The 52,417-nt window shown below is 31.3% G+C and carries 39 protein-coding genes and 1 pseudogene; 36 read left to right on the top strand and 4 right to left on the bottom strand.

Translation table 11 applies throughout. From position 1 onward, the window contains the following. Nucleotides 1-427 precede the first annotated feature (427 nt). On the top strand, nucleotides 428-1,846 hold the full coding sequence (locus MWH25_RS04860; protein WP_248626449.1) for a DNA cytosine methyltransferase: 1,419 nt from the start codon (nucleotides 428-430) through the stop codon (nucleotides 1,844-1,846). Between the two features lie 26 nt (nucleotides 1,847-1,872). On the opposite strand, the gene MWH25_RS04855 is transcribed toward MWH25_RS04860, so the two are convergent. Then, entirely contained in the window at nucleotides 1,873-2,382 is a 510-nt protein-coding gene (locus MWH25_RS04855; RefSeq protein WP_248626447.1) for a hypothetical protein, read from the bottom strand. A 268-nt stretch (nucleotides 2,383-2,650) separates the two neighbouring features. Between MWH25_RS04855 and MWH25_RS04850 the strand changes: the two genes are divergently transcribed. From MWH25_RS04850 to MWH25_RS04735, 24 genes are all read left to right on the top strand, one after another. Beyond that, the gene (locus MWH25_RS04850; RefSeq protein ID WP_248626445.1) at nucleotides 2,651-2,812 is read left to right on the top strand and encodes a site-specific integrase; all 162 of its coding nucleotides are present in this window, start codon (nucleotides 2,651-2,653) and stop codon (nucleotides 2,810-2,812) included. 128 nt (nucleotides 2,813-2,940) lie between these two features. Further along, complete coding sequence (locus MWH25_RS04845) at nucleotides 2,941-3,078, top strand: hypothetical protein (protein WP_248626443.1); 138 nt, start codon at nucleotides 2,941-2,943, stop codon at nucleotides 3,076-3,078. Between the two features lie 21 nt (nucleotides 3,079-3,099). Continuing rightward, the gene (locus tag MWH25_RS04840) at nucleotides 3,100-3,276 is read left to right on the top strand and encodes a hypothetical protein (RefSeq protein ID WP_248626441.1); all 177 of its coding nucleotides are present in this window, start codon (nucleotides 3,100-3,102) and stop codon (nucleotides 3,274-3,276) included. Between the two features lie 332 nt (nucleotides 3,277-3,608). Next, nucleotides 3,609-5,051, top strand: a complete 1,443-nt coding sequence (locus MWH25_RS04835; protein WP_248626439.1) for a hypothetical protein — start codon at nucleotides 3,609-3,611, stop codon at nucleotides 5,049-5,051. A gap of 486 nt (nucleotides 5,052-5,537) precedes the next feature. Further along, complete coding sequence (locus MWH25_RS04830; RefSeq protein WP_248626437.1) at nucleotides 5,538-5,690, top strand: hypothetical protein; 153 nt, start codon at nucleotides 5,538-5,540, stop codon at nucleotides 5,688-5,690. A gap of 198 nt (nucleotides 5,691-5,888) precedes the next feature. Next, a complete protein-coding gene (locus MWH25_RS04825; protein WP_248626435.1) occupies nucleotides 5,889-7,856 on the top strand; it encodes a sigma-54-dependent Fis family transcriptional regulator in 1,968 nt (655 codons plus the stop codon). Nucleotides 7,857-8,074: 218 nt separating this feature from the next. After that, nucleotides 8,075-8,362 (top strand): Lin0512 family protein, encoded by a 288-nt coding sequence (locus tag MWH25_RS04820; protein ID WP_248626433.1) that lies wholly within the window; start codon nucleotides 8,075-8,077, stop codon nucleotides 8,360-8,362. 92 nt (nucleotides 8,363-8,454) lie between these two features. Beyond that, nucleotides 8,455-9,441, top strand: a complete 987-nt coding sequence (locus MWH25_RS04815; protein ID WP_248626431.1) for a thiamine pyrophosphate-dependent dehydrogenase E1 component subunit alpha — start codon at nucleotides 8,455-8,457, stop codon at nucleotides 9,439-9,441. Continuing rightward, nucleotides 9,441-10,412, top strand: a complete 972-nt coding sequence (locus MWH25_RS04810; protein ID WP_282706888.1) for an alpha-ketoacid dehydrogenase subunit beta — start codon at nucleotides 9,441-9,443, stop codon at nucleotides 10,410-10,412. Before MWH25_RS04815 ends, MWH25_RS04810 begins: the two co-directional genes overlap by 1 nt. Before the next feature lie 47 nt (nucleotides 10,413-10,459). Then, nucleotides 10,460-10,618 carry a hypothetical protein gene (locus tag MWH25_RS04805; RefSeq protein WP_248626429.1) on the top strand — a complete coding sequence of 53 codons (159 nt, stop codon included), beginning with the start codon at nucleotides 10,460-10,462 and terminating at the stop codon, nucleotides 10,616-10,618. A 23-nt stretch (nucleotides 10,619-10,641) separates the two neighbouring features. After that, complete coding sequence (locus tag MWH25_RS04800) at nucleotides 10,642-11,847, top strand: dihydrolipoamide acetyltransferase family protein (RefSeq protein WP_248626427.1); 1,206 nt, start codon at nucleotides 10,642-10,644, stop codon at nucleotides 11,845-11,847. Nucleotides 11,848-11,875: 28 nt separating this feature from the next. Beyond that, entirely contained in the window at nucleotides 11,876-12,580 is a 705-nt protein-coding gene (gene lipB, locus MWH25_RS04795; RefSeq protein WP_248626425.1) for a lipoyl(octanoyl) transferase LipB, read from the top strand. Beyond that, entirely contained in the window at nucleotides 12,549-13,406 is an 858-nt protein-coding gene (gene lipA, locus MWH25_RS04790) for a lipoyl synthase (protein WP_248626423.1), read from the top strand. The genes lipB and lipA overlap by 32 nt, the downstream gene beginning before the upstream one ends. A gap of 74 nt (nucleotides 13,407-13,480) precedes the next feature. After that, on the top strand, nucleotides 13,481-14,866 hold the full coding sequence (gene lpdA, locus MWH25_RS04785) for a dihydrolipoyl dehydrogenase (RefSeq protein WP_248626421.1): 1,386 nt from the start codon (nucleotides 13,481-13,483) through the stop codon (nucleotides 14,864-14,866). 439 nt (nucleotides 14,867-15,305) lie between these two features. Next, nucleotides 15,306-16,334 (top strand): DNA cytosine methyltransferase, encoded by a 1,029-nt coding sequence (locus MWH25_RS04780; protein WP_248626419.1) that lies wholly within the window; start codon nucleotides 15,306-15,308, stop codon nucleotides 16,332-16,334. Between the two features lie 104 nt (nucleotides 16,335-16,438). After that, complete coding sequence (locus MWH25_RS04775) at nucleotides 16,439-16,846, top strand: NgoPII family restriction endonuclease (RefSeq protein WP_248626417.1); 408 nt, start codon at nucleotides 16,439-16,441, stop codon at nucleotides 16,844-16,846. A 340-nt stretch (nucleotides 16,847-17,186) separates the two neighbouring features. After that, nucleotides 17,187-21,668: an AAA domain-containing protein gene (locus tag MWH25_RS04770; RefSeq protein WP_248626414.1), complete on the top strand. Its 4,482-nt coding sequence runs from the start codon at nucleotides 17,187-17,189 to the stop codon at nucleotides 21,666-21,668. Continuing rightward, on the top strand, nucleotides 21,637-23,457 hold the full coding sequence (locus tag MWH25_RS04765) for a phospholipase D-like domain-containing protein (RefSeq protein WP_248626412.1): 1,821 nt from the start codon (nucleotides 21,637-21,639) through the stop codon (nucleotides 23,455-23,457). Before MWH25_RS04770 ends, MWH25_RS04765 begins: the two co-directional genes overlap by 32 nt. Next, nucleotides 23,447-24,565 carry a coiled-coil domain-containing protein gene (locus tag MWH25_RS04760; protein ID WP_248626410.1) on the top strand — a complete coding sequence of 373 codons (1,119 nt, stop codon included), beginning with the start codon at nucleotides 23,447-23,449 and terminating at the stop codon, nucleotides 24,563-24,565. Before MWH25_RS04765 ends, MWH25_RS04760 begins: the two co-directional genes overlap by 11 nt. 11 nt (nucleotides 24,566-24,576) lie before the next feature. Continuing rightward, nucleotides 24,577-26,556, top strand: coding sequence for a dynamin family protein (locus MWH25_RS04755; RefSeq protein WP_248626408.1), 1,980 nt, complete (start codon nucleotides 24,577-24,579; stop codon nucleotides 26,554-26,556). Nucleotides 26,557-26,562: 6 nt separating this feature from the next. Then, the gene (locus MWH25_RS04750; RefSeq protein WP_248626406.1) at nucleotides 26,563-28,362 is read left to right on the top strand and encodes a dynamin family protein; all 1,800 of its coding nucleotides are present in this window, start codon (nucleotides 26,563-26,565) and stop codon (nucleotides 28,360-28,362) included. Between the two features lie 201 nt (nucleotides 28,363-28,563). Continuing rightward, nucleotides 28,564-29,496 (top strand): hypothetical protein, encoded by a 933-nt coding sequence (locus MWH25_RS04745; protein WP_248626404.1) that lies wholly within the window; start codon nucleotides 28,564-28,566, stop codon nucleotides 29,494-29,496. Nucleotides 29,497-29,500: 4 nt separating this feature from the next. Beyond that, complete coding sequence (locus tag MWH25_RS04740) at nucleotides 29,501-30,568, top strand: hypothetical protein (RefSeq protein ID WP_248626402.1); 1,068 nt, start codon at nucleotides 29,501-29,503, stop codon at nucleotides 30,566-30,568. A gap of 154 nt (nucleotides 30,569-30,722) precedes the next feature. Then, a complete protein-coding gene (locus MWH25_RS04735; protein WP_248626400.1) occupies nucleotides 30,723-30,887 on the top strand; it encodes a DUF1540 domain-containing protein in 165 nt (54 codons plus the stop codon). Between the two features lie 119 nt (nucleotides 30,888-31,006). Here MWH25_RS04735 and MWH25_RS04730 read toward each other — a convergent pair whose 3' ends face one another. Next, nucleotides 31,007-32,557 (bottom strand): SulP family inorganic anion transporter, encoded by a 1,551-nt coding sequence (locus tag MWH25_RS04730; RefSeq protein ID WP_248626398.1) that lies wholly within the window; start codon nucleotides 32,555-32,557, stop codon nucleotides 31,007-31,009. A 377-nt stretch (nucleotides 32,558-32,934) separates the two neighbouring features. Then, nucleotides 32,935-33,392, bottom strand: a pseudogene (locus MWH25_RS04725) (transposase); the annotation flags it as partial. A 264-nt stretch (nucleotides 33,393-33,656) separates the two neighbouring features. Between MWH25_RS04725 and MWH25_RS04720 the strand changes: the two are divergent. From MWH25_RS04720 to MWH25_RS04705, 4 genes are read left to right on the top strand one after another with little or no spacing between them, the layout of a single operon-like run. Next, the gene (locus MWH25_RS04720) at nucleotides 33,657-34,235 is read left to right on the top strand and encodes a TetR/AcrR family transcriptional regulator (protein ID WP_248626396.1); all 579 of its coding nucleotides are present in this window, start codon (nucleotides 33,657-33,659) and stop codon (nucleotides 34,233-34,235) included. A gap of 36 nt (nucleotides 34,236-34,271) precedes the next feature. Then, the gene (locus MWH25_RS04715) at nucleotides 34,272-35,555 is read left to right on the top strand and encodes a TolC family protein (protein ID WP_248626394.1); all 1,284 of its coding nucleotides are present in this window, start codon (nucleotides 34,272-34,274) and stop codon (nucleotides 35,553-35,555) included. A gap of 5 nt (nucleotides 35,556-35,560) precedes the next feature. Beyond that, the gene (locus MWH25_RS04710) at nucleotides 35,561-36,808 is read left to right on the top strand and encodes an efflux RND transporter periplasmic adaptor subunit (protein WP_248626392.1); all 1,248 of its coding nucleotides are present in this window, start codon (nucleotides 35,561-35,563) and stop codon (nucleotides 36,806-36,808) included. Beyond that, complete coding sequence (locus MWH25_RS04705; RefSeq protein ID WP_248626390.1) at nucleotides 36,808-39,894, top strand: efflux RND transporter permease subunit; 3,087 nt, start codon at nucleotides 36,808-36,810, stop codon at nucleotides 39,892-39,894. The genes MWH25_RS04710 and MWH25_RS04705 overlap by 1 nt, the downstream gene beginning before the upstream one ends. Nucleotides 39,895-39,968: 74 nt before the next feature. Here MWH25_RS04705 and MWH25_RS04700 read toward each other — a convergent pair whose 3' ends face one another. Then, a complete protein-coding gene (locus MWH25_RS04700) occupies nucleotides 39,969-40,418 on the bottom strand; it encodes a demethoxyubiquinone hydroxylase family protein (RefSeq protein ID WP_248626388.1) in 450 nt (149 codons plus the stop codon). Nucleotides 40,419-40,882: 464 nt separating this feature from the next. Here MWH25_RS04700 and MWH25_RS04695 point away from each other — a divergent pair, with 464 nt between their 5' ends. The 7 genes from MWH25_RS04695 to MWH25_RS04665 all read left to right on the top strand — a co-directional run. After that, on the top strand, nucleotides 40,883-42,850 hold the full coding sequence (locus MWH25_RS04695; protein ID WP_248626386.1) for a protein phosphatase 2C domain-containing protein: 1,968 nt from the start codon (nucleotides 40,883-40,885) through the stop codon (nucleotides 42,848-42,850). 33 nt (nucleotides 42,851-42,883) lie between these two features. After that, nucleotides 42,884-43,528: an FHA domain-containing protein gene (locus MWH25_RS04690; RefSeq protein ID WP_248626384.1), complete on the top strand. Its 645-nt coding sequence runs from the start codon at nucleotides 42,884-42,886 to the stop codon at nucleotides 43,526-43,528. A gap of 16 nt (nucleotides 43,529-43,544) precedes the next feature. Next, complete coding sequence (locus MWH25_RS04685; RefSeq protein WP_248626382.1) at nucleotides 43,545-46,970, top strand: ATP-binding protein; 3,426 nt, start codon at nucleotides 43,545-43,547, stop codon at nucleotides 46,968-46,970. A 5-nt stretch (nucleotides 46,971-46,975) separates the two neighbouring features. Further along, nucleotides 46,976-47,653 (top strand): hypothetical protein, encoded by a 678-nt coding sequence (locus MWH25_RS04680; protein ID WP_248626380.1) that lies wholly within the window; start codon nucleotides 46,976-46,978, stop codon nucleotides 47,651-47,653. A 28-nt stretch (nucleotides 47,654-47,681) separates the two neighbouring features. After that, a complete protein-coding gene (locus MWH25_RS04675; protein WP_248626378.1) occupies nucleotides 47,682-49,772 on the top strand; it encodes a ligand-binding sensor domain-containing protein in 2,091 nt (696 codons plus the stop codon). A gap of 3 nt (nucleotides 49,773-49,775) precedes the next feature. Then, the gene (locus MWH25_RS04670; protein ID WP_248626376.1) at nucleotides 49,776-51,014 is read left to right on the top strand and encodes a VWA domain-containing protein; all 1,239 of its coding nucleotides are present in this window, start codon (nucleotides 49,776-49,778) and stop codon (nucleotides 51,012-51,014) included. Between the two features lie 60 nt (nucleotides 51,015-51,074). Next, on the top strand, nucleotides 51,075-52,417 hold a 1,343-nt coding region (locus MWH25_RS04665; protein ID WP_248626374.1), incomplete at its 3' end, for a serine/threonine protein kinase.

The raw sequence follows: 52,417 nt of genomic DNA, 5'->3' as shown, positions 1-52,417 counted from the left end.
GCTGTCTAATTCAACCTAAAACCTTTACTAATTTTAAGTTTTATTTGTATTTGTTTTCAAATTTCAAAAATTGACCTTGGGGAAACTATACCCTAAAATTAAGTTCCAAATTTTTACTTGACATAGGACGTCTATATTGAATTATATTTATCAGTTCTAGATTTTTTGGCGGCAAGTGGGCGGCGAAAATTGTTAACAGTTTTTGACTGATTTTAAAGCTAAACTAAAAATGATTATTTTTCTAGTAAATAATTTTTCAGATTTGTAAGTTTGATTTGTTATTGATATAATTGATTATGGTTATTATAAGTTTAGTTAGAAATAAGAAGCAGGTAAAAAACAGAAATTGATTTTAAAGAGGTTAATCTGGGGTATATGATACTTTAGAAGAAAATAATTATTTGATTAAAAAATTAGGAGGGTTTGGATGAAAACCTACACTTATTTAGATTTGTTTTCTGGACCAGGTGGATTATGTACAGGATTTAAAAATGCTAATTTCAAACCGTTGATAGCAGTAGAATTTGAGGATAATACAGTTGAAACTTATGCAGCAAATCATAATGCTGAAATTTTGAAAATTGAAGAATTATTAGAAAATAAAGGAAAGTTAGAGAAGGTTTTAGCTGATGATGATAGGACATGCTTAATTCATGGAGATATTAGACAGGTTACTAATGAGATTATTTTAGAAATTCTATTGAAAAAGTTCAATACTAATAAAGTTGACGTAGTAGCAGGTGGCCCGCCGTGTGAGAGCTTTTCTTTAGCTGGCGATAGAAAAGAAGATGATGAAAGAAATGATTTATTTTCTAATATGTTGAGAATAGCTCATTGTGTTGAAAGTAAATTTTTGTTCTTTGAGAATGTGATTGGGCTTTTAAGTAAAAAAAGGAATGGGAAAAAAGGTGGTCAATTTGAATATATAATCAAAAAATTTGAAGAAGAACATGAGAAAACAGGAAATAGATATATATTAGCAAGTAAAGATCCACAAAAAGTTAAATTATTAGCAGCTGATTATGGAGTTCCACAAAAGCGAGAGAGAATATTTTTAGTAGGGTGTAATAGTAAATATGGAGATAATCCTTTTAATTATCCTAAAAAAACTCATGACATAGATGAAAATATTAAATCTCTTTTTGATTATGAGCAGAAGAATGACTCTAAAGAAAGATTAGAATATGTAACTGTTGAAGAAGCATTTTATGATTTACCCCCTATATTTAGTGGTGAAGGTGATGATCAAATAGATTATAAGAAAATTGATTACAGGAAAATGTTTGAGGAAGGGCAAATTAGTAAATCACATTATGAATACTTGAAATTTATTCGTGGAGATGAAGGATATATACCTGAACATATTGATTATAATAAAGAAAAAATAACCTTTCATAAAGCAGTGAATCATAGAAAGAGGATTCAAGCTAGATTTAGTTTTATAAAACAAGGAGAAGGATTAAAAAATGCTGGAGAAAGATTAATTTCTGAAGGGCGTGAAATGATAAGAAATAAATGGTTCCCAAAAAAATTATATAATGCTAGGAATAGAAGATTGAAATCTAACGAGCCATCATTTACAGTAACCTCACATTGCTTAGATGAGATGGTTCATCCTACTTTCCATAGGCAAATAACTCCAAGAGAGGCTGCTAGACTACAAACTTTTCCTGACTGGTATATTTTTAAAGGGAGTTATGTAGAATTTCATGGTAATGATGCACAAGATAAGTATGAACAAATAGGTGATGCTATTCCTGTATTACTTGTAAAAGCTTTAGCGGGAGATTTATATCAAGCTTTAGAAAAATTAGGAAAAACAACTAAAAAAGAAATTGTGATATAAAAAAAGAGGACGTACATCCTCTTTTTTTATATCTTTGTTATCAAAGTAACTAAGTCTTCAATTTGTAAAATATCATCTATTGTAGAAAAGTATTCTCTATCATTATCGCTTCTGACTTTTTCACGATTATTTTCTAAATTTCTTTTTTCTTTTTTAGTTTTACTTGGGCTACTTCCAAGTTGATTATCATTAGGAGCTACTACATAATATTTTATTTCTTTCCCCTTATTTCTATAATATTCCTTTACTCCATAAGCATCCCATAATTTTTGTTTTAATCTGTCATGCCTTATTGTAGTAGTATTGTCAATAACAATAATATCTCCATTATTTAATTCTATTTCAAAGTCGGGACTAAACTGACCACTTTTTCCATGGTATGAGCTATAATTATAACCAGGATAATTATATCTTGGTTCCTCTTCAAAAGAATTTATAAATCCTTTATCTTTGAGGTTTTGACATATTTGTTTTATCTCTCTGTTTAATTCACTACCATTTAATGATTTTGCTGAATTAGATTCTTGTTTTTCCATTAATTATCCTCCTTTTTCTAAATAACTTATGTTATATTAAATTATAATTGATTACAGTAAGTAAATCAATGTAGATATATGTATTAATTTAAGAAGATTAGACTCTAAGGAAGTTAGGTTTAGGTAGTGATTATAATACTAGATTTAATCTTGTGTTTTGTGAGGATAATGGTCGATATTGCAATCCTAACACAGTTACAAGGAGATTTAAGAGGGTGGCTAAGAGTATTGGCTTAGATGATGTTAAGTTGCATGATTTAAGGCATAAATGGTTAGCTTGATGTTGAAGGCAGGTGCTAATCCTAAGATAGTACAGGAGAGATTAGGTCATAAGTCGATTAAGCAGACAATGGATAGGTATAGTCATTTAAGCTTTGATTTACAGCAGGAAGCTGCTGAGGAGTTGTCTAGTTTGATTAATGGTGGTTAATATAAGACCTCTGGGTATTTTGGCTCAGAGGCGTTTTGAATTAATTAAAAAAATAGCAGGAGATGGTTGTTATTGTATAGAATAATATAAGAAACAGATCTAATTACCAGGAAAGGAGGAAAATGGTTATGGCTGATGAGAGTACAAAAGAGTTTTTAAAAGGTGCTGGTAAGGTAGCAGTAGGTCTTTTTGCAGCAGGAGTAGCTGTAGTTACTGGTAAGGGTGCTAAGAAGAACTTTGATAAATATGTAAATGGTAAAAAATAAGAGAAATGGGGGATGAAATTTATGTCTGATAAAAATGATTTAATGAAAGATGGTGTGAAGGAAGTTGCTAAAAAAGGATCAGATCTTTTTGATGGTATAGAGAAAAACCTTCCTAATACTCCATTTGATAAAGCAGGTAAATCTGTTGGTAAAAAAATATGTAAAGGAATTGATAAGATAGTTGATTCTTTATTTTAGAAGCTAACAATCGTAATGGTTGTTAGTTTTTCTTTTAAGTATATTAAGAATTTAAAATATTAATTACGTAATAATAAGTGATCTGTATTATCCCGTGTTGAATAGTGTCGGCGAGAGGAATACTGAGTAAAATATAATAAATTAAAAAATCCCTAAAACCTCAGTGGTAATAATGGTTCTTAGGGGTTGTTATGTTAGTGATTAATTTTAATGGTGCCGAAGGTGGAGTCATTGACTAGATTTTTGATATAATATTAAATAGTGTTGAAATGTATTATAATTTTTTATTTCATAAGGTTAAGAATTTTTATATTACATAAGGAGGTAGTAAAATGTTTTTTAAAAGAATAATAATTATTGGAGTAGTTTTATTATTGTTAGGATTGGTTGCTTGTGTTGAAAGATATGAGATTGAAACGGTAGTTAAGGGAGAAGGAGATATAATTATTTCTCCTGAGCAAGATACTTATGAACAAGGAGATGAGATAAGAGTTTTTGCTGAAATTCCTGATAGCCATAAATTAGTAGAGTGGTCAGGAGACTTATCGGGAACAGAGATAGAACAGCAAGTTGAAGTTAAAGATGATATGGTTTTTAAAGCTAAATTTGAACGACTTAATATTTGGGAGAGGGCTTTTGGAGTTTCCGAAAAAGATCTTTCATTTCAGGCGATTGAAAAAACTTCTGATGACGGTTATTTGTTAGTTGGTGGACCAGATTCATTTTTCAGAAGTGATGGTCTTTTTTATGCTTCTAATGTTGTTTCAGATGGTTATATCATTAAGATAGATGCCCAAGGAAATAAAGAGTGGAGTAGAAAATATGGTGCTGATCATTATGAAGGCTTTAAAGCAGTAGAAAGAACTAATGATGGCGGCTATATTGTAGTTGGATATACTGAAAGTTATGGTGAGGATAGACCAAGTGGATATCTTAGTAAAGAAGATAGGAAGAAGAACGGTTATGTTGTTAAGATAAATTCTTCAGGAGATAAAGAATGGAAGAAGTCTGTTGGCCCTTCTTCTGTTAATAATTGCTTTTATTCAATAAAAAGCACATCTGATGGAAACTTTATATTAGCAGGTGAAATGGATGCTAAAGGCTATATGTTAAAAATGGATGCGGATGGAAATAAAATTTGGGAAGAAATTTATAATAATATTGAAAAAAGTCTTTTTAATACCGTAAAAGAAGTACCCGATGAAGGTTTTGTCTTAGCTGGAACAGGAAGAAGAGATGGAGCATACCTACTTAAAACAGACTTAGATGGCAATGAGGTGTGGTCTAAGACTTTTGGAAATGAGTATGCTAATATTTATGATATAAAAAGAGTAGATGATAGTTATATTTTAGCGGGATATGACCGTGAGGATTATGGTTATAGTGATCTTGCTTATTTACTAAGCGTGGATTTAGAGGGCAATATAAACTGGTCTAAACATTATGATACTGGCGATTTCAGTTCATTTAAAGCAGTAGAAAAAATAGATGATGGCTTTAAAGAGGGTTTTATACTTGTTGGTAATATGAGTGGAAATGGATATGTCGTACGTACAGATTTAATGGGTAACGAAATGTGGTCTAATACTTATGGTGACAGAAATCTTGATTTGTTTTATGATCTAAAACCTTCTTCAGACTATGGATATGTTATAGCTGGTTTTTCTTATTCAATGGGAAATATCTTAAGTGATGAAAATATTGATAAGAGTGATGGCTATGTTATTAAGATAGACTACTTAGGTCATACAGGAGAACTAGAAATAGTTCGTTAATATAAGTTAGGTTTTTAAATATTAACTTACAAAAACATGACGATATCAATTGCTTGAATAATTTTTCAACTCTAACTAAAATAAGGTATAATAAAGTAGTAATTAGTAATAAATAAGCAAATTAAAAGTTTAGAGGTTATTTGATATTTGTTAGATTAAAAAGGGAAGGAAGATTAGATAGTGCTGACTATTTCGTTGACGAAATGTCGGCGAGAAGGAAACTTGAAGAAAATATCAGAAATCAGAAAACCCCTAAGACCTCAGTAGTAACAAGAGATCTTAGGGGTTGTTATGTTCGTTATTTAATTAAATGGTGCCGAAGGTGGGATTTGATCCCATATGATCGCAAGGATCATTGAATTTTAGAACTAAACAAGATATTTCTTGTTCTTTGGATATTTTTTATTGTAATAATCATAGTTCCATTCGAGGAACTATAATGTTTCTAAGTCCATGAAGCATATTTAAAAATATTTTTTGGAATAAATGCTGTTTTATTCCTTGCCTACTTCTTGTCCTCATAGACTTTTAGAGGAAGAAGCAATAATAAGCTATGCTTTAGAAAATCCAGATTTACGTCATAAAGTAAATAATAGTTACTTTGATTTAGGAGCAGATAGTTTTGCAGATGAATGGTAGATGAAAGAGAAAAAGAAGTATAGTGATTTTATATGGTTATCTATTGCAAAATTATCAAGGATTAATAAATCTTCAAGCTGTATGAACTAATGTAAAATTTATTATAACCTAATAATAAAGGGAATATTGATTATTATCGAGAAATAATAGTATAATAATTTAAATGATAAATACTGTAAGATAACAGGAGGTATTTTGATGGAAGAAAATTCCCCTTTCAAACCGGTAGTTTATAATGTTTGGTCTGATTTTATAGCAGGGAAAGATCTTGAACCCGAGAGTGTACGAGAGATAATTCTTGATTCTTGGAAAAGATGTTATGAATATGGAGTAGATCCACTAAAAGGCAAAGGGGCATGTATTAGTGATAAACAGTTAGAAGAGATCAGATTAAAGTGTAATAATTTAATTGATATAGCTAAACCTTTTATGTATGAAATTCATAATTTTGTGAAAGAATCGGGATTTGTTGTTGTATTAACTGATAAAAATGGATTTATTTTAGAAGTTGTTGGAGATCCTAATATTATAGAAAATGCTCAAAACTTAGGGTTTGTTAAAGGGGCTTTTTGGAGTGAAGAAAAAGTAGGGACTAATGCTATAGGTACAGCCTTAGAGGTTGATAAGCCACTACAGGTGGTTGCAGAGGAACATTTTTGTAAAGATCATCATTCATGGACATGTTCTGCTGCTCCTATACATGATAAAAAAGGTGAATTAATAGGGGTTTTGGATATGTCTGGCCCTTGTGAATTGGTTCATCCTCATACACTGGGAATAGTTGTAGCAGCAGTAAAGGCAATTGAAAATCATTTAAGAATTGAGGAGCAAAAGAATCAATTACAAGTAGCTAATGAATTTTCTCAAACAGTTTTAAATTCTATTTCTGAAGGTTTAATAAGTATTGATCAAGAAGGCTATTTAGTTAAAGTAAATAATACTGCAAAAAGAATTCTTGACTTAGAAGAGATGGATCTTAAAGGAAAGAAGGTTACAGAAGTATTAGGTAATGAGGTTAAAATTCTTGATGTTTTAGAGCAAAGAAAAGGTTATACAGATCAAGAAGTAGTTATTTGTAGAGGGGATAAAAGGATTCGTGTTACTTCTACTGCTCAACCAATTATTAATCAAAATGGAGAGATAATAGGAGTCGTGAGTACTTTTAAGAAATTAGAGGTTGTACAAAACCTGGTTAATAGAATGGTTGGTTCTCAAGCTAACTTTACTTTTAAGGATATAATTGGTGAAAGTTTAGCATTACAAGAGGCAAAGCGATTATCCCGATTGGCAAGTAGAAACTTTTCAAATATTTTATTATTAGGGGAAAGTGGGACTGGAAAAGAACTTTTTGCTCAGTCAATGCATAATTATGGTGATCATTGTAGAGGCCCTTTTGTTAGCATTAATTGTGCTGCTATCCCACAAAGTTTATTGGAAAGTGAACTTTTTGGTTATGAAGAGGGAGCTTTCACTGGAGCTCAAAGTAAGGGAAGACCAGGTAAATTTGAATTAGCTAATGGAGGAACATTATTTTTAGATGAGATTAGTGAGATGTCTCTGCAAATGCAGGCTAGTTTATTGCGAGTATTACAGGAAAGAGAGGTAGTTAGAATTGGAGGTTCTAAAGCAATTCCAATTGATGTAAATATTGTTGCTGCTAGTAATAGGGATTTAGAGCAAGAAGTAGAAGAGGGGAACTTTAGAAGAGATTTATTTTTCAGATTAAATACTTTTAGCATTGAACTGCCACCTTTAAGGGAACGAATAGAAGATATTCCTCTTTTAGTTGACTATTTTCTTCAAAAATTTTCTTCTAAATTGGGTGACAAAAAAATCTCAGCTAAGGCTTTGAAATTATTACAAAGTTACAATTGGTCAGGTAATATTAGAGAATTAGAAAATATTATTCAAAGAGGAATAGTATTAGCTGAAGATAGTAATCAAATTACGGTTAATCAATTACCAGAAAAATTATTAAAGCATGAGTCTATAGTTGAAAATAACGAGGGTCATAAGGTTCCTTTAATGTCATTAGAAGAGGTTGAAAGAAGAGTTATTAAAGAGGCTTTAGCTAAAACTGAAAATAATATTTCTCAGGCAGCCCAATTATTAGATATAGGTCGGTCAACTTTATATAGAAAGATAAATAAATATAAATTGAGTTAGTGTGTCAATTAGAGAAATCATAGAGCAGATGTCCCAGTCTAACACACTATAGTTAATCAGAATCTAATTAGAGGATAGTTACTTTTAAGTAGCTATTCTCTTTTTTTTATTGAACTGATAGGTTTTAGACGTAAAATAAATAATTTTCTGATTATTTGGTATGGAACTTGCAATTAATATTGGGTGAAAGCTAATTTAGTAAAAAGGAGGGAGGGCCAATGGAGCTTGATTATGCAGTTCAGATTGGATCTGGAGTCGACTTACATGGGCAAGATATGACCAAGGCAGCATGTCGAGCAGTTAAAGATGTTATCTCTAATACCTGTCTTAGTGGTGTATTGACCTTATCAAAAACAGGAGAATTAGAAGAAATGATAGTTAATATTTTAATCAGTATTCCTGAGCCTGATAAATTAGATTGTAGTAAAGTTCTTGAGGTAATTCCTTTTGGTAAAAAAGAGATTAAGGTTAAAAAAGGTGGGATGGTAACTGTTAGAATATTTTGATGATACTGACAAGTCTATAGTAGTAGCTAATGCGAGTGTTACAGTTTCTATTGATGTGTAATCTAAATTTAATATAAGGGGGTTGAAAGCTAATGAAAGAAAATAAGGAAGAATTGTTAGAGATGTTAGAAAAGATGTTAGAGATTCGTGAATTTGAAAGTTCAGTACAGCAGTACTTTGCTGAAGGTCAAATTCCAGGTTTTGTACATTTGTATTTGGGAGAGGAAGCTATAGCAGTAGGTGCTTGTAGTGCTCTTAAGGAAGATGATTATATTACAAGTACTCACCGAGGTCATGGACATTTATTGGCTAAGGGTGGAGATGTAAAGAAGATGATGGCTGAAATATTTGGTAAGGTAACAGGTTATAATCGAGGTAAAGGTGGTTCAATGCATATAGCTGATGTAAGTCTTGGCATCTTAGGGGCCAATGGTATAGTAGGAGCAGGACTACCGATTGCAGCAGGTTCTGGTATTTCTAGCCAAATTAATGGTACAGATGCAGTAACAGTCTGTTTCTTTGGGGATGGTGCTTCTAATCGAGGTACTTTCCATGAAACTTTGAATATGGCATCTGTTTGGAACTTACCTATTGTATTTGTTTGTGAGAATAATATGTATGGTATTTCAATGCCGCAGTATCAAAGTGATGGACGGAAGGGCCAAAATATTAAGGATGTAGCTGATAGAGCTGTAGGTTATGGTATTTCTGGAATTACTATTGATGGAAATGATGTATTAGCAGTCAATGAAGCAGTCAATGAAGCTGTAAAAAAGGCCAGAAGTAATGGAGGCCCAAGTTTAATTGAATGTAAAACTTATCGCTGGAGAGGCCACTTTGAAGGTGATCCAACTAATTATCGAGATGATGAAGAGTTAGAAGAATGGAAGAAGAAGGATCCAATTAAGAAATTTAGTAGTTTTTTATTAGATGAAGAGATTATTACTGAAAAAGAGTTTAAGCAAATAAAAGATAAGATTAAAGAAAAAGTTGAAGAAGCAACTAAATTTGCTCAAGAGAGTGCAGAACCAAGTCCGGATGATGTTACAAATAACGTATATTTTGAGGAGGTGGAATAATGAAGAATTTAACTTATGCTGAAGCTTTAAGGGAAGCAATGGCAGAAGAGATGGAAAAGGATAGTTCGGTATTTATAATGGGAGAAGATGTTGGAGTTTTTGGTGGTTGTTTTGGAGTAACAGGAGATTTAGTCCAAAGATTTGGAGAAGATAGAGTAAGGGATACCCCAATTACTGAAACAGCTATTGTTGGTGGTGCTGTAGGTGCAGCAATGACTGGCAGTCGTCCAATAGCTGAACTTATGTTTGCAAGTTTCATGGGAGTTGCTATGGATGAAGTATTTAATCAGGCAGCTAAGATGTGTTATATGACAGGTGGGCAGGCCAAGGTTCCTATGGTACTTAGAACTCCTGTAGGTGGTGGAATAGGAGCTGCTGCTCAGCATTCAGTATGTAATGAATCTTGGGTTGTTGGTATCCCAGGTTTAAAAGTAGTTTTACCTTCAACTCCTGCAGATGCTAAAGGCTTGCTTAAATCTGCTATTCGAGATGATAACCCTGTTATCTTCTTTGAACATAAGGTTTTGTATGAGACTAAAGGAGAGGTACCAGAAGAGGATTATACAATTCCATTAGGTAAAGCTGATATTAAGCGAGAAGGTGATGATGCTACAATTATAGCTACAGGTATGTTTGTTAGGAAAGCTCTAGAAGCAGCAGATCAGCTTGCTAAGGAAGGGATAGAGTTAGAAGTAATTGACCCACGCTCTTTGGTTCCTTTAGATAAGGAAACTATTTTAGCATCTGTTGATAAAACAGGGCGGGCAATAATTGCTACAGAAGAGACTAAAAGAGGTTCCTTTGCTTCAGAAGTAGCAGCCGTAATTTCAGAGGAAGGATTATATTCATTAGAAGCACCAATTTTAAGAGTCTGTAGTGAGGATACTCCAGTTCCATTTAGTACTGTATTAGAACAGGCTTATTTGCCTAGTACTGAAGATATAATTACTGCTGTAAAAAGCTCTCTTTAAGTGGATTTAATAATAGGCTCTAGATCTAGAGTCTATTATTACTATTAATGATTGAAGGTACCTGTGCTGGAATGGCTGCTGGTGGGGTATTTGCTAAATTAAATCAGGCTGAGAGAATTAAACTTGAATCTAAGGCTCCTATTAGGTTTATTGATTATCGAGAGAGTTTAGAGATAGCAGGAAAGAAAGGGTATTTTGATCTATAAAATAGTTTATGGGAGGAATGAAGATGGCTCAAGAAATAGTGATGCCTAAACTTGGTTTAACAATGGAAAAAGGTAAGATTGTTAAGTGGTATAAGCAAGTAGGAGATGAGATAGCTAAAGGAGAAGTGATTTTTGAGGTAGAGACAGAGAAGATTACTAATGAAGTTGAGGCTAATTTTGAAGGTGAGTTGGCTAAAATTATAGAAGAAGAGGGAGCAACTGTAGCTGTTACAGAGGCTGTAGCAGTTATGGCTGAAGCTGGAGAAGATATTGAGCAGGTAGCAGTTAATTATAGTAAAAATGAAAGTAGTAAAGCTAGTAAAGAGGAAGAAGAAAAGGAAGAAGCTCCAAAAAAGAAAGTTAAAAAGAAGGAGAAAAAGAAAAGAAAGAGAATTAAAGTTTCCCCTAAGGCCAAACGAGTAGCTAAAGAAAAAGGTGTAGAAATTGAAGAAGTAGCAAAAATAACTGGAGGCAAAAGAATTACTTCTGATGACATTGATAAGTATCTAGAAGCTCAGGTAGAAAAGAAGGAAGAAGAAACTAAGGCAGAAGAGACTAAAAATAAACAAGATTTATCCCAAATGAGATTAACTATTGCTAATAGATTAGCCCAAAGTTGGAAGGCACCTCATATTTATTTAAGGAGTGAAGTTGAAGTAGATGAGATTATTAGGTTAAGAGAAAAGTTTAAAGAAAATCAAGAGCAAGCTCCTTCTCTAACTGATATTATCAGTAAGGCAGTAATAACAAGCTTAAAGCAACATCCAAATATAAATGCTACTTGGGAAGAGGATAATTATTATCTTCATGATAATATTAATTTAGGATTAGCAGTAGCTGTAGAGGAAGGACTAATTGTTCCAGTAATTAAGAAGGCTCAAAGATATAATTTAATGGAGTTATCTAATCAAACAAAAGAGTTGGCCCAAAAAGGTAGAAATGATAATTTAGATTTAGATAAGCTTCAAGGCGGAACATTTACTATAACTAATTTAGGAATGTATGGAATTGATGAATTTACAGCTATAATTAATCCACCTCAAGTTGCAATTTTAGCAGTAGGAACAATAAAAGATATTTTATATAAGAATGAGGTAGGGGAAATAAGAGAAAAGAAGGTTATGAATTTAACTTTAGGTTTAGACCATAGAGCAATTGATGGTGCAATGGGAGCAGAGTTTTTACAAACACTAAAGAGTTATATTGAAAATCCTGCTTTGATGATTTAAAAATTATACCTTTTAGCAGGTGATAAAAATGGAGTTGAATTTAATTGAAGAATATAATATGAGCTATCAAAAAGCTTATCAATTGCAAAAAGAATTATTTGCTTTACGTAAGCAGGATAAAATTAATGATACACTTTTTTTAACATCACATCCCCATGTCATAACTATGGGTCGTAGTGGGAGTAATAATAATTTATTAATCAATGAAGAAACTTTAGATAAGTTAAATATTGAAGTAATAAATATTGAACGAGGAGGAGATGTTACTTACCATGGGCCAGGTCAAATTGTGGGCTATCCAATTTTAGATTTAAATAATTTCAAACGTGATTTACATTATTATGTACGCAAAATAGAGCAGATTATTATTGCTCTTTTAGCAGATTATGATATTAATGCAGAAAGAATTAAGGGTCTACCTGGAGTGTGGGTTGCTAATGAAAAGATTGCTGCAATCGGTATAGCAGCTCGCAAATGGGTAACTATGCATGGTTTTGCTTTAAATGTAAACCCTGATCTTTCTTACTTTGATTATATAATCCCGTGTGGAATTACTGATAAAAGGGTTACTTCTATGGAAAAAATCTCAAATAAAGACTTAATTTTAGAAGAAGTAGCTCAAAAATTATTAATAAAATTTAAGCAAGAATTTGAGTTTACTAAACTTAAAAAGCAGGAAGTAATTAATGGGAGTGATAATTATGACTACAGCTCCAAATTGGTTAAAGGTTAAGAGTCCAGATCAAGAAAAATTAGAGACTATGAAAAAATTACTTGACTCATTAGGACTTAATACTATCTGTAGAAGTGCTAAATGTCCCAATGCAGGAGAATGCTTTGAAAAAGATACAGCTACCTTTTTAATTTTAGGGCCAAATTGTACTCGAAACTGCCAGTTTTGTGCTGTTGAACATGGTAAATTAAATACTCCTGATATTAATGAGCCAACTAATCTTGCCCAGGCAGTAGAAAAATTAGGTTTAAAGTATGTGGTTATTACTTCTGTGACAAGGGATGATTTAGCTGATTATGGAGCTGAGCAATTTGCTGAAAGTATAAGGGCAATAAAAGAATATAGTTCAGATGTTTTAGTAGAAGTCTTAATTCCTGATCTGCAAGGTGATAAAAAAGCATTAACTAAAATATTAAAAGCTAAGCCTGATGTAGTAGGACATAATTTAGAGACTGTACCTCGCTTATATTCTAAAGCACGTCCTGAAGCAGTTTATAATCGTTCATTAAATGTTTTAAAGAATATAAAAAGGATTAGTCCAAAAATAATAACTAAAACCAGTTTAATATTAGGTTTAGGAGAAACAGAGCAAGAAATTATTAAAGTCTTTCATGATCTTAAGAAAGTAGATTGTGATATTTTAACCTTAGGACAATACTTACAACCTACTACTAAGCAATTGGATATAGATAGATATGTTACTCCAGAGGAGTTTAATCTTTATAGAAAAAAAGCTTTAGAGTTAGGAATTAAAGAAGTTTATGCAGAACCATTAGTTAGAAGTTCCTATCATGCCCATAATGTTTTTAAAAAAATAGATAACTAAATTACAAGTATAGATAAAAGTAGGAAACTAGAGAGATTAATTATTAGTTATTATAGTGTAAAGGAGTGGTAATTTTGCCTGATAGAAGAGTAGATGTTGTGGTCATTGGTGGAGGTCCTGGTGGATATCCAGCTGCTATTCGAGCTGCTCAAAAAGGAAAAAAAGTAATCTTAATTGAAGAAGATAAACTTGGTGGAACTTGTCTTAATCGAGGCTGTATTCCAACAAAAGCTCTCTTGAAGTCTGCTGAAGTAGTTGAAACTATAAAGCAGAGTAAAAAATTTGGAGTTGAAGTTACAGATTATCAGATTGATTTTGCAGGGGTTATGAAATGGAAAGATAATGCTGTTAATAAATTAGTTCAAGGGATAGGACATTTAATGAAAAGCAATCAAATAGAGGTGATTAATGGATATGGGGAAGTTGTAAGCCCAGGCCTAATTAAGGTTAAAACTGAATCCGAAAAGAAAAATATTAAAGCAGAAAATATTATTTTAGCAATGGGTTCTAAACCAGCTTCAGTTCCTATACCAGGTGTTGATGGAAGTAATGTGATTACCAGTAAGGAAGCACTTAAATTAAAAGAGATACCTAATAGCTTGATTATTATCGGAGGGGGAGTAATTGGAGTTGAGTTTGCTTCAGTTTTTTCCACTTTAGGTAGTGAAGTAACAATTATAGAGATGATGGATAGACTAATTCCAAGAGAAGATAAAGAATTAGGATTTGAGTTAGAGAAAGAACTTAAGAAAAAAGGAATTAAGATTAAAACTAATGCCCAAGTTAAAGAGATTAATGGTGGGGAAGAAAAAAGTATAAAATTTAGTATTGATGATCAAGAAAAGGAATTAGAAGCTGCTCAGGTTCTTATTTCAGTAGGTCGCAAACCAAATATTAATGGCATTGAAGCCTTAAATTTAAAGTTAGAGCAGGGTGAAATTCCAGTTAATAAATATTTAGAAACAGAGATTAAAGGTGTCTATGCTATTGGGGATTTACTAGCTTCTCCACAGTTGGCCCATGTTGCTACAGCAGAAGGATTAATTGCTGCAGAAAATATATGTGGAGAAAATAAGGAGATTGATTATAAGGCAGTACCTCGATGTATTTATACTCATCCTGAAGTTGCAGCAGTAGGATTAACAGAAGAAGAGGCTATAGAAGCAGGATATGATCTAAAGATCGGTAAGTTTCCATTTGCAGCTAGTGGAAAGGCTACTGTAATGGGAGAAAGTAATGGTTTTGTAAAGATAATAACTGATAAGGAATTTGATGAGATTTTGGGTGTTCATATTATTGGGCCTCATGCTACAGAATTAATATCTGAGACTACTTTTGCTATTAATTTAGAAGCTATCGGCGAAGAGTTAGCAGAAACAATCCATCCTCATCCTACTCTTTCTGAATCTATTATGGAGGCTGCACATGCTTTAAATAGTGAAGCGATTCATATACCTTAGCAAATTATTAAAAGATTATTTAAGGACATTAGCGTTGCATCGTTTTTTATAAAAAGTTCTTGAAAAAATAAAACTCCTTTGATTAAATGGGTACGTACCCCCAAGTACAAAATCCATTTAATCATGAATAATTGTATCATACTTTTGACCAAACTTCTAGATGATATTGATAAATGAATAGATACTTCTTTGATTTTTTAATATAATGTTCATGCGACTGATTTCCTTTCTTGTATATTTTCTTGGTCGAAGATATAAAGGAGATTGGTCGCATTTTTTATTCAATTTTCTTGTAAAGTGGTGGTGATTAATCAAAAGCAAGTGATAGAATATTTGAGAATAAAAAAATAGAGATTCTGGAATATTATATTGCTGTTGTAATTGTTAATAATATTTGATATAAGTTTGTATAGACTAATTAAATTGTAGGGGGCGTAGTATGACTAATAATAAAGAATTTAAATTAGATGTTGTTTCTTTGTTTTCAGGTTGTGGTGGTTTAGATTTAGGTTTTAAAAAAGCTAATTTTGATGTTGTTTGGGCAAATGAATATAATGAAAAGATTAAAGAAACTTATGAATATAATCATAAAGGTACTGAATTAGATATCAGGTCAATTGTTGATATTGAATCATGTGAAATACCAGAAGCCGATGGTATAATAGGTGGGCCTCCTTGTCAATCTTGGAGTATTGCTGGATCTTTAGGTGGAATTGATGATAATAGAGGGAAACTTTTTTATGAATATATTAGGGTGTTAAGAGATAAAAAGCCGAAGTTTTTTTTTGCAGAGAATGTATCTGGTATTACCTATAAAAATAATATAGATGAGTTTAAAAAGATATTAAGCATAATAGAAGATATCGGTTACAAAGTGGAGTATAAAAAAATTAATGTGGCGGATTATGGTGTTCCACAGACAAGGAAAAGAGTTTTTATTGTTGGCTATAGAAATGATTTGGACTTGATATTTAATTTTGATAATTTGAAACAAAGAGATAGAAAGACTTTACGTGATGCTATTAGTGATTTACCAGAACCTTTACCTGCTAAAGATAAAAATTATACCAATAGTGAAAAATTAGATATTAATGCACATGAATACTATATAGGTGGTTTTTCATCAAGATATATGTCAAGAAATAGAAGAAGAGGTTGGGATGAACAAGCATATACAGTAGAAGCTAGTGGTCGTCATGCTAAAATTCATCCTTCGGCTAAACCAATGGTTAAAGTAGAAAAAGATAATTGGAAATTTCAAGATGATAATTATAGACGATTATCGATTAGAGAATCTGCTAGAATACAGACTTTTCCAGATGATTTTAAGTTTTTTTATGAAAAGCTTAATGATGGATATAAAATGGTAGGGAATGCAGTTCCAGTTAAAATGGCGAAAGTTTTAGCTAAGCAAATTAAGCAAGACTTAAAACTTGTTGGGAAGAGTAATGAAAAAATTACTTTATGATTTTAATAAAATAGTTGATAACTTTTTTAATATAAAGGAAAATTATTTATAATTATACAATTGTTAATTATAGAGTTCATTTTTATATTAAAGGAGTTGGTAAAATGAAGACTAATATTTTAAAAGCATTAGTTAACCTTGATAAGATTAAAGTCAATTGTATTTCAGAAGTATATCAAAGTAAAAATCGTGTTAATCATGTTGGAGATGCATTAGAATATTATATTAAAGATTTATTTTGTAATACCTTTGAGTTAGAAGATGTGAGTGATAAAGAGTATGAATATAGCAATTACTTATCTTATTTAGGAAATCAAAATAATCCACCTGATTTTATAATCGAAAATGGTGCTGCAATAGAAGTAAAGAAGATTGGAAGTCAGGGAGCTAGTATTGCATTAAATAGTTCTTATCCTAAAAACAAATTATATAATGATGATCCAAGAATAACTGATGTATGTCGCAATTGTGAACCTAACAGGTACAAAAGTAACACAATACACATTAGATAGGTTATAATTAGATTTGATCAAGCTCTTATATTAGGCTTTGGAATTGGTATGGCATTAGCTATCTTTAATTAAAGATTAAAGTTGGAAGCAAAGGTTGGAACAAGGTAAAGAAGGGGCTATTATGGGAAGTTTAGTTACTTGGCTATGGGGAGGAACGGCTGGAATAATTGTTGGATTTATCTTCTGTTAATTAGTAGTAGGGTTAAATTATCTTAAAAATAAGAAGTAAAAAAATCTTGTTAAAAATTTACAAATATATGAGATTGGGCTTTTAAAACCTACTTGATAATAGATGTTGATTTAAAAATTGGTGCTTAATGAAATAAAGGTGGTATAGTAAATGTCTAATTATAAAGAAGATCTATTAAGTATTGGTTTGAAAATTATTCTTACCAATACAGCAGTGAAGAATATATATTCTAATATTCTAGAATATATAAGTAATGAAATTGGTAAAGAACATATTGAAACTAATTCCTTTAATAAGAAAGAAGAGATTAGTTATGATCTATTAAAGAAGATACTGTCGCCTAATAAAGAATATCAATCTTATCTTAGAAATGCAGGAGTAGGTAGTGAAGGAGATGATTTGATTGATGTAATTATAGCTACCGATAGTCAAGGAAGTGTAAATAAGGAGTTATTATCATATTTTCCGAAGAAGACAATTGTTTTACGTGGTATTCAACAGGCTAAAGGAAGAGATTCTAATGAATTTATTGTAACCAATTTTTCTTTACTACCTGAGAATATAGGGCAAGATAGTGTTTATAGTATTCCTGCTTTTTTAAGCTTTTATCCGAAGGATATTGCTACATATTATGGCTTAGGAATACCAGATGATATTGTGACTAAAATCAAAGAACTTCCTACTTCTCAAGAGTACTATCATTTGACAAATAAACGTCTGGAAGATTGGCGAAGGTATCTTAATATTAAAGAAAAATTAGCAGAAGATAAATATTTTTCGCTTAATTATCTAGGGTATAAAGAAAATTTAAAAGAAGAGAGTTTAGAGTTCTTTATAGATAAAGATCAAACTTTTAATGAAGCACTTCTAGCTAAAATTAAAAGGAGCATAGGCTATCCTATATATTTAAATAAAGCTAAAAGTCAAGATGATGAAAAAATATATAATAAAGGTCAGATAATAGGAGAGTTAATAGATTTTAATAAGAAGAATATGAGGCTAAGGGTTAGATTGAATGAAGAGTTTTTAGATAGATTAAATAAAATATCAACTCGCCCTCCACAGAGTGGAGTTTTAGAGTACAAGCCTATTGGAGATTTAACAGAGATTAAAAGGCGTAAGAGGGGATTGGAGAAGTTTCGCCAAGGTCAAATGGCAAATATTAATTTAGCAAAGTTTATTTTTGATGCTAAGAAATCAAGACTTCCCTCGAATGATATAAAGTTAGATAGAGAAGCTCTTTTCATTAAAACATTGAATAATAGGCAGTTGAAGGCAGTAGAGAATGCAATTAATACTAAGGATTTATATCTGGTTAAGGGGCCCCCAGGAACAGGTAAGACTACAGTCATAACTGAGATGTGTCATCAGATAGTCAAGCAAGGTAAAAAGGTTTTACTCTCTTCTCAATCAAATTTAGCAGTAGATAATGTTATTGCAAGGTTAATGGAGGTTCCATCAGTTAGAGCTTTAAGATTAGGTTCTTCTGTTGAAAAAGAAGGACTAGCTTATACAGAAGATAAAGTTGTAAAAACTTGGTTGAAAAGTTCTGCCAAGAAAGCAGAATCTAAGATTGAAGAGTGTCGTAAAAGTGTTGATTTTACTAAGAGAGCAAGAGAAATAAAAAGGAGGTTAGTAGGTTATAAGAAAAGCTTAGAGAAGAAGAAAGAGGCTGAGGATAATCTAAGAAAAGAAGAAGAATGGAAGAGAAAGTTACTTAAAGAGTTAAATCAAATTAATAGAGATACTGATAAATATCAAGAGGTTATAAACTCTTTAGAATCTATTATAGATAATTTTTTGCAACAAGACTTAGCTCAGAAAGAGACAAAGGATTTAGAAGAGCTATTAGCTATAAATGATAATTACATAAAATTTATTGAAAACCTAGATTCTATTCTAAAATATTTAAATAAGATTAATGAATCTAATATGAGACCTAATTTATTAAAATTAGATTTCAACAGAATATATGAAGTAGCTCAGAAGGCTTATCATTTAAAAGCTACTATTCTCAAAGGTTATGAAGAAGAGTCAAAGATATATGCAAATATAGAAGAAGAGATTAATAATATCTCAAAAATTCAACAAGAATTTAGTAACAATAAGTTTGAGAAACTCATTAATAAGAAGGAAGAATTAACTAATAAGATAGAAGTTTTAAATGAAAGATTATCAGATGAGAAATTAAACTATGCAAAGCTACAAAGTTATCAAGAAAGTTTAAAACAGAGGGAGTTGGATGTAGATAAATGGCTTGATAATATATCTCCTACTGCAATTGATTTGGGAATGTTAGATAATTTGATCGATAATCTTAATAATTCTTTGCCTGTTAATTTATACAGGGGAGAGATTGATGAAGAATTATTTAAAGTGATTTGGAGTAGAAGTAAAGGTGGAGTAGAAAAGAAGTTGTCAGTCTTACGGAATAATTATGAAAACTATGATGAATTTATTTTAGCAGCTAATCAGCTAGAAGCCATTATTGATTTAAATGAATCTTTTATCACTAAGCTAAGAGCTAAGTTACTAGACCAAGGTTATTCTCAAAATGCCCTTAAATCTTTATTAAAACCAAAGGTATTTTCAATTCAAGCAGAGAATAAACTTTTTGATTATATAAAGAGAGTTGATAAGAGTTATTGGAAGGGAAAAAAGGGAGCATATATCGATTTAAGCGTTATTGGTCAAAGTTATTTAGATAGTAAAGATAATAAGAAGCTTGAAAGGGCTTTTGAAAATTTCTCTGAATTTAATTTTAAGGTTAAGAAGTCATATAAAAAACTTAAAAGAAATATTAAAGAGCAAGAGAGCTTAATGACAGGATTAAAATTGAAAGTAGTTGAAATAATCTTTGAAGGTTTAGAAGGAAGTTCTATAGAATTTATTGAGAAGATAGAACAGGATATAGATAGAGTTAGTGCTGAACTTATATCTGTAAAGGAGAGAAGAAACTTTCTTAATCAAGAGATTTCAAAGCAAAGCGATTTATCAACTAGATTAAAAGAAGAAATAAATTATAGTTTTACTAAGATAAAGAGACTTTTAAATAATCTTCCATCAAATAATGAAATTTTTGCTTCATTACAAATACATACTCATAGTTTATTATCTTCTGATTTAAAAGATTTGACTTCCTTTATTCGAAAGTGGAATAAAGAGTATTTAGAGGCCAAAGAGATAGCTAAGGAGTTAAGAAAGAGTAAATTCATGAACTATCTAAATGATTCCTTAATAGAGGTTAAAGATAAAATCAATAATGATCTTAAAGATAAATCTATCAAAAAAGAAGAATTATCTGAAGAGATAACTATCATAGAAGAGAAGATACTTACTTATAATGAGGAGTTAAAGGAGATTAAAGAAAAACTAAGTCTCGATCTTAATTGGTGGGAAAAAAACTTTAACCAATTAGATTATTTTGATCAAGATATTATTAATAGAAGATTAGAAACCGATAATTTAGATTCTTTAAGTTTTATTAACTTTATTATTAGTAAATTAGAGGGTGTTAATAGAGGTTATAATGCTAACTCTAGTTATATTAATCGTTTTTCAGATCTAGTTAGTAGTTGGAAGAAGAAGAGTAAAGATATTAGTAAGGTTGATGAATTTGCTTTAAAAGAGATTTATATCAAAAATGTTAATGTAATTGGTAGTACTTGTTCTAATACTGGTGCTAAAAGATTCATTGAAGAGTATGATGACTTTGATTATGTAATAGTAGATGAAATTAGTAAAGCTACCCCACCAGAATTGATCTTGCCCTTGTTAAAAGGGAAGAAACTGATTTTAATTGGTGATGATAAGCAGTTGCCTCCTATGATTCATGCGAACACCCTAGATGAGTTGGCTGAAGAACTTAAGGTAGATAAAAAAGAAGTAGATCATATTAAGAGATCTTTATTTGCTGAGCTATGGAAAGCTGCAGATGAAGAGAATAAGACTATGCTAAATATTCAGTATAGAATGCATCCAGATATTATGGCTGTTATTAATCAATTTTATGGAGGAGAGTTAGAATCAGGACTAGAAAATCCAAACCAAGATAGAAAGCATGAATTTAAGCTACCATATATCTCAGAAAGTAATCATAACATATGGATTGATTTGCCTTTAAGTGAGTATTTCTATGAAGAAAAGTTGGGAACTTCATATAAGAATAGTGCTGAACTTCAAATTATCGAAAAGGTTGTGTCAGACCTTGATCAAGAATGGGCCAAGAAAGTAGCACAAGGAGCTGAAATTAAGAAAGTAGGGCTGATAACATTTTATAGTGCTCAGGCAAGGTTATTAAGTCATAGATTTCTTAATAATGATAATTATCCTAATTTGGAATTTAGAGTCGGTACAGTCGATAGGTTTCAAGGAATGGAAAGAGATATAGTTATTGTTAGTATGGTCAGAAATAACCCCAATAATGCTATAGGATTTGCTAGAAGTCCAGAAAGAATAAATGTAGCTTTATCTAGAGCTAAAGAACTATTAGTATTAGTAGGCAGCACCCAATTGTTTTGTCATGAATCTAGTCATAGTAGTGCAACTAAGATATATAGTAATATTGCTAGTATTATCAATAGCAAAGGGGGGATAATTAATGTTTCAAAGCTCGGTAAAGGTGGACTCTAAACTAGAGCAGGTGGTAAGGGAAGTAGAAAACAAATCTATTGGATATAATACCTTAACAGCAAAGTACTATAATTTTCCTATCGTTCGAGAAAAAGTCAAATTGGAGGTAAAGAGAGCTAAAAGAATTAATTTGTTAGAAGAGCATATATTATTGGCTGGGAGTACCATTACCCCTCCTCCAAGCATTGATGAGTTATCTCACGTATTGGCTTTAGATAAGGTCTTTGTTAACAATCAATGTACTAATTTAGTTAAAAATGACTTACTTTGCAAAGAAGAGATACCTTTTATTATAACTACTGAAAAAGGGAAAAAAATTCTTAAAAAGAAGGTTCGAGAAGATATAGAAGTAGTAGAGCAAGAGATATTTAATGACCCTTTAACTGCTAAATTTCGTATAGTAGATGATATAGTTAGACCTAGTATAGATATTAACAATAAAGAGGTTAAGGACATCTTTGCTTTTAATAAGATTATTAAATTTTTAAAAGATAAGCCAATGCAATCTAAGCTTACTTTAAATCAGATGAATAACCTATTTAAGAATCAAGAGAACTCTTTCTTTAGTAATAATGGTCAAAGGGTTCAGAAAGTGCTCGATAGAGAAGTGCTACAGGTAGAGAAGCGATTATTTGGAATCATTGTAATTCATGATATTGTTGAAGATAAACTCTTATTTAGACTTTATAATCCACTTACTAATAGCTTTGAGTTAGAATATGAAGATAGATTTAATCAGTTAAATGATGATCAAGATCAACTTTTTGATGATTCATTTATCAATAAAGTTTTTGAGGACTTATCTATAGTGAAATTAGGCACTGATAGAGAAGAGAATGTAGATAAAGCTGAATATGAAAAGAGAGTCCAAGATATTGCTAAAGAAAAGATGGGTAAAATTAGAGAACAGGCATTTAATAGTAATATTGAAGATGATATTCAAGAAGATGAACTTAGTATTAAATATATTAGTGATGCCAAGATTAGACCTAAGTATTTGGAGTTGCTTAAGTCTGCTACTAATGATGTGGTTATTCTCTCGGGATGGATAAATAAGCAGACAGTTGATGATGATTTTATTGAGTTATTAAAAGGTTTGGCAAAAAGAAGGGTCTTAATTGTCATGGCCTGGGGGATAGAAAAACGTGCATCTAATAGTAATCTTAAACTTAACAGAGAAATGAGTAGAAGGTTATCTAAAATTAAGACCCCAGAAGGAGTTAATGCAGTTTCTTTGTTATTAGTAGGTAATCAACATAAAAAAGAGGTAATAGTTGATAGGAAGTTTCACCTTTTAGGTTCACACAATTGGCTTTCTTATCGTGGCGATTATAACATTAGAGGTGAATCAGTTTTATACAATGAAATACCAAGGGTTATCAATAAGGCTTTTGAAGAGAAGAAGAAAATCTGTTCAAAAAAATTAGATGATTATTTATTTAATTATTTAAGAAATGATCGGATTGAGGGCAAGACTCAACTTTCTATATCTGCTTGGGTAGTCTTAAGATTAGAAAATGACCTCTTAAATAAGGTCGAGGATATTTTAAATAGAGATATAGAGAAGAAAGAAGTTCTTTTGAAATACATAATTAAGGTATCTTTAGCCTTAGAAAGTAGAGCATTAAATGGGGGGGATCATCAATTAAAAGAGTATATAAAAGAAGTAAAGCGATTAATTGATAAATTTAAATTAGGTACGGTAGAGATAGGAGAGGAAGTTTTTGATCTTGTAGGAATCATTGAAGGATTGGCTATAAAAATGGAGGAGAGTAATAATGTTAAATAAAGAAGATAAAAGGTTAGTAAAAGAATTTTCTCAAATTATAGAAGGCGTATCAACAACAGTTATAGATAGATCCTTAAAAAAAGTTATAAGAGAATCAGCTGAGGAGTTTAAAGGAGAGGTTGTCTCCCTTTCTGATAAGGTAGAAGGAAGGTTTAAAGATATTAATACTGAGATAGATAGTCGCTTAAATAGTAATGACAAAACATTAAAGAAGATACAAGAAGAGGTTTCGATAGTAGATAGACTACTTAAAGAATTAATTGAAAAGAAATCAGGTCAATTCATGAGAAAATTAAGTCTTTTATCAGACAAGGTTGATAATGAAGTTGATGGATTGAATAATAGGATTGTCAATCGTTTAGATAAAAGTGGCCGAATAGTAGATAAATTAGAAGAAGAAGGTAGTAAGTTAGAAGAGATGTTTAGAGGTACAGAGGTTTTAGTAGAAACAATGAAGGAACTTGAATCTACAAGTAGGCTGTTAAGTTTATTAGAGAATATGGAATCAAGTGTAGAGAATATTAGTGATTCCAATCAAAAGTTCATTGAGACAATTAAGGTAGGAAAGGCAGAACTACAAGAACAGAGAGAAGATTTACAAGAAGCTATTAGCTTATATAAGAGTCAAAGTGATAAATTAATTGAGCAGTATGATTATTTTAGAGAGGCTCATAATAAGATAATTGGTGAATTAGCAAGTGAAGCAATAAAGATTCAAGAAAAATGGGATGCGGATTTAGAGGATCTTTTAAGTAATATAGAAGAAGTTTATAAAAACTTACTTTCTTTTAATAAAAAATTAGGTAAGAGTATTGATACAATCGATGTTAGATTTGAAGTATTAAACAAAAGAGTTGATAAGAAGTTAGAGAGTAATATAAAGGTTTTTGAGGATAGCTTAGATAGCTTGAAAGAAGAGCTTAAGATATACATATCTGATAAGTTGGAAGAGGAGTCGAAAATCATAAAATCTCATTCTGAAGATATTATTTCTCAGGTAGAAAAATCTCATAAAAAGACTTATGATTATATGGCTAAGTCAAGATTTATTTTTATATCTATGAATTTAGTCTTCTTTTCTATTATTATATATTTATTATTTATATAAGTGGTGATATTATGACAATGGAAATAAATAATACAAAAACTGAAGAGATGATGCTTAATTTCTTTCATAGGGTAGTAAAAAAGAGGGATACAGTTATAAAAGAGTCTTTACAAGAGAAGATATATTATTATAGTGATGAGATTTTAAAGAGTATTAAAGAAATACGTTTTTCTTCTAGACCTAAGCTCTTAGAACTTTGTATTGATGAAATTGAAGAGAAGGCCAATCAGATGTATGTTTTAGGGGAGAAATTAGAAGAACCTTTTTTAATTTTTGCTATAGGTATGGGTAAGTATGGAAAATCAACCCTGGTTAATGCTTTGGTAGGAAAAAGGGTTGCTGAGGTTGATGAACTGCCAAAGACTTGGAAAATTGATATTTTTGAAGCTTCAAATTCAGGGGATTTGGTAGAAATTATCTTTAGAGATGGTAGTAGCAAGAAGTATACTCGCAAAGAAGCTAAAAGTTATATAGCAAATGAAGAAAGAAAGAGAGAAGAGTCAGAGTTTAAAATAGATGATAAATTCTATAAGTTAAGTAAAGAGTTAGATACAATAGAAGCTAAAGAAGAGTTGCGGGAGAAGTTAACTAAAAAAGAGTTGTATAAATCAGATATCGTAGAGGTACACTGGCCTTGCCAAGTTGATAACAATTCATTATTGAATAAATTTCGAGTAGTAGATACTCCTGGCTTGTGGCAAGAGAGTGCAGAGGATGAAACTCAAGAAGATTTAAGAGAGTATTATCATAAAGCTGATGGTGTTTTATGGATGCTTGATGCAACAACTTTAGCCTCACAACAGCCTAAAAAGTTATTAGATGAGTTGGATAAAGCCTTAGATAAGATTGGTGGAAAAGTAGATAATGTAATTGGAATCTTAAATAGAATAGACCTTGTACGTAAGAATAATCCAGAGAATGTAAAGCGGGTTATTAAACAAGCTAAAGAAATATTTGATGGTTATTTTTATGATATTGTTCCAGTTTCTGCTAAAGAAGCTATAGATGGATTGGAGCAAAATGATTATTCTTTATATAAAAAGAGTGGATTTTCTGATTTGAGAAGGAGTATAGATAGTTATTTTCTGCGTAAAGCATCAAGAATACAGAGTGAAAGTAAGTTAAATGGGTTAAAGGGGTATTTAAGAGATATTAAGGAAGTTATAATAGGCTATAAATATAGATTAGAAGAGGATGAGAAAAAAAGAAAGAAATTAAAGAAAGAATTAAGGAAGTGTATTAATCAAGAAAAAGAAAAGATGAAAAATATATTAGAAGATATCTTAAAAAATTATAAAAATAAGGTTTTAATGAATATAGAGTCTTATGCAGAAAAATTATTTGATTACGATGAAAGTAATCAAGATAAGTGTGAAAGGTTTGTAAGGAATGATATTTTTCTTGAAGATCATATAACCGGTGAGTTAAATAGTTTTCATAGAAGGTATAATAAGTCAAGTAACCTTATCTTACAGAAGATGATTAGAGAAGCAAAATTTTCAGAATTCAAGCATATTAATAAAAATTCTACCTTGATTACCCGTGAGTTTGCTCATGATTATAATAAAAAGTGGGAATTAAATAATATTAATATGTCTAAAGATTCTACTTTAGGAAGCATTAGTGCTATAGTGGCTGGAGGTTTTTTGCTAGGGCCAGTTGGGATAGTTTTAGGTCTTGTGGCTAATTCTCTAGGGTTAGTTAAATGGGCTGTAGTTAAGTTTAAATTACCCAAGTTAAAGAAGAAGTTAAGAGCAAAGCTTAATGAGAGTATTAACAGTATTAGAATTAGGGTTAATCAGGATATAGATCGTGATTTTGTGAACATCTCTAAAAAGGCTACCAAGGTAAGAGAAGAGAGTTTTGCTGCATTACATGGTCCATCTAAAGACTATAAAAAAATAATTACTAAGTTAAATCAAATAAAGTTCTTAGAAAGGGCAAGGCTAAATTTAGAAGTGGATATGCTAGAATTAATAAAGAAAGGGTGATTATTTATGAATTTAGTAGATCTTTTAAATCAATCTCAAGATTATATTGATGATTCACCTTTATATAATATTAACTTAGATATAGAGGAGTATGGTGATGATCTAAATATAGAAGATACTATTAATAAATATAAAGAACAAATAACTGTTTTGAAGGATAAGTTAAAGGCTCCTATGAATGTAGTTGTTATGGGAGAAGTAAAGGCTGGAAAGTCGACATTATTAAATGCTATTATTGGGGATGAAGTATGTCCCGTCGATGTATTAGAAGCTACTGCCACAATAACAGACATACATTACTCACCTAAAGAAAAAGCTGCAATCTATAAAGGGGGGGAGTTAGAGGAAGTTGGCATGATTGATGAGATAAATCAGATATTAATAGATCATCAAGGGGAAGAAGAATTCTTCGAAGAGGATATTCTATCATCTATAGGTATTCCAATGGAGTCATTAAATGAATTTCATTTAGTAGATACCCCTGGTTTATCTACTATTACTGAATCTAATGTAGCTAAGACTAAAAATTTCATTCAAGAATCTGATGTTGTTCTTTGGGTTTTTAATGCTAATCATTTGGGCCAAAGTGATGTTAAAGAAGAGTTAGCAAATGTAGCTAGATTAGGTAAACCTGTTATTGGAATTATTAATCGGATCGATGAAATAGAGGCTGATCCTAGGAGAATAAAACAGTATATTCAGAGAAACCTTGGTCTTTATTTGAGAGATATTTTTATGACTAGTGGTTTAAAAGCCTTTGAAGCTAGAAAGAATGATAATCAAAAACTTCTTAAGGAGAGCGGGCTAACAGATCTATTAGACTATTTACGAGAAGAGATAGAAGTGAAATCAGAAGAGATACATAATGATAGTATTGCATCTTCTAGTCAAGCCAATCTACGTCATTATATTAAATTTAATGAGATGTATATTGATAAGATTGACTTTGTTAAGGAGAAGATAGATGAGTATACAAAGGATCTTGAAAAGGAGAAGTTACGAATAGTAAATAATCTAGAGTTATTAATCTTAAATAAATTTAATAATGAATTATTTGAAGAGGAAAGAAGAAAGATTTTAAGTTTAGCAGATAAATTATCGTTATTCTCTAAGGATGTAACTCAAGAAGATATAAAAGATACTATGAGAGAATACTTCAATGAAGATGCTGTTAAATCTTGGTGGAGTAAAATGGAATCGAGGCTAGAAAGAAATATCAAAAAAGAATGGAATAAAGTTACACAAGAGATGGATGAAAAGTTAAGTAGTGAATTTAAGCAATTAGCAACTAAACATAAGAGATTGTTAATAGAGAATAGAGATGATGAGCTATTCTTTCAATCAGATTTTAATATCTGGAGTGGTGTAGGTGAAGGTGCTGCTATTGCTGGGATAGGAGGTTTAGGTATGGCTGCATATTCAGCTTTTTTAGGTCCAGCGGCAGCATCTGTAACTCTAGGATATGCTATCGGAGCTATTGTACCACCATTGGCTATTGGTGGAGGTGCACTTTTTGCTGGTTATAAATTATTGAATAAAGATAAGAATAATAAAGAGATAAAGAGGGATTTATATGCTAAAATTAATGGTTTAAAGAGAAGGCTTAAGGATGAGTGGATTGAAGGTGAGGTTTTACCTAGTATTGATGAAGAAAACGATAAGGTTTGTACAGAGATAAAAGAAAAATTTGCAAAAAAGATTTCTGCAGGATTATCAAGTAAAGAATTAGATCAATTGATTTTTGATATAAAAGAACATATAAAGAGAGGAAATTCGTTATTAGCAGAATTTGAGCTTGATAATTAATTTTATAAGTTATTTATTGGATAAAATTTATTTTAGTAGTAAGAGTACATTGCTGATGATAAATTTCAATTGTTTAAAATTACACCTTTTTTCAAAACTATCTTTAGAATTGATAGTTAAAAACTTAGAAAATGACTTATTAAATAATTATGCCTTAATTATAGATGAATATAAAATTTAAAGTAGAGCTGGAGTGGTAAGATGCTAATTTTATTACTGATTTTAAACTTAATATTAAGTTTCTTTTTAGTTATATATATATTTAAAGTTAATAAGAAGATGGGTTATTATCTAGGAGATCAATTAGGTGAAGTTAATCTAAAATCCTACCATAGAAGATCAGATCAGTTTAAGAAGGAAGGGAATGATCTATTAGCTCGGATGGTCTTGAAGAATGCCTTTATTCATCAGCCTGCTAACCGAAGTGTCTTTACGGAATATATAGATTATGTACTGGAAAAAATAGATAGTAGCTCTGAGCAAGAGCAGCAGAGAAGTTACTTAGCTGAAGCATTTGAAGCTCTATTTACCTTTAGCGAGTATGCTGAACTGAATGATTTTAATCTGATAGAGGATTATCAGGAAAAGTTAGAAGGGATTAGAGAGGAGCTAGGAAGAGAAGGCCAAGAAGAGATTAGAGCTAGAAATCAGAAACTTCTTAAGCAATTACAGGAGTTAGTTGAGAAGTTAGAGGAAGTAGATGGAGAAAGTGAGATTAGAGAGATTTTAGAGGAAGCGACAAGGATAGAGGAAAGGTTAGAATTTGAATTCTTTACTGCTGATGATAACAAGTGCTATAAAGACTTACAGAAGTCTTTTGAGAGGTTAGCTGTAAGTAAAGGTGAAAACTTAAATCAGAATAATTATCAACAGTACAATCAAGAGGTTGTAACTAGAATCAATAATATCTTTACTGAAGTCAGTAATCATGAAAAGGATTATAAGAAAGGTAAAAAGGATATAATTGAATTGGTTAAAGATGATTTAGCGACTGTCAATACTGAGTATTTAACCTCTGAGGCTCTGACCTATTTCAATCATGTCTATAATTATATCTTTACTCTTATCTCAGATGAGAAGAAGTTTGAACTGACTAAGGTGATGACTACTACTCGAAAGGATCTAGTGGGGTGAGTTGATGAGTATTAAAGCAATTAAGAATAAGTATTTACGGCGGAGGAGTAAGCGGAGGGTTGCTGGTAAGTTAAAGAACCTTAATTATAGGCTCTTTGCTGGACTGGGAGCAGCCGGGCCAATCTTGGGTGGATTGGCTGTTCAAAGTAGCCAGTTAGCTCATAACTTTACTACTACATTGAATCGGTTGGATAGCCAACGGGCTGGACTACAGAGTCAGGTTAATCAGCTATCAGCGGGGGATGTCAGTTTAAGACAGAGTGGAGTCAATTTAGCTTGGGATTATGAACAAGCCCTCTTGGAGTTAGGAGGAAGTGGGACGCGGGAGTGGACTGCTTCTCAACAGCAGGAGTTATTATCAGCAGGTAGAGTTAGAGGAATGGAAGGGCATCATATTAATAGTGTAGCTGAACACCCTGAACTGCAAGCTGCTCCAGATAATATAGATTTTTTGACTAGGAGTGAACATTTTGAAGCACATGGTAGGGATTGGCGAAATTCAACGACAGGAGATCTCTATAATCGTGAAGCCTTAATGCGACGACAGATAATTAAAGGCGAGATAGTTAGATTTGGTCAAGCGGCACTGTTGGGTTTTGGGATTGCTTTTACATTATCATTATTTAATCAAGAGTTGGAATGGCAGGATAGATTTGAGCAGGGGATGGAAGGGGCAGTGATCGGTACAGTAGGATATACAGGAGGTAGGTTGACTGGAGCGGTACTCACTTCATTTTTTGGTTCGAATATATCTAGCTTGAGCTATATCTTTGGGATTGGTGCAGGAACTTCTATTGCCAGTAGTCTTTATATCTTCTATCGGGTCAGAAGAACTGGCGGTACTAAATGGCAATCCTTTAAAGCAGCTTCAGTTAATCTTGGTATTTCCTTGGCAGGTGTGGCTAGCAGTAGTTTAGCAATCTGGTTATGGGGTAGTTCTGCTGGGATAGTTGTTGGAGTTTTATTTGGAGGGGTACTTGTAGGAATTAATTACTTTAAGAATAGGAAGTTAGAGCAGTTGATCAATCAATTAAAGAAGTACCAGATTGCATTACTCCAACCTGATTATTAATGGGAAGTGATGGATGTTGTTAGAGAAGTTTGTGAGGTCAGTTAAGGGGCAAGATATTAGAAATTAATTAGGTTTTCAGAAATAATGGTTTTGAATAAATAATCATTTGTTGGGAAAGATATCTATGAGCTAAAAGAAAGGGGAGGTGGATATAATGTCTAACATCAAGTGCACTGTAGAAGAATGTCAGTATAATTCTAGTGATATTTGTCAAGCATCAACTATTGAAATTAATCCTAACGTGAAAGATCATATGATTAGTAACTCAAAGGATACTGCTTGTGAAACTTTTATGACAAAAGGAAAGGTAATAGAGTAATCAGCTAAATTAAGGCCCCTACTTTTAGGGGCCTTAATTTAAACTGATAATTGAGTTGTTATGATGAATGAACAACTTGTTTTAAAAATTGTTTTTCAGTCCCTCATTTACGGGATTCTCTATTTATTGTATTGAGCCCAAACACCTTTAATTATGCAGTTGTCAACTAATGGAGCGCTTTGACTAGCTTGTTCTTCCTCCTTATTTTCCACAAGATAGTCAGTAACTACACGACCACCAATTTTTTCGTAACTCTCCTGCCATGACTTTAGTGCCTCATAGCCTGAATGGTCCAAATACCTCAATGCTAGGTTTATTTTTACTTCTTTACCGGGAGGAATAGTATTTAAATGATCGGTAAGCTTGGGGACTTCAATGCAAGTCAACGTACCTGTAATTGATACCTGCCATTGATCATTCTGGTTTTCAATATTGACGTTAAGTCTAGTAAGTTTCAGCAATAAGCGAATCAATGCAACCGCAAAGCCGATAATCAACCCCACTAATAAATCAATGCCAACGATTGCAAAAACAGTGATAGAGTATACTGCCAATTCATTGTATCTCTTCAGTTCTTTTATATGATTTACGTTTACCAGCTTAATACCGATGTATACTAATAGTCCGGCCAGTGACGCCAAAGGAACCAAAATTATTACATCGGGTAAAAACACTACAAAAATTAATAACCAAACACCATGGAGGATTGCCGAAAGGCGAGTTTTAGCTCCTGATGAGACATTTGCTTTACTGCGGACTACGACACCGGTAATAGGAAGTCCCCCCAGCAGCCCGGAAATAGTGTTGGCTATTCCTTGAGCAGTTAATTCTTTATCAAGGCAACAGCGGGGCCCCGAGTGCAACTTATCCGTTGCTACGGCAGATAACAATGACTCGGCACTCGCTACTAACGTAAGCACTACGATGCCGGCAACAAAAGTTCCGAAATTTGCACTTGGTAACACCGGTAGAGAAATAGATTCTATAAGGCTACCGGCTAGATCTACACGTGGAACATCGAAACCAAAGGCTATGGAGATAACGGTAGCGACAACAATGGCTACCAGCGATCCAGGTATGTTACGAAGTCGTTGGGATTTTAGTTTAGACCAAACTATTAAAAGAATAATTGTAAAAACTCCCAAAAATGTAGCTTCCGGATTTAAATTCATGACGGAATTTGGAATGGCAAAAAGGTTTTCAATGCCTTTGCCTACAGGTTGTACCCCAAACACTATATGAATCTGGGAAATAGCAATGAGGATACCAATAGCTGCCATCATTCCATGGATAACTGACGGTGAGATTGCTAAAGCAATAGGAGCAAGTCCAATCTTACCTATAATTACTTGCGAAATTCCGGCCCCTACCGTCATTGCAGTAGTAACGCCCCAGCCAAGCTCCTGAACAAAACCAAAAATTATAACGGTCAACCCTGCGGCCGGTCCGCTAACCTGCATTGGTGCGCCCCCTAGAGTACCAACCACAATACCGCCGACAATAGCAGCAATGATCCCTGCCATCAACGGAGCTCCAGAGGCCAGTGCAATTCCAAGAGAAAGAGGAAGGGCTACTAGAAAAGTTACCAGTGAAGCGCATAAATCATTTTTAATAGTACTACTAAAATCTGATATGTTAAGTCCTTTTTTATCGGGCAAATTAAGAGACATGTTATTGAAATTCCTCCTTATTTCTAGTTGACAAAAGATATACACTCTGAAATAATAGCATTTATTCTAAGCTTCTAGTGCAACTAGTATTTTTAAAGTAATAGTAATGTAAATGATTGTTTCTAGACCAGTTAACGAAAAATCAAAAAATAGTACTTTAGTACACCTGAATTATTCATGACCCTGTAATTTACTCTAAAATCAGCTTGTGACTCTTTTTTAAGAATTATGACTTTTTTAGCAACTAATATTTTCCAACGAAAAGATAAACTTATTCTAATAGTTTTAACTTTTGAATTTTCAAGATTCATCATTTATTATTATTCTAACTGCAGAAGCAACCTTATATTTTCTAGAACTGCTCTTATACTCTTTTAGGAAACACCATTGCATTCACATTGTTTAAATAAATCTGGTGTTGCAAAATCACTATCACCTCTAAGAAACAAAGAAATGTCTTCATAATCTTGTGAGTATTCATCTAAAAGAGGTTGCATAAATTGTATATACTGCACCATCTCTAAGCTCTGCTTTTAGCAAGTCACCTGTTAAACCATCATAACACAGCAAAGGATGGTATCCATGGGCACTGTAGTGAAAATTAAACTTTTCTTCTTGTTTACCATAAGTTTTTAGTAAAGTGGAATTAAAATCTAATAGCACCACCTTTGGACACTTGGTCTTGTAAACAAAAGCTCTTAATCTTTTACAGATTTCATTAAATTGCTTTAAGGTATCTTCATTCATACGATTGAAAAAACGTGACAAAGTAGGTTGTGACGCTAAAGAAAGACTTTTCAAGAATACGTTTGAAAATTGGTTCATTGAATAATTCAGGATTCATGATATAATATATTTCTACATTATATCTCAAATTCCTGCAATCAATTGGATATTATCAACATATTTTTTTTGCTGCTTCATTGACACTGGCAGTTACTTCAACTGTTAAAACATGGGGTGTCATTACTCGATTAAAAGATATGGCTAGCTCAACCAGCTATATCTTTTTTTATTTATAATTTTCATTGACAAAAGAAGATTAACTTGATACTATCTAATTGACTGACTGGTACGTCGAGAGATAAGGAGTGATTAGATGGGTGAAAAAGTGAGTAATAAAAAGGCTGATATTATTTCAGCAGCAATTGATTTATTTTCGGAACAGGGTTTTCATGAGACTAAGGTAAGCGAAATTGCTGATCTAGCAAGAGTAGCTAAAGGAACAGTCTATTGGTATTTTGATAGTAAAAAGGATTTATTTCAAGGGATTTTGATCAATAAATTAGAGCAGTTACAGTTGAAGGTTAAAGAAAAGATTGAAGTAGAGATTGACCCGTTGGAAAAGTTAGAGGAGATTATTCAGCTTTATTTCAATTTTTATCAACAGGGAAGAAAGGTTTCTAAGATGTTTAGAGAGTGTACAATTGCTGTAGATAAAGAGTTTTTTCATGATCACATAATAAATTTTAATCGATCTCAGATTGAATCGATAGCTGAGGTAATTGATCAAGCTAAAGAAGAAAAGGTGATAGCTTCTCATCAGGATAGTTTAGATTTGGCCCGAGTATTATTAGGGATGATCAGAACTTTCAATCCTCATCTTTATTACCAAAATGATCTAATGGATAAGGTAGAATTGATTAAAGATGTATTTTTAAATGGAGTTAGCAGATAAATTGTAGCCAGTATTGAGTTAAAAAGGGGGATACATATGAAGAAAGTTAAGTTGACTAGTTTGATAGTTTTAGTTGTTTTAGTTAGCAGTGCTCTACCTGTTCTAGGGTCAGAGTCGATCAAATTAACGGAAGAGAAAGCGATTGAGCTGGCTTTAGAGAATAATAATCAGATTGAAAGTTTGAGAAGGGAGGTCAAGATTGCTGAAAGGCAAGTCGAGATTGCCCGGGCCAATTTTTATCCACAGCTGGATTTGGGTGCTGGTTATACTAGGCTAGGTGAAGCACCATCTGATTTTCAACCCCAACAAAAGTTATCCCAAAATAGATTCACTACCAGTCTTGATTTAGAGTTGCCTCTTTATACGGGGGGCCAACGGAGTATTAGCTATCAACAAGCTGAAAAAGGGGTGCTGACTGCCCAAAAGGAGCTAGAGGAGCAGAAGAAAGAATTGGCTTATCAAGTTAGTGAACAGTATTATAATCTTTTAAAGGCTGAAGAGATGGTTCAGGTTAACCAAAAGAGTTTAGAGCGGATTGAAGATTATGTACAGACTGCTGAAGCCAACTATGAAGTTGGTATCTTTACACGAACTAATTTACTTCAAGCTCAGACACAGAGATTACAGGCTGAGCAGGGGCTTTTAAGGGCCAAAAATGGAGCTGAGTTAGCTGAATTGGCTTTAAAGAATACTCTTAAGCTTCCTCGTGAGACCGATTTGGAGTTGGTTAAAGAGTTGGATTGGAGTGAAAAGAGTTATCAATTTAATGAAGTAAAGGAAGTTGCTTTAAATAATCGTTTAGATTTGGAGTTATTAGAGCTTAATCGTGAAATTGTAGAGTTGAATTTGGAGCGAAAGAAGGGTGAATCTCATCCAAATTTATTTTTAAATGGTAATTATGAAGCTCAAGATGATAGCTTTACAGTTGATGGTGATTGGAGGGTAAGTCTTGCTTTACGTTATAATCTGTATGACGGTGGACAGCGAAGGGCAGAGCTTGCTCAGATTGAAGAGGAACTTGATATTTTAGATTTAAGATATGAGGATTTAGTAGATTTAGTTGAGCTAGAGATTGAAGAGGCATTATTAGAACTTAGTGAGGCTAAAGAAGGAATTAGCTTAATGGAATTGAGCTTAGAGCAAGCAGAAGAGAATTTAAAAGAGAGTAAAGCTAGTTATAAGGAAGGTCTGGTCACTACTAATGATCTTCTTGAAGCCGAAGCAACTTATCAAGAGATAGAGAGTGATTATCTGGGTGCAATTTATGATTATAACTTAGCATTGGCTAATCTTTATAAAGTTAAAGGGATTGGGAGGTAGGAAGGATGCATAAATTAAAGTTAGTAGTAGTAGTTTTATTATTTCCATTAGTAACTGTTGCTTGTAGTAATGGAGAAGAAGCAGAAGAAGCAATTGCTCAAAATAATATGCAACAAGAAGTAGCAGTTGAAGTAGAAGAAGCTCAAAGAGGAGAAGTAGTTAATTATATAACTTTAGGAGGTCGAACGGAGCCGAGTAAAGAGGTGCAAGTAACCCCTCAAGTTCAAGGTGAAGTAGTAGAAGTTTATGTTTCGACTGGACAGCAGGTAGAAGAAGGTGAACGATTACTTAAGATTGATGAAGAACCTTTACGGGTTGAATTAAATCAAGCCCAAGCTGTTTTAAAGGCTGCTCAAGCTAATTTGGATCGGATTTTGGCTGGGGAACGAGAAGAGCAGATTGAACAGTTGAAGTTACAGTTAGAGCAGGCTGAAAATGGATATCAACAAGCTAAAAGAGAGTACCAGCGTCAACAAGAGTTGTATAAACAAAATGCAATCTCTAATCAGCAGTTTGAACAGAGTGAACTAGAGTATATTAATGCTAGTAAGGAGTATCAATTAGCTGAGTTGAATTTGAAGATGGCTGAGATTGGAGCTCGTGATGAAGAGATTGAGGCTGCTAAAGCAGAAGTAGAGCAAGCTGAAGCTGGCTTGAATGGAGCAGAGCTTAAGTATGAAAATAGAATAGTGACAGCTCCTATTGATGGTCAGGTTTATAATTTAAATATTGAGGCTGGAGAGATGGTAGCTAATTCACCAATTGTTGCAATAGCTGAGCTTGAAGAGGTCAAGGTAAGTGCTGACTTGAGTGAAAGGTATATTAACCAAGTTCAAGTTGGACAGCGAAGTCAGATTGAGATTCCATCTTTAGGGCAAGAATATGAAGGAGAATTATCTGAAATTAGTCCAGTTGCTGGTGAAAATCGAAGTTACGGGATTGAGATTAATTTGAAGAATCAAACTGATCTGCTCAAAGGTGGGATGTATAGTCAGATTCAACTTGAAACAGAAAGAAGTGAAGAAGAAATTGTTTTACCACAGCAAGTTGTTGTGTTAGATAATGACCAGGATGTTGTCTTTGTTTATCAAGATGGTCAAGCGGAAAGAAGAGAAGTTGAGACTGGATTAATGGGTGCTCAAGAGGTAGTTATTAAATCAGGGGTTGAAGTTGGCGAACAAGTAATTATTCGCGGGCAAGAAAATTTAACTGATGGGGATAGCGTTCAGATTGTGGAGCGGGGTGGTAACTAATGAAACTATCTGATTTTTCTGTTGATCGTTCAGTTACTATTACCATGATTGTACTGGCAATCATTATCTTGGGTGCAGTCTCTTTGCCGTTGATGCCAGTTGATTTGATGCCAGAGATGGATCTTCCTTATGCAGTTGTAATGACTACTTATGATGGAGCAACTCCAAGTGAGATTGAGGAGAGTGTAACTCGGCCTATAGAGGAGACTATTGCTGTGGTTGATAATGTAACTAATGTTACTTCTTTTTCTCATCCTAATCGGTCGGTAGTCTTTATCGAGTTTGATTGGGGGACTGATTTAGACTTTGCAACTTTGGATATGCGTGAAAGTGTAGAGCTGATTGAAGATCATCTTCCTGATGATATTGATAAGCCTCAGGTGGTTAGATTCGATCCTAATAGTATGCCAATTATGAATTTAGAGTTAGCTGGAGATATGGACTTGGCAGAGTTGCGAAATTTAGCTGAGGATATAGTTGAACCTGCTTTGGAGCGAGTTCCTGGAGTAGCTAGTGTTGATATTTCAGGGGGGTTGGAGCGGGAGATACAGGTTGATATTGATTCTGATCGAATGATTTATTATGGGTTTAGTTTTCAAGATGTGATTGAGCAATTAAGAGCTGAAAATGTTAATATCAGTGGTGGTTCAGTTGATCATGGAACTAAGGATCTGTTGATTAGAACTGCTGGTGAGTTTGAATCGGTTGAAGAGATTGGTGATGTTGAATTGATGAATCCGGAAGGGATTAAAGTTGATTTAGCAGAATTTGCTGAAGTAAGAGATGATTATAAAGAACGTTCTGTTTATAGTTATTTAAATGGTGAGGAGAGTATTAGCCTTGAGATTCAAGAGGAAAGTGGAAGTAATACTGTTCAAGTAGCTAATGCAGTTTTAGAAGAGGTAGAAAGGATTCAAAGAAATGAAGATAATTTTGAGTTGACAGTTGTTGAGAATCAAGCTGAGTTTATTGAGGATTCTATTGCTAATGTGCAACGGAATGCAGTTTTAGGTGGACTTTTAGCAATGATTGTTCTCTTTTTATTCTTAAGAAATATCCGGAGTACGCTGATTGTGGGGACTGCAATTCCAGTTTCAATTGTTACAGCGATTGTTTTGATGTATTTTGCCGATCAGTCTTTAAATTTAATGTCTTTAGGTGGTTTGGCTTTAGGAATTGGGATGTTGGTTGATAATGCAATCGTTGTGTTAGAGAATATTTATCGCTTTCAGCAGGAAGGAAAGAGTAGGATTGAGGCTGCTAAGAAGGGAACTGCTGAGGTAGGAACAGCAATTTTGGCTTCAACATTGACGACAGCAGCTGTATTTTTACCTGTGGTTTATATTGAAGGTTTGGCCTCCGAGATCTTTGGTGCTTTGGCTTGGTCTGTAACCTTCTCTTTAGTTGCTTCTTTACTTGTTGCTTTGACCTTTATTCCGATGTTGTCGGCTAAGTTTTTGAAGGTTAATGAAGATGCAGTCATTGGGGAAGATGAAGCTGAAGTTGAATTTGGACGGATAAGAAAAGGTTATCAAAGATTTTTAGATATATCTTTAAATTATCGTTATTTAGTTTTATTATTTTTAGTTATCTTTGTTCTGCTTTTTGGAGTGGGGGTAGCAAGGGATATTATTCCTCTTGAGACTGAGTTTCTTCCTGATACTGATCAAGGTATTTTTAATATTCAAGTTGAATTGCCTGAAGGAGAGGCTTTGAGGGAGACTGATCGAGTAGTTCAGGAAGTTGAACAAAGATTAGAAGGAATTCCAGAGTTAAGACATTATTCCAGTCGAGCTGGAGGTGATAATTCTAATACTGGTCAGGTTACTGCTGAGTTGGTTGGTTTGGCAGATAGAGAACGGAGTACTTCTGTTGTTGCTGAAGAGGTAAGAGGGTTAGTAGCTGATATTGCTGGTGCAGATATTAATGTTACTCCTGTTACTGGAATGGGTGGTGGCGGAGGTATGGGAGCTCCGATTGAGGTTACAATTGCTGGTTCGGACCTTGATATTTTAAGTCAGTTAGCTGATCAAATTGAACCGGAAGTGGAAGCAGTAGAAGGAACACGTAATGTAGGATTGAGTATTGATGAGGGTCGTCCTGAGGTACAAGTTGATATTGATCGTCAGCAAGCTAAAGATTTAGGATTTAGTGTGCAACAGATAGGTTCGACGATTAGAACAGCAATAGATGGCCAAGTGGCTACTCAGTATAAGGAAGGTGGAGAGGAGTTTGATGTTCGGGTTCGTTTGGCTGAGGATTATAGAGAAAATATTAATCAGTTGATGGATCTGAAGTTGACTTCACCACAAGGAGCAGTAGTTCCTTTATCTCAAGTTGCTAATGTTGAGCTAGCTACAGGATTGACCAGTATTGAACGGGAGAATCAACAACGGACTATTACAGTTAGAACCCATCTCCATGGACGAAGCTTAGGAGCAGTTCAAGCTGATATTGAAGAGCGAGTTAATCAGCTTAATATTCCTGATGGTTATACGGTCAGTTATGGTGGAGAGATTGAGGATCAACAGGATGCTTTTGGAGACTTAGGTATTGCGATGATTTTAGCAGTTATTTTGGTTTATATGGTGATGGCTTCTCAATTTGAGTCTTTACTCCATCCATTTACGATAATGTTGACTGTCCCGTTAGCTTTGGTTGGAGCAATACTTGGATTAGTGATTGCTAGAATGCCTTTGAGTGTGCCAGGGATTATCGGGGTAATTATGCTGGCAGGTATTGTGGTCAATAATGCGATTGTAATGGTTGATTATATCAATGTGCGCCGAGAAAGAGAGCCACGTAGAGAAGCAATCTTGAATGCTGGGCCAATTAGATTACGGCCGGTTATGATGACGACTTTGACTACCGCTTTGGCTTTGGTTCCGTTGGCCCTTGGATTGGGTGATGGTGCTGAGGTTCAACAGCCGATGGCAGTAGTTGTAATTAGTGGATTGTTATTTTCTACTATTTTGACCTTAGTTGTAATTCCGTGTTTTTATTCTATTCTTGATGATTTGAGTAGTTTCGTAAAAGGATTATTCAACATTAAAAGTGATGAAGAGTTAACAATTAATAACCAATAAAGATGAAAAGATAAAAAGTAGTTAAGAATTATAAAAAGAAGATATGACCTGCTTAAGCAGGTCATATCTTCTTTTTAACTTTCTCTTCTTTCTTCATCGACCCTCGCCTCAAATTTTCTTAAATGTTCCCTATCTTCTTCTATCAGCCCCTGCACAATTTCTTGACTTATAGGTTCTAAGTCGTCTATTCGTTTTTCATAAGCTTTAACACCCATGGATTCTCCTTTATAAATTTGCTTAAGCAGATGTTTTGGCCCTCGTATTGCATTTAACTTTGCCATCATATTTGCCATTATTCCTGACACACCTATATTTTCGTTGGGATTACCACCTAATTGATTTATTCGCTCCTCTAATTGCTGAGCATGTCTATGATGATCCTGGGCAAAATCTTCTAGCAGCTCTTTTACTTGCGAATCTTTCTGTAACCCCTTTGTTTTATCGTAAATAGTAGCCGCCATCTTTTCTCCTTTTAGAAGTTCATTTAACTTCTCTATGCTTTGCTTGTTATCTATATTGTTCACCTCTCTTTGATTTTATTTTATTATATCCGAATATAAGTTCATATATATTATCAAATTACCAAAACAAAAGATCCAAAAGAAGTTAATTTATCTTTTGCTTTAGATTCTGCTATAAAAACATATACAACATTTAGGTAGTTGAATCTTGGATATTGGGATCATTTAAATTTGAATTAAGAAGATAAAGAGGTGATATTATGAATTATCTATTAGAGAGTGGTGGAATAGTCATCTATCCTTAACTTTTTGATGATTAGTAGAAACTGGCTAGTTTTTTGTTTGAAATAGAAGGGGAAAAGTTTCCTTTAGAGAAGTGTGATAAGTAAGAATGAAGATCACATAATTTAATATTATCACTAGTTACTAAGGTTGATTATTTTCTTAACTAGATATGATTTTTACAAATTAATTAGTTGGCTTATAGTAAGAATATATAAATCTAACTTATAGAGGAGGGAAAGAAATTGAACAGTGATATTGAAGAAAATATTAATAAGATGAAAGATTTGTTGAAAATATGGTCTGAATATGAAGATAAAGGGATATTTATTGTAAATCCTCAGAATCAAAAAATTATTAATGATGAAAAAAGAATAAACACTATATTTGCAAAATATTTTGCAAATAACTATCCAAGTGAATATTTAAAAAATGAAGAGATTTATAAAGAAACTTTATCTTATTTTTATGGAAGGGTTCTTTATAAATGGATAACTGGAAGTGAATTTTCTGGAATTTTATCTGATATTGAAATTAAAAAAGTTGGTTTATATCAGTTTTTAAAAGCGACTTTAGCGAGTGACTTTAAAGAAAGAAATTCTTATCCAAATGATTTATTGAAGTATTTAAATATGTATGGTTCTGATGAGACTGAAGAGGATAATAAGTACGGAATAAAAATAGAGGCTTTTAGTACGGTAGGGTTTGTTAGAACTGAGAATCAGGATAATTATGGATATTATATAAAGAATAAAGATGAAATGATGTTTATAATAGCTGATGGAATGGGAGGTGGAGAAGATGGTGATAAAGCAAGTGAAATTTGTGTTAACATAAGTATTAATAGATTTAAAGAAACCGCTCTTAAGGTAGAAAATGTGAAAGATTTTTTAAAAGATACGATAATGAAAGTAAATGAGATTGTCTTGAATTATAAAGAACAAAATAAAATAAAACAGATTGGTTCTACTATTAGTATAGCTGTTTTATTGGAGGGAAAACTTTATGTAGGGCATGTAGGGGATTCGAGGATATATATTATTAGAGATGGAGAAGTAAATAAGATAACATATGATCAATCACAGGTTGCAACATTACTCCGAAAAGGAGAGATAAATAGAGAGGAAAAGAAAAACTATCCCAGTAACATATTGCTTAAGAGTATAGGTCAAGATGATTTAAAACGAGAAGATATTTTTACTTTAGAGAGTCGAGGTCTTTATAATTATATTAATATTAAAAAAGAGGATGAGATATTTTTATGTTCTGATGGGGTATGGGAGCAGTTTTTAGGAGAAGAGGATATTAAGATGAACTTTGACGAGATAAAAGACAGGATATATAATCAGATTCCAAATGATAATGCTACTTTTTTAAAAGTTAAATTTAAAAACAATTATAAAAAAAACGATATTTCAAAGGTTAGAGGTAAATTGAAAACTACGAAAAATAATTTAGCACAGAAGGAAAAAGAATTGGAGGCTAAAGAAAAAAAGATAGATGAATTAAATCAGAAAAGAGATGAAATTAAAGAAAAGTTAGAGATGAAATTAGAAAAAAAAGAAAATAAAATGATAGAGTATGAAGATGAATTGAAAAAGGAAGTTAAAAAGAAAAAAATAAATAATTTGGTACTCTTAATTTTAATTTTAAGTGTAGTAGTATTTCATTTTGTGAATTATGGAAACAGAAGTAGTAATATAGCTTATACCGTCAATAATTTAAAGATAGATGATAATGGTAATTTAACTTGGGAGAGCCAAGATGAGATAAATAATTACTATATCTTTAAGACTGAAAGAAAGGACATTAATGATTTAATTTTGCCAGTAGCTAATGTTGATAATAATAGTTATTCAGATGTAAAAGAGGGGTATTATTATTGGATAATGCCTTATAATAGTGATTTTTATTTAGATAGATTAAGTAATGCATTATTGGTTGATAAAAAGGAGAAGGTCAATAAATCTACAATATCAACATATTATGAAGGGGAAGGTAATATAGAGTTATTTCCAAGTAAAGATAAGTATGACGAAAATAAAGAAATGAAAGTCAAGCTAGTAGCGGGTGAAGATTGGGAGTTTAAGGAATGGGAAATAGATAATTTATTAGATTTTGAAAAGCAATATGAAACTATAAAAATAAGAGTAGATTCTGATTTAGGGATCAGTGATAAATTTGTTGGAAATAAAAATGATGATAATAAGTAAGATAAATTTAATTCATAGAGGGAGGTTATATTGATGGATGTAGTATGTAAGTGTGGAACAGAGTTTAATAAAGAGATTGAAGGTGGATTTTGTCCGGATTGTGGAAAGCTATATGTAGGATCATCACAATCTGAAAAAGTAATAAATGAGGATAATAGAGATACAAATGAAGTTAAAAAAGAGAAGTTCAATGAAAATTTAGAAGAGATGGATAAGGATTTAGAAGATTTTAATGTTGAAAATAAGAAAAAAGAGAAATTTAAATTAGAAGGAAGATTAGAAGGAAGAGAGGCTAAGGGTAGAAGTGAAAATGAACTTGAAGATTCTGATTTATTTGTTAGAGAGATAATTTTAGAAGATGAACCAGGAGAAAATACTAAGACATGGAGTATTCCGCAGAATGAGAATTCATTATTAATAGGGAAAGTATCTTCAAAAGGTCCAGTCGATATTGATTTGAGAGAATCCAAAAATGCTGAATATGTAAGTAGAAGACATGCTAAACTAATTAAAATTAAAGGCAAGTGGTATATAAGCATCTTACAGTCTGTAAGTAATGATAGTTATGGTAAATTTTCGGGAAGTTCAAATACAGAAAAATTAGTACCAGGAGAAGAGTACAAAATAAATTCTGGGGATATTGTATATTTAGGAAATGTTAAATTAAGATTTGAGTAATTTTGAGGAGGTATATATGCTTTTAAAAGTACAAGAAATACCTGATGTTGCAGATGATAATTATTTAGATAAATTTGGAACTAAAATTGGTCAAATAGTAGCTAATGGTTTTCATTCTTTAATAAATTATATATATGCCAAAAAGATAAAGGCTGAAATTTTATTAAGAAAAAACAATGACAAGATTGAACTTTTTTTAGATTTTTCAGATAGATTAAAAAAAGAAGAATTAAATAGCATTTTAGAAACAACAAATATAGCTTCTTTATATAAATTTAAATTCATTGATGACTTCAAAAAAAATACATATAAGTATACTTATTTTATGAAAAGAAAAAAGATGGAATCTAAAACAATAAAAGCTATTTTGGATAGAAAAGAAGAGCATGAAAAGAAAAGGCTATTTAAATCTAATATGATGCTTTCATCTATCCAAGAAAAGATAATTAATCAAATTGATATTCCAGTAAAGTATGAATTTTTAAAAAAACTTAAACCTCAAGGTAATTTCAACTGGTCAAATTTTATTAAAACACTAGAGAATTTAGATGATAAGTCTGATTTATTATTAAAGTTTGTGATTAAGCCATTTGATTTTATCGGCTCTGAAGATGAATATATGTTATTTGAGGAGATCAATCGAGTTAAAAAATATTCTTCTGGAATTAGAGATATTGTAAAAAGAAATATTGAAAATAAAAATGTATTAAGAGAGGTTCTTTCTGACGAAAAGATTCAAGATTTATACAGTAGAGAAGCTGAGAATTCTTTGCAGAATTTATTACAAGAATTTACTCAATTTCCGACATTTAATTTTAGAATAGAGGTAAATAGTAATGACCAAATATTTGCTAAAGATATGTTACAAAATATACTTAGCAGTTCATTTGAAAATAGTTATGTAACTGAAATTTGTGATATGAATAACCCGCCATCAATGGAGAAGTTTGGAGTAATGAATTATCTTTTTTCTTTAAATGAAGTTAAAGGTTTTTTTCAACTGCCTGTAGGAAATCATATGACAACATTTAAAAATATCAGAAAGAGTACTGATATAAAGTCATTTAATTTAAATAAAGAAAAGAATGAGTATAGAAAAATAAAATTAGGAACAAATAATGTGAGCAGGAATATTAATATAAATTTAGATGATTTTAACAAACACGCTTTTGTGTGTGGATCAACTGGAAGTGGTAAAACAACAATTATTATGGATCTTTTATTTCAAGCTTATGAAAAATATGATGTTCCTTTTTTAGTGTTAGAGCCTGCTAAGACTGAATATAGGACGATGAAAAAGATTGAGAAGAGTGAAACATTAAAAGAAATGGCAGGAGTAGAAGAGTCAAAATTACAAAATGATTTACAGATTTTCACTTTAAAAGATGCTGATTTAGTCCCATTTTTTATTAATATGTTTGAACCGGTTGAAAACTCAAAGATTTTTGAACATCCTTCACTTTTAGAAGAGGCTTTTCAAGCTTCTATGGATTTGTTTCCACCGACGCCCTTTTTAGTCAATCGAGCTTTAAAAAAATTATATAAAGAATCCGGATTTATTGAAAATGTTATAACTGGTGAGAAAGTAAGTTCTATAACAGATATGGAGTTAGATAAGATACCTGATTTAGAAAAATTTGTAGAAATATTAAAGGAAGTAATGGATGATACAGACTATGATAAAGAAGTAAAGAAGAATTTAGATACTGTATTGAATGTAAGATTTAGTTCATTATTAAATAAACCAATTGGTGAGATTTTTAATAATAAAATTACTATGCCGAGTATAGAAGAGTTATTGCAAAAGCCTACTATAATTGAATTAGAAGGATTAAATGAATATCAAAAGGGTTTATTTATGATGGTTTTAATGAATTTAATTAGAAATTATTTAATTAATAATGATCCTTTTGAAGAGGATAGAAGTCATAAATTACAACATTTAATTGTTTTAGAAGAGGCTCATAATATTGTAGCTAATATTCCTAGAAGTTCAGCAGGAACTAGTAATCCGATGGAAAATGCTAAAGATATGATAGTAAATATGTTAGCTGAAATTAGAGCTAAAGGAGAAGGGATAATAGTTGCTGATCAAATTCCTTCAGCAGTTGCACCAGAGGTTATAAAAAATACTAATGTAAAGGTTGTCGGTAAATTAAATTCAAAAGATGATATTAAAGCTATGGGTAATTCTATGTTGATAGGAAAGCATGATATGAGAGGATTACCTAAAATGAAGACAGGAGAGTTTTTAACTTTTAAAGCTGGTTGGCATAAATCAGAAAAGATAAGGTCAAGGGATTTTAAAAGATTAGTTAGGGCTAAAGATGGTAGGGAAGTTTTAAAAGACTCTGAAGTTTTAGCATATTTTAATGCTTCTCTAAAAAATAAGCTGGCAGACTTATTAAATGATTTGATAGATGATTTTGATTTTGATAAGTTTAAAGAAGAAATAAGTAATCTTGAAAGAGAAGGAGAGGATTTTTGGTATTTTATATTTTTACTTTATTTGCTGGATAAGGAATTTGATTATGAGTTAACTACTGAAATGAAAACAGGGGTAGAAGATAAGTTACTTGAAGTGAAGGAGAAGAATAATTTGCTGAAAGTTGTAGAAAGATTAATTACTATGTCAGATAATATTTATAATTATAAGCGTATGAGTTATTTATTATATAGATATGGTAGAATAGCAAATGATGATTTGAATAAGAAAGTACGAAAGATAGTTTATTATATCAAATCATTTATAGGTGCTGATTTAGGATCTAAAGAACGAGTTAAAATTATTAATTATTTAAAAAGTAATTTTATTAAGCAAAAAAGTGAATACAATTTAAATAATTTATTTATTAAATTATTATTTAAATTTCAGGAAACTTTAATTAAAAAAATTGGAATAAAGAAAGAAATTAATACTAAACAAGAAATTGATTCAGAAACTATTTATAAAGTTAATGAGGTCTTTGATGAATTAAATGAATACTATATCAAATTTATGGAAAGAAAGTTTACTTCATTAGAAGTTTGGGAGGGAGAATTTAGCAAAATAAATAAGCAATTAAAAAATATCAAAAACAAAGCAAAACCACTTAAAGAATTAAAAAATAAATTTCAAATTATTTCAGATGAATTGCTAGAAAAATATAGATTTGATAGAAATTTTTGCGAAAAATTATTAATTGAAAGCCAAGATGTATTAAAAAAGTATGAGTTCGAAAACATGAAAGATTTTGAAAAAACGGCTTTGGCTATTCAAGAAGTTGCATTAGAAAGTGAATTTGAAATAAATAGGAATCTTAATTATAAAGGAGAATTAGCAGAATTGAAAGAACAATTCAAAAATAAATTGGTAAGAAAAAAAAGACAAATTGATAATTTAATTGAAACTATTGAGGTTAAACAAGATAAATTTGAAAATCAAATTAAAACAAGGAGGTAATAAAGATGGGACTTGAAACTCCATCAAGCAGTGAAATAAGATATGGTGATGTTAAGGATGAAGAGCAAAAGAATGATTTATTAGAGTATAACTATATGGAAGATCTACCAGAATCAAAAGAACATTATGAAGATTTTTATGAATTAAGCAAAGATGTTGAAAAAGTTGAAGAAGTAAACAGAAAAAATATTGAGCGATTAGAATTTGTAACAGAAAAATTAAAAGAAATGAATGAAATATTATCACATTTAGATCAAAGTGCAATTAATAGTCAAAATAATGATAATATAAAGGCTGCTCAAGAAATTAAAAAAGATAGTGAGCGTCAGATGGAAGAAATACAAAAAACCTTTGAAGTTTCTCAGAAGAGATTGAAAAATTATAAGCGAAATTTAGAGAGGATGGAGGCGAAAGAAAAAAATAATTTAAAAAATTATGAATTAGCAGTAGAAGTGATAGAAGAAAAGAATGATAAAAAAACTTTAAATAGTAATGATATAGATTTAGCTAAAGCTCAAGGTCAGGTAAAACAGACTAAGCGTAGCATTAGCAAAATAGAAATTAAACAAGATATAATTGATGATGAAATAAAAGATAGTTCTAAGAAATTTAAAAATGCTAAAAATAGCTTTAATACAGCAAAGAATAACTTAGATTCTCATTTGAGAAGCATTAGTAAATAAAAATTGAGCTTACAAAAGGGAGGAGATTATGATTTTAGAAGAATCTATTGACAACTTAATAGATAAAATTAATCAAATAGAGCAGTTTAACAATAAGTTATATGAGAATATTAAGCTAATTGAAAAAAGATTTGATTATATTAATAATTATAAAGAAGAAATAAAAATTGATAGTTCAGATAAAAACTTAATATTAGATATAATTAATTCTCATGAAAAAATAAATGAATATAAAGTTCAATTAAGAAAAGGTAAGAATGAAGAGAAGTTAATCTTAGATGAAATTAGAAAAAGGTTAGAATCGAGAATATCTTTTGAAGACTTTAAAGAGGAAAAATTCATTTTATTTCGCAGAGGGAGAAAAGAACAAGGTGAGATAAGTATAAAAGAAGCTGATAAAAGTCAAATAATAGAATTGAATTCTAAGCTAGATAAGCATAATGTTGAGTTGGTTACTAAAAACACATTATTAAAATCTCCAATATATCAAAATGAAGCTCCGTTATTTAAGATTAATCTTCCCGATCATAGTAGTGATAATTTATACTTTACTTTTGTGCAAGTAGCAAAAAACAATTTTGAATTTGCTTACTTATATAAGTTAGAGTTTTTTCTTGATATCAATCAGCCTAAGAATATGATTAAAGATATTGCTAATCAAATTAATAATATTAAAAATAAATTTACTAAAAAAAATGTTAGTACAAGTCTAAGGATAATCCATTTAGAAAAATTGAGGAGATTAGAAAGAGATCTTTTGGATAGAAAGAAGAATGAATTTAAAAAAACAGTTACTAAAATAAATAAAGCTCAAAAAAATATAAGTAGTTATGTTGATAAAAATTTTAAAGAAAGATTTTATGATTTAATAGATAATTATTTAGAGGTTCCAATAGAAAGTTTAGATTTAAGATTAGGTAATATATATAATAAACAAGAAATTTTAAATAATAGGTCTGATTTTGAAAGCAAAAAATCTGAGATAAATGATAATATAAATAGATTAGAAAATGATGTTTCTGATAAGAAAGATGAATTAAGTTATATTAAGAAAAGAAAAAGAAAAGTGAAAAATAAGTTAAATGATAAGAAAAATGAAATGAACGTTGTAAATTTAGAACTTAAAAATATAGATAATATTATTAAAGGTTTGGAAAGTGATAAAAATATACTTAAGAGGATTTGTGAAAAAAATGTTGATAAATATCCATCTTTATTACAACTATTAAATATAGTTGATAGGATAAATCAATTAGAAGAGCAGATCAACTCTAAAAAAAATGGGATATTAAATAAAATTGAGGGATTAATTAGTAAAAGAAGATTAATAAAAGAATTAGAAAATGAAAAAAATAATTTAAATAATTACAGTAGAACTGTTAACCAAATTATAAATTCTAAAAAAGACGAATTAAAAAAAGAAAAGAGAGAGATACAAAATATTATTGAAGATTTGGAAAGTGAGATAGATCTATTTAATGTTAAATACCAAAAGATTGAAAAAAATATAAAAAGTATTAACAAAGATATAAAGAATCAGTATACTAAATTATCTGAATTAAAGCATTCTCAGGCAGATCAAAAAGATAAAGTTAAAGAGTTAAAAAAGCAGTTAAAGAAAGAAATTGATAATTTAAAAGAAGTAATAAGTAAAATAGTAGATAAAGCTAATGATAAATTTAGTGAGTTTGTTCAAAAAGAAAGAAGGAAGATTAGGAATTTCAATATAAAAATTGAAAGATTAAATAATCAAATTTCTAAAGAGACTAAAGGTTATATTTTAGAGCATTTAAAGGGTTGGATTGTTAATAATAATGATAAGGTATATATGAAAAATATTGATAGCTTCCGAAATGCTCCTTATTTAATAACAGAATTGTATAGCAAAACTCAAAAGGCTAAGGAATATGTAGAAAATCATTATAATTTAAGAAATAATTTTAGATCTTATCTTATTGATTTTGATAAAGAAGATTCTGTTTTTAAAGACCTTAAAAGGCTAACACCTATAATAGAAACTGATTCTTATTATGATTCTTACTTTAATGAATTAGAGGAGTTTTTATTGACAAAAGTTATGATATTAGAACCAATATTTAAAAATGGAAGGGAGAAATAAACTATGGAATTAACAACAGATTTTTTTAGAAAAACTTATCAGGAAAACCAGGAGAGTGTAATCTGGGGTAAATTAAGCTTACAAAATTTAGAAAAAAAGCAAGTTTCAAATAGTAATAATAATTTAGAGAAAAGATTTATTTTTTTAATTGATACTAGTTATTCTATGAATCAAGAATTAGAAAATGGTTTAACTAAAAAAGAAAAACTCATACAGGCTTTAAAGAAACTAGTTAAGTCTAATTTTTTAAATAATAATTATATCTCTATATATTCTTTTGATAAGTTTAGTGAGATTGTATTGGATGATAGAAAAATTTTGGGAAATAATGATATAGTTACTTTAGATGCAATTGATTTATTAAAAGAAAAAGGTGGGCGAGCTACATATTCTGGGAAAGGATTAGAAAATATTCTGGAAAGATCTCAAATAGATGATGGTCAGTTAGCTAAGGTTATCTTATTTACTGATGGGTTAGATTTTGATGAAGAAAGGGCCAAAGTTGCAGTAGAAAGTTTGAGGAAGGAAAAAATATATACATCAGTAGTAGGATTGGGAGAAGAATATGGAAGTCAATTTTTATTAGAGGTTGCAGATATAGGAAGAGGATCATTTTATCATATAGATAGTATAGAAAAATTCTTTAATGAAATAAAAGAGGAAATAGTTGTTTCAAATAGTACTGATTTTGTGAGTGCAGATTTAAATTTTAGATTTACTAATTATGTAATTCCCCAAAAAGTATATAAAATAGGCAAAAATGGAATAAATGAAATAGAACAAGATGAAGATGGAGAATATGCTTTAGGAAGTTTATCAGTAGAGGATAATATTTTATTTAAAGTGGATTTAGAGCCGGTTGAATTTGGGATTTATAGAATCTTTACGGGAGGATTAGATACAGGAGAGATACGGAGTGAATTCCGAGGGGTTATTGAGGTGGAGGAAAGTTTAGGTCATGAATATCCCAATCCTGAAGTTCAAGAATTGATTCAGATAGTTACTTTATATGAAAAAAGTAAGGAAATAGAAAAATTAAGAAGTCAGGGTAGAGAAAAAGAGATAGAGAAGAAATTGAAAGAAATGAAGCCTATGGCTAGCGATTTAGGAATGAAGGATTTGATTACAGAATTTATTGATGCTGATGATATTATGGCGAATATGTCCGCTAATTTCACGAGAATGTTATTAACTGAGACTAAAACTAAGACATTAAGGAGCAGTGGAGCACCTGATTTTTAAATTAATTATCAAATTAGAGGGCTTTATTTAGTTTTTTATTAGTAAGGAGGTTATCAGAGTATGAGTGATAAGGAATGTATTTATTGTGGTCAGAAGATAGGACAAGAAAAAGAACTATGCCCCATATGTGGACTGCCTCAGGTGCAAACAAAGAATTTAAAAGTAAGCACTTTAATAGGAGATAAATATAGAATTGTAAAGACACTTGGGCAAGGTGGGTTTGGGATAACTTATCTTGTAGAAGAAAAGGAAAGCAGAGAAAAATATGCAGTTAAAGAGTTATTTGTAGGTGATGCCTGTGTAAGGACAAGCCAAAGCACTATGGTAGGAATAACTAAACAAGATACTTTTGAAAGGTCTAAAGATAAATTTAGAGATGAGATGAATTTATTAAGAGAGTTGAATGATGATAGTTTAGTCAAGGTATATGAGATAATGGAAGATAATAATACTTTATATGGAGTAATGGAGTACATAGAAGGAGAAAGTTTAGAAGATAGAATAAAATCCGATTATAAATATGAGTTAGATGAATTTTTAGAGTTAGCTAAGGAGATCAGTAAAGGACTAAATGAGTTTCATAAGCTAGGGCCTGGAATGATACATCGTGATATCAGCCCTGATAATATAATGGTAACTAAAGATGGTGAATATAAACTGATTGATTTTGGCTCAGTAAAAGAATTAGAAGATAACCAAGGGAATAAGACGAGGTTTTATAAAGAAGGTTATTCTCCAATAGAGTTAAATGTAAGTGATTATCCTTTGGAATTTGCAACAGATATTTATTCTTTGGGGATGACTTTTTATGCTATTTTGGCAAGAACACAAGTGCCATACGGAGCTTTAGATAGAGAAAAGGGAGCTGGAGTAGAAGCAGAATATCGAAGGAGCGTAAAGAATTTAAAGATATTAGATAATGGAGAAGAGATAACTTTACCAGAATATTTACAGCAAATGATATTAAAGATGACAGAGTTAGAGATGGAAGATAGATATCAGAGCTTAGATGAAGTTTTGGCTGTTTTGGAAGATAAAAGTGATAGTAAAATAGAAGAGAAAAAAGCAGATATTGAAAACATTATAAATGATGGAGTTCTAAAAAAATTTATTGATAAGCATAATGGGGAATATAACCATGAAGATTGGCTAGAACTAAAGTATTGGGTAGAATACAATTATGGAAAAGTTGATGAAAAAGTATTAGGAGAAGAATTAGAAAGAGAACAAACAAAGTGGCATAATAATCTAGAAAAAGATACTAATAAGGGCAAAGAGAAAAAAGCAGTTAAACAAAATAAAAAAGAAAAGGATAAAAATAAAAAAGATAAAAATAAAAAAGATAAAAATAAAAAAGATAAAAATAAAAAAGATAAAAATAAAAAAGATAAAAATAAAAAAGA

The organism is Natroniella acetigena, from assembly GCF_023227745.1.
Taxonomy (GTDB): domain Bacteria; phylum Bacillota; class Halanaerobiia; order Halobacteroidales; family Halobacteroidaceae; genus Natroniella; species Natroniella acetigena.
Note: the sequence above shows the minus strand (reverse complement) of the source record. Positions and strands in the feature narration are given on the sequence as shown.

Coding starts and splice junctions, on each gene's coding strand:
- MWH25_RS04715 (WP_248626394.1), top strand. CDS start 34,272: ATGAAGAAAGTTAAGTTGACTAGTTTGATAGTTTTAGTTGTTTTAGTT.
- MWH25_RS04675 (WP_248626378.1), top strand. CDS start 47,682: ATGATTTTAGAAGAATCTATTGACAACTTAATAGATAAAATTAATCAA.
- lipA (WP_248626423.1), top strand. CDS start 12,549: ATGACTACAGCTCCAAATTGGTTAAAGGTTAAGAGTCCAGATCAAGAA.
- MWH25_RS04800 (WP_248626427.1), top strand. CDS start 10,642: ATGGCTCAAGAAATAGTGATGCCTAAACTTGGTTTAACAATGGAAAAA.
- MWH25_RS04690 (WP_248626384.1), top strand. CDS start 42,884: ATGGATGTAGTATGTAAGTGTGGAACAGAGTTTAATAAAGAGATTGAA.
- MWH25_RS04770 (WP_248626414.1), top strand. CDS start 17,187: ATGTCTAATTATAAAGAAGATCTATTAAGTATTGGTTTGAAAATTATT.
- MWH25_RS04755 (WP_248626408.1), top strand. CDS start 24,577: ATGACAATGGAAATAAATAATACAAAAACTGAAGAGATGATGCTTAAT.
- MWH25_RS04720 (WP_248626396.1), top strand. CDS start 33,657: ATGGGTGAAAAAGTGAGTAATAAAAAGGCTGATATTATTTCAGCAGCA.
- MWH25_RS04855 (WP_248626447.1), bottom strand. CDS start 2,382: ATGGAAAAACAAGAATCTAATTCAGCAAAATCATTAAATGGTAGTGAA.
- MWH25_RS04750 (WP_248626406.1), top strand. CDS start 26,563: ATGAATTTAGTAGATCTTTTAAATCAATCTCAAGATTATATTGATGAT.
- MWH25_RS04815 (WP_248626431.1), top strand. CDS start 8,455: ATGAAAGAAAATAAGGAAGAATTGTTAGAGATGTTAGAAAAGATGTTA.
- MWH25_RS04705 (WP_248626390.1), top strand. CDS start 36,808: ATGAAACTATCTGATTTTTCTGTTGATCGTTCAGTTACTATTACCATG.
- MWH25_RS04810 (WP_282706888.1), top strand. CDS start 9,441: ATGAAGAATTTAACTTATGCTGAAGCTTTAAGGGAAGCAATGGCAGAA.
- MWH25_RS04805 (WP_248626429.1), top strand. CDS start 10,460: ATGATTGAAGGTACCTGTGCTGGAATGGCTGCTGGTGGGGTATTTGCT.
- MWH25_RS04840 (WP_248626441.1), top strand. CDS start 3,100: ATGTCTGATAAAAATGATTTAATGAAAGATGGTGTGAAGGAAGTTGCT.
- MWH25_RS04835 (WP_248626439.1), top strand. CDS start 3,609: ATGTTTTTTAAAAGAATAATAATTATTGGAGTAGTTTTATTATTGTTA.
- MWH25_RS04670 (WP_248626376.1), top strand. CDS start 49,776: ATGGAATTAACAACAGATTTTTTTAGAAAAACTTATCAGGAAAACCAG.
- MWH25_RS04775 (WP_248626417.1), top strand. CDS start 16,439: ATGAAGACTAATATTTTAAAAGCATTAGTTAACCTTGATAAGATTAAA.
- MWH25_RS04730 (WP_248626398.1), bottom strand. CDS start 32,557: ATGTCTCTTAATTTGCCCGATAAAAAAGGACTTAACATATCAGATTTT.
- lipB (WP_248626425.1), top strand. CDS start 11,876: ATGGAGTTGAATTTAATTGAAGAATATAATATGAGCTATCAAAAAGCT.
- MWH25_RS04760 (WP_248626410.1), top strand. CDS start 23,447: ATGTTAAATAAAGAAGATAAAAGGTTAGTAAAAGAATTTTCTCAAATT.
- MWH25_RS04845 (WP_248626443.1), top strand. CDS start 2,941: ATGGCTGATGAGAGTACAAAAGAGTTTTTAAAAGGTGCTGGTAAGGTA.
- MWH25_RS04685 (WP_248626382.1), top strand. CDS start 43,545: ATGCTTTTAAAAGTACAAGAAATACCTGATGTTGCAGATGATAATTAT.
- MWH25_RS04735 (WP_248626400.1), top strand. CDS start 30,723: ATGTCTAACATCAAGTGCACTGTAGAAGAATGTCAGTATAATTCTAGT.
- MWH25_RS04745 (WP_248626404.1), top strand. CDS start 28,564: ATGCTAATTTTATTACTGATTTTAAACTTAATATTAAGTTTCTTTTTA.
- MWH25_RS04740 (WP_248626402.1), top strand. CDS start 29,501: ATGAGTATTAAAGCAATTAAGAATAAGTATTTACGGCGGAGGAGTAAG.
- MWH25_RS04830 (WP_248626437.1), top strand. CDS start 5,538: ATGCTGTTTTATTCCTTGCCTACTTCTTGTCCTCATAGACTTTTAGAG.
- MWH25_RS04765 (WP_248626412.1), top strand. CDS start 21,637: ATGTTTCAAAGCTCGGTAAAGGTGGACTCTAAACTAGAGCAGGTGGTA.
- MWH25_RS04710 (WP_248626392.1), top strand. CDS start 35,561: ATGCATAAATTAAAGTTAGTAGTAGTAGTTTTATTATTTCCATTAGTA.
- MWH25_RS04860 (WP_248626449.1), top strand. CDS start 428: ATGAAAACCTACACTTATTTAGATTTGTTTTCTGGACCAGGTGGATTA.
- MWH25_RS04820 (WP_248626433.1), top strand. CDS start 8,075: ATGGAGCTTGATTATGCAGTTCAGATTGGATCTGGAGTCGACTTACAT.
- MWH25_RS04680 (WP_248626380.1), top strand. CDS start 46,976: ATGGGACTTGAAACTCCATCAAGCAGTGAAATAAGATATGGTGATGTT.
- MWH25_RS04825 (WP_248626435.1), top strand. CDS start 5,889: ATGGAAGAAAATTCCCCTTTCAAACCGGTAGTTTATAATGTTTGGTCT.
- MWH25_RS04780 (WP_248626419.1), top strand. CDS start 15,306: ATGACTAATAATAAAGAATTTAAATTAGATGTTGTTTCTTTGTTTTCA.
- MWH25_RS04850 (WP_248626445.1), top strand. CDS start 2,651: ATGGTTAGCTTGATGTTGAAGGCAGGTGCTAATCCTAAGATAGTACAG.